The following is a 57,671-nucleotide window of genomic DNA, read 5'->3' as shown; positions in this document are numbered from 1 at the left end:
ACATTCGTGCTTTTAGTCAGGCCGGAACACTAAAAGGAGTTCAGGATAGACTTTATCAAATTCAGGAATTGGGCGCAAATGTTATTTATTTAATGCCTGTTTTCCCTGTTGGAAAAGAAAGAGCTTCTGGCGAATTAGGTTCACCTTACGCTGTAAAAGATTATAAGGCCGTAAATCCGGATTTTGGAACTTTACAAGATCTTCAAACATTAGTTGAAGAAGCACACAAAAAAAACATGGCTGTTGTTTTGGACTGGGTTGCCAATCATACCGCTTGGGACAATGCATGGATTACACAACATAAAAACTGGTACCAGCAAGATGCAGCCGGAAACATTATAATTCCACCGGGAACAAATTATAATGATGTAGCGCAGTTAAATTTTGAAAATACCGAAATGAAAGATGCCATGATCGATGCCATGTCTTACTGGGTTTACAATGCAAACATAGACGGTTTTAGATGCGATTATGCTGATTTTGTACCGAATAATTTCTGGGCAGATGCTATTACAAAATTGAGAAAAATCAAAAAAAATCAATCTATTTTAATGCTTGCCGAAGGATCAAAATACAATCACTTTGCTTCTGGTTTTGATTATACATTTGGTTTTAATTTCTTCAGTACTTTAGAAAAACTTTTCAAGGAAAACAAACCAGCAACTACAATTCAGGATTCGAATGCAACAGAATATGCAAACAATTATAATCCTGAAAACAGAGTTGTTAGATACACAAGCAATCACGACGTAAACCTTACCGACGGAACTCCATTGGAACTTTTCGGAGGTAAAAAAGGATCGATTGCTACTTTTGTTGTCGCTGCTTATTTAAAATCTGTTCCAATGATTTATAACGGACAAGAAATTGGATACGCTCAAAGATTGAATTATTTCGCAAAAACGCCAATCGACTGGTCAACTGCAGATAATGATATGCTTGCCGAATACAAAAAAATCATAGCTTTTAGAAACACAAGTAACGCTATTAAAACAGGAACTTTTACAGGATACAGCAACAACGCTGTAAGTGCATTTACAATGGTAAAAGATTCCGAAAAAGTTTTTGTACTTTCTAATTTAACAGATGCAACAGTAAAACACCTTGTTCCATCGACTTTAAAAGGAAACTGGAAAGACGCTTTTACCGGAGCAGCAGTTACTGTTGGTACAGAAATAACATTACAGCCTTTTCAATATATAGTATTGAAAAATTAATTCGAAAAAGCATCTTTAAATAAAATTAGATTTGCCAAAAACTAAATAACATGAATTTTCAATCCCAAAAATCATTGCTTCAAATTCGTTTGAGCAAAAAAACAGCGCTTTTATTTTTTGCAATTGTAAGCACAATTTGGCTTCAGGCACAAGAAATAACTTCGCCAGACAAAAATCTTTCTTTAAAATTTGAATTAAAAGAAGGCGGAATTCCGTCTTACCAATTATCATACAAACAAAAAGCAGTTATAAAACCAAGTTCTTTGGGTTTAGAACTTCAAAATATGCCTTCGTTTTTGGATGGTTTTACCATTACAAACACAGCACAATCTTCTGTTGATGAAAATTGGAATCCGGTTTTAGGCGAAGAAAAAACAATTCGTAATCATTACAACGAATTGGTTGTCACATTAGCTCAAGCAAAAAATAACAATAGATTTATTCGTATTCGTTTCCGTTTATTCAACGACGGATTGGGGTTTAGATATGAATTTCCAAAACAAAATGATCTAAGCTATTTTGTAATAAAAGAAGAACGTTCACAGTTTAATTTGGCTGGAAATCATAAAATTTTCTGGATTCCGGGAGATTATGATACTAACGAATATGCTTATACAACATCAAAAATTTCAGAAATTCCTTCGCTGATGAAAAAAGCTACTATCGAAATCAATTCGCAGTGGCCAATAAAAGAATTAGCAGTACAAACACCGTCAATGATGAAATCAGATGATGGTTTATACATCAACATTCACGAAGCAGGATTAATCAATTATCCGGCAATGTACCTTGAAGTTGATGCCGTAAACAACAAAATGATGAGTCATTTGGCCCCAGATGCAGTTGGTGCAAAAGGTTATATGCAGACCGATGCACAATCGCCTTGGAGAACCATTGTAGTAAGCGATAAAGCAACAGATATTTTAGCTTCAAAATTAATTTTAAACCTTAACGAACCAACAAGTTATAAAGATGTTTCGTGGATTAAACCCGTAAAATTCATCGGAATTTGGTGGGAATATTTTGTAGCCGGAAGAAGTACCTGGGCTTTTGGAAAAGAGAACAATGTGAAATTAACAGATGATTTTACAAAACTTACTCCAAACGGAAAACACGGAGCCACAACAGAACGTGCAAAAGAATATATTGATTTTGCGTCTAAAAATGGTTTCGATGCGATCCTTATCGAAGGCTGGAACATTGGCTGGGAAGACTGGATCAACAACTGGAAAGAAGAAGTTTTTGATTACGTAACAGCATATCCGGATTTTGATGTAAAAGCAGTTCATGAATATGCTGCCTCAAAAGGGGTAAAAATTATCATGCACCACGAAACATCAGGATCTGCAACCAATTACGAACGTCGTTTAGATCGTGCTTTTCAATTTATGAACGACAATGGTTACGATGCTGTAAAAACAGGCTATGTGGGAAAAATTATTCCGCGCGGCGAACATCATGACGGACAATGGATGGTGAATCATTACATTAACGTAGCCAAACGTGCTGCCGATTATAAAATTATGATTGACAGCCACGAAGCGGTTCGCCCTACAGGTTTAAACAGAACTTTTCCAAACTGGATCGCTCAGGAGTCAGCGCGCGGCACCGAGTTTGAATCTATGGGAGGATTAGCTCCTGATCACACTACGATTTTACCATTTACACGTTTAATGGGAGGCCCAATGGATTATACTCCGGGAATTTTCCAAACCGATCTTTCGTATTACGGAACAGGAAGTTCGCAACGAGTAAATACCACTTTGGTAAAACAATTGGCATATTATGTAACCATGTACAGTCCGCTGCAAATGGCTGCTGATATTCCGGGAAATTATGAACGTTTTCCTGATGCATTTCAGTTCATTAAAGATGTTGCTGTAGATTGGGACAACAGTTATATTTTAGAAGCTGAACCTGGAGATTACATTACAATTGCACGTAAAGCAAAAGGTAAAAATGAGTGGTTTATTGGCGGAATTACAGATGAAAATGCAAGAACAGCAAACATTTCATTTGATTATTTACCTGCAGGAAAAAATTTCATCGCCACTATTTATGCTGATGCCAAAGAAGCTAATTGGAATCAAAATCCACAAAAGTATACCGTTACCAAAGTTGTTGTAAACTCAAAAAGCAAATTAAAGCAGTATTTAGCTCCGGGCGGAGGTACTGCAATCAGCATCAAAGAAGCAAATGCTGAAGAATTAAAGGGATTGAAAAAGTTATAGATTACTGAGTTTTTTTTGCCACTAATTGCACGAATTAAGAACGCAGATTAAAATTTGTGTTAATTCGCGCAATTCGTGGCGAAAAAACTTATGCTCATTTCTGAGCAAAAAACAACTTTACTACTTAAAAACTATTAACCACAAAATGTTTGTCAAATTTAAAAACAATGCGAGTGAGAATGAATTTTAGTTAAGAAATGCTGACAAGCATGCAAAAAAACTACTATTATGAAAATCAAAATTACCACTAGATTATTTCATATTACGAAAACACTAGTCTGTTTTCTATTATTATTTGCAAGTTCAGTTTATGCACAAGATCCGCCTCAATACGGAACGCCATTTGCAGGCGTACCCGATACACGAGATGTAAACATGTATCAGGTTCACATACGTCCGTTTAGTGCCAACGGAAATTTAGCCGGAGTAACCGCCCGATTAGATAATATAAAAGCACTCGGTACCAATGTTATTTATTTAATGCCCATTTATCCGCACGGTACAGATTCCCGAAGTTCGGCTTCGCCTTATTGTATTAAAGATTTTAAAGCCGTAGGATCAGAATATGGTTCACTTGCTGATTTAAGAACTTTAGTTGATGGAGCTCACAGCCGCGGAATGGCCGTTATCTTGGATATCGCCATCAACGGAACTTCCTGGGATAATGTCTGGACAGTTTCACATCCGGAATATTATAAAAGAACCGGAACAACAATTCAGCAATTAGGAAACTTCTCTGATATTGCTGCACTTGATCTTAATAATTCAGCTACGCGAGCAGCTATTAAAGATGCAATGCGCTATTGGATTTTCGCTGCCAACATTGATGGATACCGCTGCGATTATGCGAATAATCCACCTTTAGATTTTTGGTCTGAAGTTAATTCAAACCTTAGAGGAATTTCTTCTCATAATTTATTAATGTTAGCCGAAGGAGACAGACAAGAGAACTTTCAAGTTGGTTTCGACATGAATTATGGCGACAGATGGTTTCACAGCGGTTTATATGACATTGCTAATGGAGGCCCTGTTTCTCAAAGGCTTCAGGACCAGTCTACATATGAGTATGCTAAAGCGACTGGAAATCAGCAAATCGTTAGATACACTGGAAATCATGATACTTATACAAATGATGATGGCGTAAGAAGACCAATTATTGTATTCAAAAGCCACAACGGAGTTGTTGCTAACTTCTTAGTTTCAGCTTATATGAAAGGTGTTCCTTTTTTAATGAGCGGACAAGAAATCGACTACGAACCAAAAACAGACTGGCCTTGGACGAACTTTAAATTCAACTGGTCTCAAAATCCAACTGCGGCAGCAGATTTCGCAAAAATCTTAAATTTCAGAACAACAAGCGCAGCTATCAGACGCGGTGATTTAACCACGTATGCGAATGATGACATCAGTATTTTCACTAAAACATTAGGTACAGAAAAAGTTATTGTAATGTCGAATTTGAGAAATGCCTCAAAATCGTATGTAATTCCTGCAGCGTTAGCAGGAACTTACGTAAATCCGTATAATAACAATGCTTCGGTAACTTTAACAACAGGCGCAACAAGAACATTTGCTGCTTATGAATATTTGGTTTTAACCAATACAAATGCTCCGGTTGTAGCTGTTACAGGAGTTTCTGTAAGTCCAACAACGGTAACAGTTGGTTTAGGATCTACACAACAATTAAATGCTGCAATTGCTCCGGCAAATGCAACAAACCAAAACTTAACATGGACATCAAGCAATACAGCGGTTGCAACTGTAAATGCATCTGGTTTAGTTACAGCCGTTGCTGCAGGAACAACAACTATTACGGTAAAAACAGTTGACGGAAATAAAACAGCAACTTCGGCTGTAACTGTCGCTGCGATTCCTGTTTCTTCAGTAGCAGTTTCACCAACTACAGCGAGTTTGTATGCAGGAAATACACAACAGCTTTCAGCGACAATTTCACCTGCAAATGCAACTAATAAAAATGTAACCTGGAGTTCAAGCAATACTGCAATTGCAACCGTAAATTCAAGCGGACTTGTAACAGCGGTTTCTGCTGGAACTGCAACGATTACAACAACTACACAAGACGGAAATAAAACAGCTTCGGCAACGATTACCGTAAATCCAAATACTAATTTTACGGTTTATTTTTATAAACCATCAAACTGGGGAACAGGAATTAAAATTTATTACTGGAATGCTCTTCCAACAGGAGTTTTAGCAGCTGTAAACTGGCCGGGCGTAAACATGACCGATGCCGGAAATGGATGGTACAGCTACACATTTACAAATGTAACGTCAACTAATTTAATTTTTAACGACGGAACAAACCAAACTGCCGATTTAAGCCGAAACAAAACAGGCTGGTACATGAATACGACTTGGTACGATTCAAATCCGGGAACTGTTGTTGCCGTTACAAGTGTAACTTTGTCTCCAACAACTTCAACATTATTGGTTGGCGCAACACAGCAATTAACTCCAACTGTTAATCCTTCAAATGCGACGAATAAAGCGGTAACTTATAGTTCAAGTAATACAGCTGTTGCAACAGTAAACAGTTCAGGATTAATAACTGCTGTCGCTGCGGGTTCTGCAACAATTACTGTTACAACACAGGATGGAGCAAAAACTGCAACTTGTGCAGTTACAGTAAATGCATCAAATGTTGCGGTTACGAGTGTGAGTTTAAGTCCAAGTTCAGCATCATTATCTATTGGAGGAACACAGCAATTAACGCCAACTGTCCTTCCTGCAAATGCAACAAACAAATCTGTAAATTATAGTTCAAGCAATACAGCTGTGGCAACTGTAAATGGTTCAGGTTTGATTACTGCTGTTGCAAACGGAACAGCAACAATTACAGTTACAACAGTTGACGGAAGTAAAACAAGTACATGCGCCGTAACGGTTTCAACTTCAACGGGAGGAAATTATTACACTATTAAAAACAGATGGACTGGTGCCTATTTATCTGATTCCGGAGCAAATGTTGGTTACGGAACTACAGTTTCTGGCAACAGCTATAAATGGCAGAAAATTGCTATTGACGCCACTTATTTCGTTCTTAAAAATGTGGCAACTGGTGAACTAATGAATATTGAAAGTCAAACCGGAACAGTTCAATCTAATATAACAGATACTACTTTCTGGAGCGCGCAATGGTCTAGTGATTATATCGACGGAACTTGGGTTCGTCTAAGAAACAGATGGCAGACTGGAAACATTATTCATGTTGAAAATCAAACGGGTTCTGCACAATATGGAAATTCGCAAGACGGCTGGTACAGCGCACAATGGCAATTAGAACCAACAACAGTTGGAACAGGAAAAACTGCAATAACAATTAATGACGTCTCAGAAACTGAAAAAGTAATTGGTATTTATCCAAATCCGGCAACGAATAATGAATTTTATGTTTTACTGCCAGAATTAGAAAACGGAGATTCTGCTGCGATTTCAGTTTCAGACATGAACGGAAGAACGGTTTTAACTGAAAGACTTTCAACTTCAGGAAAAATCGATCATCGTTTAGCTTCAGGAATTTATATTGTAAATATTGTTTCTAAAGATTTTAAAGTGACTAAAAAACTGATCGTTAAATAATTCTGTTTTAGATTAAAACTAAATGGCGTATGATAATCTCATACGCCATTTTTTATTTTATTTTGCCACTAATTCCACTAATTAGCACGAATTTATTTTTAAAATTTTTGCCACAGATTAAAAGGATTATGAGAATTAAAAAAAATCATTTAAATCCTTTTAATCTGTGGCAAAAAAGAATTAGTGGAAATTCGTGAAATTCGTGGCAAACTTTATATTTACTCCTCAAACAACTCCATCAACTCCAAAGCCCGTTTAATCGACTTCACATTCTCAAAAGTCAATAACAAACGTAATCCGTTCACAGTTTGTTTTTCTTTCATTTTGCAAAGATTACTATGCTTCTGAACAAAATTTAAAACATTTCTAAACTTCACCGATTGATAATAATCTGATTGCTGATCTGAAACGAAATAACCAATCATTTTTCCTTGTTTCAAAACTAATTTCTCGATTCCCACTTTCGTTGCAATCCATTTTATTCTAATGCTGTTTAGCAATGCCGTCGCTTGTTTTGGCAAAGGTCCGAAACGGTCAATTAGTTTTCTTTCGAATTCCTGTAAACCAGCTTCATCTTTTATCGCACCTAATTCATTATATAAAACCAAACGTTCCGAAACGTTATTGATATATTCATCTGGGAATAAAAGCTCAAAATCGGCATCGATTTGAATGTCTTTTACGTATTCTTTTGTGTCGATATTATTTTCTTCCGGATATAAATCCTTGAATTCGTTTTCCTTCAATTCTTCAATCGCTTCGTTCATGATTTTTTGGTACGTATCAAAACCAATTTCGTTAATGAAACCGCTTTGTTCTCCTCCTAATAAATCTCCAGCTCCACGAATTTCAAGATCTTTCATCGCAATATTAAAACCGCTTCCCAATTCGCTGAATTGTTCCAAAGCCTGAATACGTTTTCTCGCATCTTCGGTCATTGATGAATATGGCGGACAGATGAAATAACAGAATGCTTTTTTATTGCTTCGTCCAACGCGGCCACGCATTTGATGCAAATCTGACAATCCAAAATTATTGGCATTATTGATGAAAATCGTGTTGGCATTTGGAACGTCCAAACCACTTTCAATAATTGTCGTTGCTACCAAAACATCAAAATCTCCGTTCATAAAACCTAACATCAAATCTTCAAGTTTCGCACCGTCCATTTGTCCGTGACCAATTCCAACTCTTGCATTTGGAACCAAACGCTGAATCATTCCGGCCACTTCTTTTATGTTTTCAATTCTATTATTGATAAAGAAAACTTGTCCGTTTCTTTGAATTTCATACGAAATCGCATCACGAATAATCTCTTCATTAAAACCAACCACATTCGTTTCAATTGGATATCTGTTTGGCGGAGGCGTTGTAATTACAGATAAATCGCGAGCCGCCATTAATGAAAACTGAAGCGTTCTTGGAATTGGCGTTGCCGTTAATGTCAACGTATCAACATTCGCAGCAATGGTTTTTAATTTATCTTTTACGTTAACTCCAAACTTTTGTTCCTCATCAACAATCAATAAACCTAAGTCCTTAAAAACTACATTTTTATTTACTAATTGATGCGTTCCAATTACGATATCGAGTTTACCTTCGGCTAAATCTTTTAAAGTCTGCGTTTTTTGTTTTGCAGTTCTAAATCGGTTTAAGTAACCAATTGTTACCGGCATATCTTTTAAACGTTCCGAAAAAGTTCTGTAATGCTGATATGCCAAAATAGTTGTGGGAACTAAAACTGCAACTTGCTTACTATTGTCAACCGCTTTAAAAGCGGCACGAATCGCAACTTCTGTTTTTCCGAAACCAACGTCACCACAAACCAAACGATCCATTGGGCGATCGCTTTCCATGTCAGCTTTTACTTCTTGCGTCGATTTAGTTTGATCTGGTGTATCTTCATAAATAAACGAACTTTCTAATTCGTTTTGAAGATAACTATCAGGTGCAAACTGAAAACCTTTTTCCAAACGACGTTTTGCATACAACTGAATCAGGTTGAAGGCAATATGTTTGACACGCGCTTTGGTTTTTTGTTTTAAAACCTTCCAGGCGTTCGATCCTAATTTATAAATTTTCGGCGGTGTTCCGTCTTTTCCGTTGTATTTAGAGATTTTATGAAGCGAGTGAATGCTTACATAAACAATATCATTATCAGCATAAACCAATTTTATGGCTTCCTGCGTTTTGCCTTCCACCTGAATTTTCTGCAATCCGCCAAACTTTCCAATTCCGTGATCGATATGCGTTACATAATCGCCAACCGAAAGTGCCGTTAATTCTTTAAGCGTAATATTCTGCTTTTTCGAATATCCGTTTTTGATATTAAATTTATGATAACGCTCAAAAATCTGATGATCAGTATAAGCTGTTATTTGATTTTCTTCGTCAATAAAACCTTGGTATAAAGGCAGTACAATAGTGTTATACTGTTTCCTGATGTTCTCCGAATTGGCTTCATCTAAAGATTCAAAAATATCATGAAAACGTTTTGCCTGCGTTTCATTCGAACAGAACAAATAATTTTTATATCCGTTAAAATGATTGTCGCTCAAATTATTCAATAACAAATCAAATTGTTTGTTGAAAGATGGCTGAGGCTGAATATGAAATTCGAATTTTTTAGTGGTTTTAAAAATTGGTTTTGAAGCCAATTCAACAATCGAAAAATCTAAAGCTCGTTTTATAAACGAACTCTGATTTAAAAATAATTGCTCCGGTTCGGCATGTTTTATTTCTTTCGAAAGTTTTCCAAAAGCTTCTTCTGCCCTTGCAAATTGCTTGTCTAACTGACTAAAAAGACCGTCAGTATTTTGAATAAATAGTACTGTTTTCTCGGCAATATAATCTAAAAAGCTTTCGCGGTTTTCCTGAAATATCTTGTTTTCAACATTCGGGATAATCGTGATTTTTTTATGCGTTTCTACAGATAATTGCGTCTCTACATCAAAACTTCTGATGCTGTCCACTTCATTTCCAAAAAATTCAATTCTATACGGATGATCGTTTGAAAAAGAAAAGACATCGACAATTCCCCCACGAACCGAAAATTCTCCGGGTTCTGTAATAAAATCAACTCTTTTAAACTCGTATTCAAACAAAACTTCATTGATAAAATCAATCGAAATTTTATCGTTAAGCGCTACTTTTAAAGTGTTTTTATCTAATTGCTGACGTGTAACGACTTTTTCAAAAAGTGCTTCGGGATACGTAACAATTATCGCCGGTTTTTTTCGGGAATTAATTCGGTTTAAAACCTCAGCACGAAGCAAAACATTCGCATTGTCTGTTTCATCAACTTGATACGGACGACGAAATGAAGCGGGATAAAACAAAACATCCTGTTCGCCAATCATCTGTTCCAGATCGTTTAGGTAATACGCCGCTTCTTCTTTGTTGTCTAAAACAATCAAAAAAGGCAGTTCTGTTTTCTTAAAAACAGAGCGTATTAAAAAGGAAACTGCAGATCCCAACAAACCTTGAAGGTGCATTTTTATCTGATTTCCTTCTAATAAATTGGCTGCAATTTGCTGTGCTTTTGGCAAATTGTCGTATATCGTATATAAGGCGTTTTTACTCAACTCTTGGTAAATTTTGATCTATGGGAGGCGCAGAATTCGGGATTGCGCGGGTTGTGTCTAACATTTTAAGGAAATCAGCTTCTCCTTCTTCTTTTGGAATTTTTGCTTTTTCGACAATTTTATCCATTTGTCTTTCTAACGAAACTAACTCCTTATTTATTTCGCCAATTAAAAAAGCAACTTTATCATCTGGAATTTGATTTAAATGAATAAACAAATCCATCATTTTGACTTTGGTAATCAAAATAGCAATTCTCGCTTTTATTTGCGGCTGATTAAATTGTGACGGAATATTATTGTTTAAAGCTATCGCCTTTTTAGAAATCGCTGTTGATTTTTTTTGAAAAGCGCCTATAGTTTTTCTCGGCTTGTCTCCTATTTCTTTTAGGAAATCACGCCACTCTGTCCAGCCTTTTACATTTTGTTCTGAAACATCATTTATTGGTTCGTCTATAAAAATCCAGGCTTTATTGATATTGTTAAAGATTTTTTCATTCTTTTTAGCTTCTTTCGCATTTTCGGCAAGACGCTTTTCATTCTCATTTTGACATGATTGAAGTACAAAAATCAAGAGTAAAAACAGCGCTATTTTATATTTCATTTGATAAAATGTTAGGGTGCAAAGTTACGAAGTAAATTTACAATTACGAATTGTGTTTTTTACTAAAGATTCTATAAATCAAGGTTATTTTTTTGCCACAGATTTGCTTCGCCAGTTCGCTATCGCTCGTGTCACAGATTAAAATAATTTTTTAAATTAAGTTTTGAGAAAATAATCCATTAAATCTGTGAAATCTGTGGCAAAAAATCCTTTTGCACAAAGTTTTGAATAGAGAATAATCTAAAAAACGATCTTTATCATTGTTAATTTTATAATTTAATGTTTGAAAAAACGTTGATATTTGCGAAAACGTTATATTTGCAACACTAAATCTAAACAAATGAATCCAAAAATATTAATCATTGGCGCCTGCGGTCAGATTGGAACTGAACTGACGCAAAAACTGCGTAAATTATACGGAACCGAAAATGTGATCGCTTCTGATATTCGAAAATTAAATACTGATGTTGTTAATTCAGGACCTTTTGAAGTGGTTAATGCTTTAGATTTTAATCAAATAGAACATTTGGTAGAAGTTCATAAAATTACTGATGTTTATTTAATGGCTGCGCTTTTGTCTGCAACGGCAGAAAAGAATCCGGCTTTTGCGTGGGATTTGAATATGAATTCGCTTTTTCATGTTTTGAATCTGGCTAAAGCTAAAAAAATCCAAAAGATTTTCTGGCCTTCAAGTATTGCTGTTTTTGGACCGACAACTCCAAAAGAAAATACACCGCAATATACTATTATGGAACCTTCAACGGTTTACGGAATTAGCAAACAAGCGGGAGAAAGATGGTGCGAATACTATCATAATATTTACGGTGTTGATGTTCGCAGTATTCGTTATCCGGGTTTAATAAGCTGGTCTACTCCTCCGGGCGGCGGAACTACAGATTATGCGGTTGATATTTTTTATAAGGCTATTGCCGATAAAAAATACGAGTGCTTTTTATCATCTGAAACAAAAATGCCGATGATGTATATGGATGATGCGATTGAAGCAACCATCAATATCATGAAAGCTCCGGCAGAAGAAATTAAAATCCATTCTTCATACAATTTAGCTGCAATGAGTTTTACTCCAACTGAAATTGCTGCTGAAATCAAGAAACATATTCCGGAATTTGAAATTACTTATAATCCAGATTTCCGTCAAAAAATAGCAGACAGCTGGCCGGCAAGTATTGATGATTCTTCTGCAAGAGAAGACTGGAAATGGAATCATAAATTTGATTTGGAATCAATGACAAAAGATATGATTGAACATTTGAGTTAAGTCCAAAAATAAAAATAAAATAAGTCTCGTTTAATTTTCAGAAATGAATTTTAAACGAGATTTTTTTTATGTCTTATTTTGATTTCACATAATGTTATAAAAATTGATTTCTAGATTATTTTCTTACATTTGAATACATTAACCAAAAACATTTATACCCCAAAAAACCATTTTAATTTATGACAAATTCATTTCAGCCCATTCAAGAAGATAAAAGAACCGCTATTGTAGATATTTTACGGGGATGGGCTTTATTAGGAGTTGCAATAGGAAATTATGTCGACTTCCGCTACATCGGATTAGAGCGTTTTATCATGAAAAAAGGAATTTTTTCTGAGATTATCAGCTATTTCAATCTCTACTTTTTTTCTGCTAAATCCTGGACTTTGTTAAGCATTTTATTTGGTTACGGATTTGCTATTCTTATTAATAATGTTGCTGAAAAAGGCAAAAATCCTGTTTCCTTTTTTTGCTGGAGAATGTTTATCCTGTTCATTTTTGCTTTTATAAATTCTGCTTTTTGGCTGGGCGATATTTTAAAAGATTATGCTTTTTTAGGCTTATTGCTTTTGTTATTTTACAGAAGTTCGCCGAGAACAATTTTAATAACGTCTGGAATTCTTCTTTTATCTGTTCCGTTTCTTACTGCTTATATTAATTCGATAAAACAAACATTGCCAGATGTACAATCTACTGCTAAATATTTAAAATTATTTTATTCTGATAATTGGCTTGATGTATTTCAATTTAATTTACTGGGAACTTATTATCAGGAAATGATTAATCTCGTGTATGCCGTTACGGTTCATGTTGTAATGTTTGCGCTTATGCTTTTGGGTTTTTACGCTCAAAAAATTAACTTTTTTAATCGTTTGCCTGAATTTAAAAAACTATTAAAAAGAACTTTTTTGATAACATTGATTTTAGCAATAATTGCAGGTGTTCTTTTTGAAATTGCAATTAAGCAGAAAGTAACTTTCCCTGTTTTTCATCCCGTTTTTTGGATCATAATAAATACAATGATATGTATCGCGTCTGGAATTTGTTTGCTGTATACTAACGGAAAACTGAAAACAATTTTCAGTTATTTTAGAGTGAGCGGTAAAATGACGCTGACCAATTATTTAGTGCAAAATATTATTGCATGTTTTCTTTTCTCTGGAATTGGTTTCAAAATTTATAATACGCTGCCATATTGGTTTTACTTTTTCTTAGCGATTTTTGTTTTTACAATTCAATTGTTTATAAGCAAATGGTGGCTTTCAAAATTTAATTATGGCCCAGTTGAATGGTTGTGGAGAGTTTTAAGTTACAGAAAGATGTTTCCGTTTAAGAAAAAGCAATCTGATATTATTTCGGAAGTAAAAACAGTATAAATTTGAAAAAAAAGAGGATATGCAAAAACATATCCTCTTCTGATTTTAATTTCGTGAATTATTTTCCCTTCAATAATTTCTCTAAATATTCAACTTTTTCTTTTTCAGACTGAACCAAACGCTCATAAAGTTCCACAACTTTATCAAGAGGATTAAAATTGCAGTGATATGCATTTCCATTAATAACACTTCCGTCATTTAATGTATTTCCAATAATATTTAAAACCGCTTCTTCAGAGAAATTTTTAATTCCTTCAACAGTTACGCCTAATATTTCGGCAATTGCCTGAAGTTTTTCATCATCAATTGTTTCGCTGTTTTCAATAGCTGAAACAGTCTGCTGGCTCGTGCCTAAAGCTTGTGCCAAAGCTTCCTGCTTCATATCGCGAAGTTCACGAATACGGCTTATTTTTCGCCCTATATGATTTGGTTTTGTTAGTGTGCTCATAATTCAAAGATATTTAAAATTCTTTTTGCAAAATAGTTTTTGGTAAAAAACACATTGTTTCGGTAAGAAACAATTTTAAAGAGTTTCTTTATGATCTGTATTTTATTCGCAATAACAAAAATACAATTTTTCATACAAGTATTGAGTAAAAAATATTCTGAAGCTTTTATGTTTCAAATATTATTGATTCTGTTTTGTTTCCGTTTAACACATGGTTTGAATTAAATAAAGAAGCCCTTAAAAAATTAATTTTAAGGGCTTTTATTATTTTATAAAGTAAATTATTTCACTTCAAAAACATTATTTGCAGGTTTTACATCAGCCATTAATCCGCTTGGATCAATTGTGATTTTTTTGATTGCTGTTTTGTTCTTGTCAATTGTAAAACTGTAGTTTGACATTGCCCAAGCCCAATCTTCTAAAACTGTTCTTTTTTCGTTTGGATTTGGATTCGGTTTAATGAAATTCATCATTCTTAACGGAATGTAGAAGTTTTCAGAAGTTCCGTCTGTATAATCTACTTTTAAATCGATTGGCATTGGCATTCTTCCAATTCTTTCTAAAGAAATTGTTGTTTTTCCTGAATTATCAGCAACGTCTTTAATTCCGTAATCAATTGTATTAGCAGTTTGTGCCCAATCGATTAAATACCAATCTAATTCTGCTCCAGAAACTCTTTCTGCAGTTCTTTTGATATCGTTTGGAGTTGGATGTTTGAATTTAAAATCATTGAAATATCTTTTTAAAGTAGCGTCCAGGCTTTCTTTCCCAATTACATATTCTAATTGTGCTAAAAAGATACATCCTTTTACATAAGATGAAATACTGTATGGACGATTTTCATCGTAACGATCTCCATGTGTTGTCTGTGGCTGTTCTTTTCCAGAATTAACTAAACTGTAATAAGCAGCATAAGTTCCTTTAAACGGATTTGCTTCTTTTTTATCTCCTTTTAATTCATTCAAAGCACTGTCTTCGATGTAAGTTGTAAATCCTTCGTCCATCCAAGGGTGTTTTGATTCGTTTGAAGCTAAAATATGCTGGAACCAAGAGTGCCCTAATTCGTGTGTTGCAGTTCCAAGAATTCCTTCAAGAGTTCCGTTTCCTAACATCAAAGTACACATTGCATATTCCATTCCGCCGTCACCGCCCTGAATAAAAGAGTATTGTTTGTATGGATATGCTCCAACTCTATGGTTGTAATAATCCATTACTTTTACCATTAATGGTTCTAACTGTTTCCAGTTTGCAGTTGTTTTTTCATTGTTTTTGTAGAAGAAATGCAAATCAACACCGTTTGGCCCTTTTACAATATCATGTGTATATTCTTTATCAGCTGCCCAGGTAAAATCGTGAACGTTTGGCGCAATAAAATGCCATGTTAATGTTTTTGCTTTTTTCGGATAAACAACTGTTACACCAGCATCTTCATAACCGTGACCAATTGTGTTTTTGTCTTGTAAATATCCAGAACCTCCAATTGTATAGTCTTTGTCGATTGTAATTTTTACATCAAAATTACCCCAAACACCGTGAAATTCTCTTGCGATGTATGGATCTGCGTGCCATCCTTCAAAATCAAATTCGGCTAATTTTGGATACCATTGTGACATTGAAAGTTCAACGCCTTCAGAATTGTTTCTTCCAGAACGACGAATCTGCACAGGAACTTGTCCATCAAAACCTAAAGTAAAAGTAGTTTTTGAATTTGGCAAAATTGGTTTAGGCAAAATCACCTCTAAAATAGTTCCTGAAACTCTTGTCTGCGCTGAAATTCCGTCTTGTTTGAAATCAGAAATTTTTAAATACCCAATTTCATTTGGTTTCAAAGATTCAATACGGCTTTGTTTTACCTCTTTTCCGTCGGCAGTTTTTACTTTATTTACCATTCTTCCATCAGGATCTTTGATAAAATGAAGACGAGCGTCCATTTCACTTCCCGGCTGAAAAGCATTTGGGAATAAATGATAAAACACTTTTCTTAATGTATCAGGAGAATTATTGGTATAAACCAATTCTTGTTTCCCTTTATACTGATAGTTTTTTACATCCATTGAAACCTCCATTTTATAGTCGGCATGTTGCTGCCAATATGGGGTACTTTGGGCAAAAGAAGCGTTTAAACCTAAGCTCAAAAAAGAAAGTAAAATAATTTTTCGCATGTTAATTTAATAATGAAAATGGAAGAGCTGCGGCTCTTCCATTGGATTAGTATTCTATATATTGTTTATTTCTTCGACATTTTTTCAGCCATTAATAAAGCGTTGTAAGCATTTACCATTTTTGCTGTTTTTGATGATTCTGCAGAAGAAACTGCAACTGGTTTTTCATTTGGATTTTCGCTTGCGCCAAGAACCACTTTTGCCGGAAGAGCAACTCCAGAATCCATTAAAATTTTCTTAACCTGAGAAGCTTTTAATTTTGGATAATAAGAACGAATCAAGGCTGCAACACCTGCCGCATTTGGAGACGCCATTGAAGTTCCCTGCAAGTATTTGTATTTGTTGTTTGGAACTGTTGCATAAATTTCTTCACCCGGAGCAAAAACGTCTACATTTATTTTTCCGAAGTTTGAAAACCCTGCCACAACAGTTTCTCCATATTCTTTGTTAATTGCCCCAATTGTGATTACGTTATCAGCAAATTCTTTGATATTGTCCTGAGAATCGTTTGGATAATTGATATTTTTTGTTTCGTCGATATTGTAACCATCGTTACCTGCTGCGTGAACAATTAAAACATCTTTTTTTGCTGCATATTTAATAGCATCGTAAACCCATTGCTTGTGCGGAGAAAAACTTTTTCCGAAACTTCCGTTGATTACTTTTGCACCATTATCAACGGCATAACGAATTGCAAGAGCGATATCTTTATCATATTCATCTCCATCTGGAACGGCTCTTACTGTTAAGATTTCTACATTGTTTGCTACTCCGTCTCCACCTAAATTATTGCCGCGAACTTGTGCAATGATTCCGGCAACGTGAGTTCCGTGAAGTGCTTCTTCTTTATCCGGACCAAAAACAATATTGTTACCATAATGGTTGTTTTTAATATCTTCTGGATTATCCCCTACAATTTTTCTTCCGTCATATTCTTTATTTAAATTGTAGTTTAATTGATCGTAAATATATTTTCTATATTCCTCAAATTCAGTTTCTGGATCAAAATCGGGTCCTGTGTTTGTCAAAACTTGAGTCATCACTTTTTTACTGTATAAAACACTTCCTTCTGTTGAAGTAATAGAATTTAAATCTTCAAGTGTATATTTATCTTTATTAAGAGCCGTTTTTATTGTTTTATGTGCATTTAATAAAACATCTACTCTTTCTTTACCCTGCATTATTTCTTCATACTTCTTTGTGTACTCAGTCAAAGCTTGTTTATATTCTGCAGAGCCATCATCTTTCTTTTTAACGATACGAGTCATTTCAAGATTTTCGTGAACAGCATTTCCTAGGAAATTCCATCCGTGAACATCATCAATGAATCCGTTTTTATCATCGTCGATTCCGTTTCCTGGAATTTCTTTTGGATTAGTCCAAATCATTCCTTTAAGATCTTCGTGTTCAATATCAACACCAGAATCTACAATTCCTACAATAACTTTTTTACCTGTTTTTCCCTGAAGTAATTCGGCGTAAGCCTTATCAACACTCATTCCCGGAATAGAATCTTTTATTAAATCAAGATGACTCCATCTTTTTAATTCATTTTCACTAACCGGAGCTTTTTTTACAACTGCTAAAGGCGCTGTAATTAATTCTTTAGAAGTTGAAACTTGCGCTTGCAAAGTCGCGCTGCAACCTGCTAAAACAAGTAATGTAAAAGCAGATAATTTAAGAGGTTTTATATTACTCATGTATCTATTATATAATTGTAAAGTTAAAAGATGCGCCTAAATTAGTTTTTTTTGTTACAAAATACTAACGATTAACACTGTGTTATGATTATTCAAATATAAAAACTTCATATTTAAAAAAATCCGCTTTAAAAAAGCGGATTTTTAAATTTAAATTCGATGAGTTAGCATGTGTAACACTCTTCTGTCATATAATAAAGGAAAGCAGCTTCTCTTTTCCATGCTGCACCGCTATTCGCAGGGCCTCCAATTCCTCCACTAATTTCTTTTAATTGATCAGATTCAAGTGCAACTACACCTAATTCATTTGCATTTTCAATAAAATCTTCTAAATTCATAATAATTAATTTTATTTTTTACCTACTCATTAGCTTTTCGGTTTCCGCTATTTTGCTAATATATAACTGTATTCTTCTTTTGCTTAGTCGATATCTGGCTATTTTTATGCGTTTTTTGCATAATTTTTTTACAAGTAACCTCTCTTCTTTTAAATCAAAGAACTATTGGCTTTTACCTTTTCCCGTAATAAAATCTGAAATCATTATTGTATCATTGTGCCACCAAAAACATTTAGATCAGCCTATGAAAACAAAATTACTTTTACTGCTATTTTTAGCACATTTTTCTATTTATGCTCAAACCAATTTAGTTCTGAACGGAGACTTTGAAAACTGGACTGAAGGAACACTTGATAACTGGGCCGTTGCGAATACTGTTACTTCAAGCTCAGATGCAGCAGCTGGACAGTATAGTGCAAAATTATCTTTTACTACTGCTTCTGCAAAAATCATTACTCAGGTGCCAATGAAAACCGGTATCACCTATATTGTAAAATTTAAATACAAATACCTTAGCAGTAATTACGGTGGTGATCATCCTATTTCACTAAAAATTTCTAAGGATGGAAGTGCGACAAGTATATCAAGCAGCGCTTTTGCATCTAATAATTCATGGACAGAAAAAGAAACAACTTTTACACCAGATATGAATCTTTCTTATGATCTATCAATTTCTATGTTTAGTTTTGATAGTGCTGTTTTTGATATTTTAATTGACGATGTTCAGGTTTACACTGATAATGTTTCTGAAGAATATACTCAAATTCCAGACACCGCTTTTGAAAACAAATTAATTGCTTTAGGAATAGATACGGATGGAACTAATGGAAAAGTTTTAACCACAAGTATTGCTTCTGTAACAGATTTATCAATGCAGTTTAGCTCAATTTCTGATTTGACAGGAATTCAGGATTTTGTTAACCTCGCTAATTTAGATTGCAGCAATAATAACTTAACAAGTCTTGACTTGTCTAAAAACACAAAGCTGACAGAGTTAAATTTCAATAATAATAAAGTAAGTACTATTGATTTGTCTAACAATAGCTTTCTTAAAAAATTAAATTGCGACGACAATTTATTAACCTCATTAGATGTTTCTAAAAATACTGAAATAACATGGTTGTATTGCTACAAGAATCAATTGACAACTTTAGATGTTACTAAAAATATATTGTTGGATGATCTTTATTTTGCAAACAATAGTATAACATCAATGGATTTATCTAAAAATCCTTTATTGATTTCTTTATATTGCCAAAACAATGCATTAACGCAGCTTGATATTTCACAAAATCCAAAACTAGTTATTTTATATGCTCCAAACAATCAACTTACAAATTTAGATATTTCTCAAAATACAGCTTTAACCAATTTGAATGTAAAGAGTAATCAATTAACGGAACTGAATTTAAAAAACGGAAAGAATACTATTCTAAATTCTTCTTTAAATCTGACTTTAAATCCAAACTTAAACTGTATTCAGGTTGATAATATAGAATATTCAAACACAAATTGGGCGGATAAAAAAGATGCTACGGCAACATTTAGCAAATTATGTAATCCTCCTATTGTTTTAGTTCCAGATTCTAATTTTGAGCAAAAATTAATTGATTTAGGTATTGATACAGATGGACTAAATGGGAAAATATTAGGTGCAGACATAGACGGAATTACCTATTTAGATCTTTCTAACAGTAATATTACAGATTTAACCGGAATCGAAATTTTTACGGGCTTAACTTATTTAGATTGCGACAACAATAATCTAAGTACTGTAGATGTAAGCAAAAATGTCCATTTAACTAAATTGGCCTTGTCTGGAAATAAGTTAACGACTTTAGATCTTTCTTCAAACAAGGATTTATTTAATTTATCTTTTAGTTATAATCAAATTTCGACAATTGATTTATCCCAAAATAAAAACCTTCATTATTTAATTGCTGACAATAATAAGCTAAACAGTGTTGATTTATCTTCTAATCCTGAATTAGAAATCATCTTTGCTGATTTTAACAATTTGTCTGAACTAAATGTGTCCAACTTAAAAAATCTATATCTTTTAAGCTGTGGCTTCAATAATCTTTCTGGACTTAATGTTGTATCAAATACAAAACTTGAACAACTGTATTGTTACAACAATCAAATAACGACTTTAGATTTGAGCAATAATGCTTTACTAAAAACTTTGAATGCTGCATTTAACCAAATAACAACTTTAGATTTGTCTCACAATCCAAACTTGACTATTATTTATTTAGTCGTAAATCCATTGACGTATTTAAATATTCAAAATGGTAATAATGAGAATTTTGTTGTGCCTTCAGAAAATGGTAAAAAGGCCGCTGGTGTTTATACAAGCTTCTTGCAAAATAGCAAACTTGGTTGTATAAAAGTTGATAATGCTGCGTATGCAAATGCAAACTGGTCTAAGATTAAAGAAAGTACCACCGTTTATTCCGAAACTTGTACATTAGGACTTGAAGATTCTGTATTTAATAAAGCAGCAATTTATCCAAACCCAACAAAAGGCGAATTGAATATTAAAAATGTAAGCTTAGAAAAAGCGAATGTTTACAATTCATTAGGGCAATTAGTTAAGTCATTTACTCTAAATTCTGCCGATGTAAATCATTCAATCAATTTAAGCGGTTTGCCAAAAGGAGTGTACTACGTGTATTTAATCAATCAAGATGCAGCTTCGGCTAAAAAAGTAATCGTCGAATAAAATAATACTTCCATTATACTAAAAAATCCCATTTTCATTAAGTTGAAAATGGGATTTTATTTCATTAAGAAATATAGTGCTTTTACGGAAAGACGTAAAGAAATCTCGTTAATATTTTATACCCTTGTATTCCAATAATTAATCAGCCTATGAAAACAAAACTACTCTTATTGCTTTTTTTAGCAAATTTTTCTATTTATGCACAGACAAATTTAGTCCCAAACGGTGGATTTGAAAAGTGGACAAGCAAAACAGCATTGTCCGATTGGACAACTCAAAACAATGTTGCTCAAAATACGGCAGATTATTGGGAAGGATTTAACAGCGCAACGCTATCTTTTACAAATAGTGCCTTAATTCCGAAAATTACAACACAAGTTCCTTTAACTGCAGGAGTTACCTATGTAGTAAAATTTAAATACAAATATTTAAGCAGCAATTATAACGGCTCTCACCCAATTGTATTAAACATTAACAAAAACGGAAGTGCGACAACCCTTTCTAGCAGTTATTTTGCCACAAACAACAACTGGACTACTGTTGAAACTACTTTTACACCAGATCAAAATTTATCTTACGATTTGAGTATTTCTTTAAATACTCTTGATAATATCGGGTTTAATGCCACTATAGATCATGTACAGATCTATGCTAAAGGAACCGAGCAATATACTCTTATTCCAGATTTGAGTTTTGAAAAAAACTTGATTGCTCTTGGTCACGACTCTGGCCCAACAGACGGAAAAGTGCTAACCGCTAATATTTCTACATTAACTTCTTTAAACATTACTGCTAATAGTAATGGGGTTGGTTTAGTTAAAGATTTGACGGGAATCCAAGATTTCACAGCATTAACATTACTAAATTGTCAAGGCCAACAATTGACAACTTTAGATCTGACTAAAAATACTGCTTTACTTACTTTAAATTGCCAAAACAACTTGCTGACAAACTTGGATATTTCTAAAAACTCAGCTTTAACTACTATTATTTGCAATAATAATAAACTAACAAATCTCGATGTTTCTGAAAAATTAGCCTTGACCAATTTACAATGTACATCTAATAAATTAACAAGTCTGGATGTGTCAAAAAATACTGCCTTAATCACGCTGCTTTGCGACAAGAACTCACTAACAAGTCTTGATATTTCAAAAAACATTGCTTTAGTCACTTTAGATTGTTCAGCGAATTTACTAACAAGTCTGGATGCTTCAAAAAACATAGCTTTGACATCTTTATATTGCACAGACAACTCCCTAACAAGTGTAAATGTAAAAAATGGAAATAATAATGCTTTTTACTGGAATTCTATTTATCATTTAAGTTTTTCTGGAAATAAAGATTTGAAATGTATCACTGTAGATGACATAGTCTATTCAAATAAAAATTGGACGGAAAACAAAGAATCTGGGGCTACTTATGCCTTAGCTTGTGACGGAAGGTACACCGCTATTCCTGATGTAAGATTTCGCCTAGAACTAATAAATCTCGGACTAGATTCAGGTTATCTTTCTGGAAAAGTACTAACATCAAACATTTCTTCCGTTAAAACTCTTGATTTATCTTCCAAAAACATCACAGATCTTACAGGAATTGAGGATTTTACTGAATTAACTTCCTTAAATTGTGGTAATAATAAGTTGTCTTCAATAGATATTTCAAAAAATATTGCTTTAACGACATTAAATTGTTCATATAATTATACAATAGATTTTCTTGATGTTTCTAAAAATATTAATTTAAAAATCCTAAGTTGCCATAGCCTAAAAATAAGAGATTTAAACCTAAAAAATAATTTAAAGCTGACTCAACTAACCTGTAGTTATAATGCTTTGACTAGTTTAGAAATTCCTCATAATCCTGATTTTAATTATCTTGATTGTTCTAATAATCGATTGGTACAGATAGATGTTTCGAAGAATATTAAGTTAACTTACTTTGATTGCTCCAATAATAAGTTATTGAATCTTGATGTTTCAAATAATGGTTCTCTAACTACTTTTTATTGCAACTCTAACAATCTGTTTAACCTGAATGTAAAAAATGGTAATAACCTTAGATTGAGTAAACGTAACTTTATCGACAATCCAAATTTGACATGCATTAATGTTGACGCTTTCAGCACTTCGAGTTGGGGACCTAATAAAGATCCAAAAGCTTTTTACAACTCAAACTGCAGTGGTGAAAATACTCCTTATACTCTTATCCCTGATCCCGCTTTTGAGCAAAAATTGATAGATATAGGACTTGATACTGATGGTAAAAATGGAAAAGTAATTACAACCAATATAGCTTCACTAAAATCATTAGATGTGTCTTCCAGCAATATTACAAATTTAACAGGAATTGAAGACTTTACATCTTTAACTTACTTAGATTGCGGTTCAAATAAAATCTCCAATATTGATTTAACGGAAAATACTGTTTTAACTACTTTGTTTTGTCCCAAAAATGATCTGGAAGGTTTGAATCTTTACAAAAATACATTCTTGACTTATTTAGATTGTAACACAAATCGATTAAAAGCACTCAATGTATATTACCTTTTAGACCTAACTTATCTAAATGTAAGTAATAATTCTATTTCTAACGATTCTCAAGATCTAAATGTGTTTTTTAATACTGCTTTAACAAATTTAAATTGTTCCTATAATAAATTGACGACTTTAAACATAACTAATAATCCAGCTTTAACCACTTTAAACTGTGATAACAATTTACTGAGAACTTTAAATGTGAGTAAAAACTCGTTAGTGACTTTTACTTGCAGTAATAATAATCTAGAAAATTTAGACGTGAATAGATACGTGGCCTTAGAGACTTTTAATTGTAATAATAATAAACTATCTTTTTTAGATTTAACTAAAAATGTTATGTTAAACAAATTTGATTGTCAATATAATAATTTGCGATATTTGAATTTGAAAAATGGGAATAACAAAAATTTTGATATGACTTATTCTAATTTCACAAACAATACTCTAACTTGTATTAACGTAGATGATGAAAATTATTCAAATACAAATTGGTTAGATAAAAAAGATGCGACAGCTGTTTATTCTTCAAATTGTTCCTCATTAGGAATCGAAGAATCTGTTTTCGATAAAGCTTTAGTTTATCCAAATCCGACTAAAGGTGAGGTTCACATTAACAACATTATTTTAGAAAAAGCAAACGTTTACAATTCATTAGGCCAATTAGTAAAATCGTTCACTTTCAGCAATGGCGAAAACAATAATACCATAAACTTATCTGGTTTGCCTAGAGGTGTGTATTATGTATACTTAATAAATGGCGATGCCGCTTCTGCAAAAAAAATAATCCTGGAATAAACAATACAATTTAGTTCAACTAAAAAATCCCATTTTCATTAAGTTGAAAATGGGATTTTTTTATGTTTTTTAGAAGATATCTTCGCAAGTAAAAACCTCTTTTAGTCTCACGCCTTTTTCTGTATGTTCGACTGTTATAATTTGATTGTGAGCATCGTGTTCCAAAAAAAGATAATAATTATTATCTGCCGCAGCATTCAAAAATTTAGCCTTTTCTGGCATTGTCAATAAAGGTCTTATGTCATAACCCATAACATACGGAAGCGGAAGATGTCCCGCCGTTGCCAATAAATCGGCACAAAAAACTATTGTTTTATCCTGATATTGAATATGCGGAATCATTTGTTTTTCAGTATGGCCATCTGCATAGAAAATTCCGAAACCTAATTCTTTAGAGAAACCAAAATCACTTTCTGGTCTTTCAATAAAATTCAATTGTCCGCTTTCCTGCATTGGGATAATATTTTCTGTAAGGAAAGAAGCTTTTTCTCTTGCATTTGGTTTTGTTGCCCAATTCCAGTGATTTTCATTTGTCCAGAATTTTGCATTCTTAAAAGCCGGCTCGTAAAAAGTTTTATCAGAATTCCACTGAACACTTCCGCCGCAATGATCAAAATGTAAATGTGTCATAAAAACATCGGTAATATCATCTCTGTGAAAACCATATTTTGCCAATGATTTATCAATAGAATATGATCCCCAAAGTGAATAATAACCAAAGAATTTCTCCGATTGTTTGTCGCCCATTCCTGTATCGATCAAAATCAGTCGTTTTCCATCTTCAATAAGTAAACAGCGCGCTGCAATATCAATTAGATTGTTTTCATCGGCCGGATTGGTTTTATTCCAAATAGTTTTTGGAACAACGCCAAACATAGCGCCGCCATCTAACTTAAAATTTCCGGATTCTATAGGATAAAGTTTCATGAGCTTAAATTTCTAATAAGAAAACAAAGCTAGGAAATCCAAATTCCTTTTGCTAGGCATTCTCAAAATAATGTTTCTCTCACAAATATACATTGCCCACAGATTTTACGGATTTAAAGGGTTTCCGCTGTATTTTATTTTTTAGCAGCGCAGCCATTAAATTAGTCTGTATAAACCTGTTAGATCAGTTAAATCAGTGGGCTAAAAAAAATACTTTTATTCCAAAGTAATGGAAGTGCTTCCCATTATTTCTTGTTTGTCGAAGAAGTTGACAAAGTAAGTTCCTTTTTTAAATGGATTTTCATCAGAATTCAAAATTCCATATAGATTTAAAGCCTTTCCCTGAAAATCTGCTGCTACAATAAAACTGTAAACTAAAGCTTTATCGTTGCCAAATTCTATTAATTTATTTTCGCCCAAAACAGTATTTTTTTGGTCCAGAACCTGAATATAAAATACTCTTTTTCCGGTTTTAGCAACCGCATTTCCGTTAACCGAAAAACTTACTTTTAGTTTATTCGTGTTTTTTGCTCTATCTGTTTCCTGCTCTTTTCCTGATTTTTTTTCCCGAAGCGCAATCACTTTAAAATTATTTAGAACTATTTTTGAAGCATCTTTTATGGTTGATTCTAACTTTTTCTGCTTTAAAATTAAAGTGTCATTTTCTGCCTTTTGCTTATACATTACAACATTCTGAGATTCAATTTCAGTAAGCAGGCTTTTGTTTTGAGATTTAAGACTTTTTATTTCTGCAATTTTAAAGGCTAATGCTGTCTGCATATCTGAAAGCTGCTTTCTAAAAATTTGAATTTGAGTATTCGAAGGATTTTCAGATGCTTTTATAATTTCCATTAAATTTTCGACATTCTTCTTTTCAAATGCCAATTGCTGCGAAAGAGCAGTTTTTTCTAAAATTGCAACATCATATTCTAATTTCAAAACATTTAAAGAATCAAGAATACTTTTTTGAGCAATGTACTCCTTATTGTTATTGACAAGTTTAATTTTTTTATTGCTTGCTTCCTCCTTGTCTGCCTCGTCTTTTAGTTCTTTACTAAATATATAAAAAGTAGCACCTATTCCAAAAATAAAGAATATTGCTAAAAGTGCCCTGATCCATTCGTTTGTGTGGTTTTTCTTCATCATTCATCACAATTTATTGCAAAAATACCATTATTTTATTCGACTAAACAAGTAGAAATACGGTTTTTTAGCTTATTTACAATAACTTAAAACACAGTAAACCAGTATTTTACAGAATCATATGACTTTTCGTTCAAAAACAAAATTCCTTGTAAACTAAAAGTCACTCAATAAAGGGCTTTTAGGCAAAAATAACTTCTCTCTATTTTAACATTTGTTATAATAATGTGAACCGTTATGGAAAAAGGTTTTTAAGTCGTATCTTTGCAGACAATTTCATTTGAACGTTGAAATTGGCATTTAAATTTTATGTAATAAATTGATTACTATTTAAATGCAGATTAAAATGATCTTTTAAAAACAAATACCATAAACAATGATAAAGGTTTCTGATACAGCCAAAAAGAAAATCATCGATTTGATGACAGATGATGGTTTTGACGCCGCAAGCGACTACGTAAGAGTAGGCGTAAAAAGTGGTGGATGCTCTGGTTTGTCTTATGACTTAAAGTTTGACAAAACAAAGGGCGAAGATGACAAAATATTCGTAGACAATGATATACAAATTGCAGTTGAAAAAAAATCATTTCTATATTTAGCCGGAACAATTTTAGAATTCTCTGGCGGATTAAACGGAAAAGGATTTGTTTTCAATAATCCAAATGCAAGCAGAACTTGTGGCTGCGGCGAATCATTCTCTCTTTAGTCAAAAGCCGAAAGTCGTAAAGTCATAAAGACTAAATTGACTTCAAACTTTGGACTTTAAAACTATTAGACAATAAAAAATAATGAGCAAATACACAGAAGACGATTTAAAAATCGAACTCGAAACCAAAGAATATGAATACGGATTTTATACTAATATAGAATCTGAAACTTTCCCTATTGGCTTAAACGAAGAAATTGTAAGAGCTATTTCGCTTAAAAAAGAAGAACCGGAATGGATGACCGAATGGCGCATCGAGGCTTTTCGCGCGTGGAAAGAAATGATTGAGCCAGAATGGGCAAACGTACGTTACGAAAAACCAGATTTTCAGGCAATTTCTTATTATTCAGCTCCAAAACAAGTAGATCCTAACAAAACTTTGGACGATGTTGATCCGGAACTTTTAGAGATGTACAAAAAGCTTGGAATTTCTGTTGATGAGCAAAAAATGATGAACAATGTCGCTATGGATATTGTTGTCGATTCTGTTTCTGTAGCAACAACTTTCAAGAAAACATTGGCCGAAAAAGGAATTATTTTCTGTCCAATTTCTGAAGCCATCAAAGAACATCCAGAATTAGTAAAAAAATATTTAGGAACTGTTGTACCTCAAAAAGACAACTTCTACGCAGCATTAAACTCAGCAGTTTTCTCTGACGGAAGTTTCTGTTATATTCCAAAAGGCGTTCGCTGCCCAATGGAACTTTCAACTTATTTCAGAATCAATCAGGCAGGAACAGGACAATTCGAAAGAACTCTTGTTATTGCTGATGCTGGAAGTTATGTTTCTTACCTTGAAGGATGTACAGCTCCTAGTCGTGACGAAAACCAATTACACGCTGCTGTAGTTGAATTAATCGCTCTTGACGATGCTGAAATTAAATATTCTACCGTTCAAAACTGGTTTCCAGGAAACAAAGAAGGAAAAGGTGGAGTTTACAACTTTGTAACTAAAAGAGGTTTATGCGAAACAAACGCTAAAATTTCCTGGACACAGGTTGAAACTGGTTCTGCTGTAACCTGGAAATATCCTTCTTGTGTACTTAAAGGAGATAATTCGGTAGGAGAATTTTATTCAATCGCCGTTACCAATAATTACCAACAAGCTGATACAGGAACTAAAATGATCCATTTAGGTAAAAACACTAAATCGACTATTATTTCTAAAGGTATTTCGGCTGGTAAATCACAAAACAGTTACCGCGGATTAGTGCAAATTAGCCCAAGAGCTGAGAATGCAAGAAACTTTTCGCAATGTGATTCTCTTTTAATGGGGAACAATTGCGGAGCACATACTTTCCCTTATATCGAAAGTAAAAATCCATCTGCAAAAATAGAGCACGAAGCAACTACAAGTAAAATTGGAGAAGATCAGGTTTTTTATTGCAACCAAAGAGGTATTCCAACTGAAAAAGCGATTGCCTTAATTGTAAACGGTTTCAGTAAAGATGTATTGAACAAACTTCCAATGGAATTTGCTGTTGAAGCTCAAAAATTATTAGAGATTTCTTTAGAAGGTTCTGTAGGATAAAATTTGTTTCAAGTTTAAAGTTTCAAGTTGTTGGTTCAAACAAAGAAAATCTTGAACTAAAAATATATAACATGAATCTAACTCTTAAAAATGTAAAGAAGAAAGATTTGCTAGTTTTAAAAGCACTTGCAAAACGTTTGAATTTCGAAATTGAAGAGATAGAAAAGCCATACAATCCAGAATTTGTAAAAGAGATTCTTGATGCCGAAAAAAGTATTGAAGAAGGCAGGGGCATAAAAATGATTAAAGAAGATTTAGACAATTTGTGGAAATAATTATTTTCATTAAAAAGATATATTCGAATAAGCATTAATGGAAAATAAAAAAGTAATCATTTTAGGTTCATCAAGAAAAAACGGAAACACAACAAAAATTGTTGACGAGATTTCTAAAGAACATGGAATAGAAGTTATAAATCTAAGTGATTTTAATATTTCTTATTACGATTACGAAAGCAAAAATAGAGAAGACGATTTTTTTCCTTTAATAAAAGGTATAATCGAAAATTACGACACTTTAATTTTTGCAACGCCTGTATATTGGTATAATATGAGCGGAATCATGAAGGTCTTTTTTGATCGGTTTTCAGATTTAATCCGAATTGAAAAAGAAACCGGAAGAAAACTTAGAGGAAAGAAAATTGGCGTGATATCAAATTCACACGATAACGAAATCGAAGAAAGTTTCTACATTCCGTTTAAAAAAACAGCCGATTATTTAGGCATGGAATATTTAGGACACGCGCATTTTAATGCTAACATCCTAAACCAACAAACAAAAATAGAATTGACATTTATATAAAATAAAAAAACAATGTTATCAATAAAAAACCTTCACGCCTCAATTGGTGATAAAGAAATCCTGAAAGGAATTAATATAGAAGTTAAAGCTGGCGAAGTACACGCTATCATGGGACCAAACGGTTCTGGTAAAAGTACACTTTCTGCAGTTATTGCAGGAAACGAAAACTATGAAGTTACAGAAGGAGAAGTTGTTCTTGACGGAGAAGATCTTGCTGATTTAGCTCCTGAAGAAAGAGCACATAAAGGTGTTTTTCTTTCGTTTCAATATCCTGTAGAAATTCCTGGAGTAAGTGTAACAAACTTCATGAAAACAGCGATCAACGAAACTCGTAAAGCAAACGGACAAGAAGAAATGCCGGCAAACGAAATGTTGAAAGTTATTCGTGAGAAATCTGAATTATTAGAAATCGACCGTAAATTTTTATCTCGTTCTTTAAACGAAGGTTTTTCCGGAGGAGAGAAAAAAAGAAACGAAATTTTTCAAATGGCAATGCTAGAGCCAAAATTAGCTATTCTTGACGAAACAGATTCTGGACTTGATATTGACGCTTTAAGAATCGTTGCAAATGGTGTAAACAAATTAAAAAGCGACAAAAACGCTATTATCGTTATCACACACTACCAACGTTTGCTAGATTATATCGTTCCTGATTTCGTTCACGTTCTTTACAACGGAAAAATCGTAAAATCTGGAGGAAAAGAATTGGCTTACGAATTAGAAGAAAAAGGATACGACTGGATCAAGGCAGAGAACTAAAAAATAGTCTTAAAGTCAAAAGTCATAAAGTCAAAAGAAAATTATGGGTAAATTTAATTCTTTCGAAGAAATAAATTCCTGGCAGAAATCTAGAATCTTCAACAAGAAAATATATCTGGCAACTGAAAATTCTAATTTTAAAAAAGACTTTGATTTCGTTAGACAAATAAGACGCGCATCACTTTCTATATCATCAAATATAGCAGAAGGCTTTGAAAGAAATACAGATAAAGAGTTTGTTTATTTTTTATATGTAGCCAAAGCATCTGCAGGAGAAGTTAGATCTCAATTATATTTAGCTTTTGATTTAGAATATATTATAAAAGAAGAATTTGAAATGCTTTTAAATTCGGTAACTGAAATATCGAAATTATTAAGTGGTTTCATAAAATATTTGGAATCTAGTCGTAAAGTTTAAAGATCAAAAGTAAGAACCACACAAGTTTCAGACTTTAAGACTTTAAGACATTCGACTTTAAGACTAAAAAAGAACAATGGATTTAAAAGAAAAATTAGTATCGTCTTTTATGGCTTTTGAAGAGCGTGTCGATGTACATTCAGATTTACATGACATACGCACAAATGCTTTAAAAAACTTCGAAAATAAAGGTTTCCCAACCAAAAAAGAAGAAGCTTGGAAATATACATCGTTAAACGCCATCTTAAAAAATGACTTTACGGTTTTTCCAAAGGAAGAAAATGCAATCGAATTTAATCAGGTAAAAAAATACTTTTTACACGAAATAGATACTTATAAATTAGTATTTGTTGATGGTGTTTTTAGTTCACATTTATCTTCTACAACGCACGACGGAATTGATGTTTGCTTAATGTCATCAGCATTAACCAAACCAAAATATAAAATGGTTATTGATACCTACTTTAATCAAATTGCAAGTAAAGATGACAGTTTAACTTCATTGAATACTGCATTTGCAATGGAAGGAGCTTTTATCAATATTCCGAAGAAAAAAGTAGCCGATAAACCAATTGAAATCATGTATTTCTCAACCGGAAATGAAGCTGCATTAATGGTTCAGCCAAGAAATTTAGTAATTGTGGGCGAAAATTCACATGTTCAAATTATCGAGCGTCACCAAAGTTTGAATGAAAATCCTGTTTTAACAAATTCAGTTACAGAGATTTTTGCTCAAAAACGTGCGATTGTTGATTATTACAAAATTCAAAACGATAATAGCGAAGCAAACTTAGTTGACAATACTTATGTTTCTCAACAACAAGAAAGTCATGCTTATGTACACACTTTTTCATTTGGAGGAAATTTAACTCGTAACAACTTAAACTTTTACCACTTTGGAGAAAGATTGACAAGTACGTTAAACGGAATTTCAATTCTAAATGATAAACAACATGTTGATCATTATACTTTGGTAAACCACGCACAGCCAAACTGCGAGAGTTTCCAGGATTATAAAGGAATTTTCTCTGATCGTTCGACAGGAGTTTTCAACGGAAAAATTCTAGTAAATAAAGAAGCTCAAAAAACAAATGCTTTCCAAAAAAGTAACAATATTTTATTGAGCGATAAAGCAACTATCAATGCAAAACCACAATTAGAGATTTTTGCAGATGATGTAAAATGTTCTCACGGTTGTACAGTTGGACAGCTTGATGAAACAGCAATGTTCTATATGCAGTCACGTGGTATTCCACAAAAAGAAGCAAAAGCTTTATTGATGTACGCATTCTCAAATGCCGTTATCGAAAGCATCAAAATACCAGAATTAAAACAAAGAATTACTAAAATCATTGCCATGAAATTAGGCGTGAATTTAGGATTTGATTTATAAAAAATTCTATTTAATAAAAATGAAAACCGATAAGCTTTAAAAAGTTTATCGGTTTTTTTATTTGCTACTCCTGCAAGGTTTCCAAAACCTTGTAGGTATTATGTTTATGTTTCTATACCTACAAGGTTTTGGAAACCTTCCAGGAAAGACAACCTATTTCTTCACACTATCAATTATCCCTTTCAAAAAACCATTAAAATCAAAACTTTTATCACCTTCTCTCACTCCCATTCTCACAATAACCATATCCAGAGATGGAATAATCGCCACCATTTGTCCTTGATATCCACTGCAATAAAACATATCGCGAGGAACATCCGAGAATTTTCCTCCCGCGTTTAACCAAAATTGTGCTCCATATTTTCCTTCAGAAGTATTAGTTGGTGTTGCCGTATATTTTACCCAGCTTTCATCTAAAATTTGTTCTCCGTTCCAGTTTCCTTTATGCAGATATAACAATCCAAATTTTGACCAATCTCTTGGTGTTGCCCATCCGTAAGATGAACCTACGAAAGTTCCCGACATATCTTGTTCGACAATCATAGAATTCATTCCAATTTTGTCGATTACAGCGCTGTACCAAAAATCTAGATATTCTTGCTGCGTTTTAAATTGGCTTCTTAAAATTCGGGATAATAAATTGGTTGTTCCAGACGAATAATTCCAATGCGTGTTTGGCTTAAATTTCGCTGGTTTGTCCATTTGCACTTTTCCCATATCTTCAGATTGGAAAAGCATTTGAGTTGCGTCGCAGATTGTGCTGTAGTTTTCTTCCCATTCTAAACCAGAATTCATATGAAGCAAATCGTTAACCGTAATATTTTTACGTTCATCATTTTGCCATTCTTTAATTTGCGCTGGTTTATAAATATCTATTTTTCCTTGTTTGTCCAAAACTCCAAAAGCAGAACTTGTGATACTTTTTGTCATCGACCAGCCTAAAATTTTACTGTCTTTGTTAAAACCTGTATCGTATTTTTCAGCAATTAATTTGTCTTTGTATAAAACGACAACGGCGCGGGTTCTTTTTGTTCTTCCTCCATTTTTATCAAAAGCATTTTCAACAGCACTTTTTAATTTTGAGTAATCGACATTTGCGAAAGCAGAATCTTTTGGTTCATTATTTCCATAAGGAAAAGGAAGATTGTTTACCAATTTTGTTCTCTTTGGAAGCAAATATGGTTTTGAAACATCAAAATCATCATTTATCAAAACTGCTCCTAAACCTTCACGATAAATTGCTTTTCTTTCCTTTAAACCATAAACATTTGAAATGGCAAATTTTCCAGCATCATCAATTGAATTTTTAGCCAAATCAACCAAATCGATATCATTGTCTGTTTTTTGAATTAAATCCAGCGAACGGTTATCAATAAAATGCCCCGATGCTACACTTTTGGCTGAAAACCCGGAAATTAAATCCAGTTTTGGATAAGTTGTAAACCCGAAATACAAAAAAGCGAGAACCACTACAAGCAAAAGTACTTTAAGAAATTTTTTCATGATGATATCAGTATTTTTATTGCAATATAAATAATTTATGTTCATGATTTTAGAACTCAAATTATAAATCTGATTAGGATAATTCAGAAAACTGAATTGATTTTTACGGAATCAGCATTTACGCCTTGTAACAATGACACCATAAAAGGAAATTATAGAATTGCTGTATAAACAAATTTAGTTTTAGTACTTTTGTAAATAGATTTTTTCTAAATAAGACATGCTAGATATTCAAAAAATAAGAGCTGATTTTCCGATACTTTCACAAACTGTAAACGGAAAACCCTTAGTTTATTTCGACAACGGAGCTACTTCGCAAAAACCACAAATTGTGATCGATGCAGAAGTAAAATATTATCAGGAAATTAATGCCAATATTCACCGCGGCGTTCACACTTTAAGCCAGTTAGCTACTGACGCTTACGAGATTTCTCGTGGCAAGGTAAAAGATCATATCAATGCAAAACATGCTCACGAAGTTCTTTTTACTTCGGGAACTACACACGGAATCAACTTAGTTACAAATGGTTTTGCTTCTATTTTAAAACCAGGTGACGAAGTACTTGTTTCTTCATTAGAGCATCACAGTAATATTGTGCCGTGGCAGATGTTATGCGAAAGAACGGGAGCAACTTTAAAAGTTATTCCGATTAATCAAAATGGAGAATTAATTCTTGAAGATTTTGATGCACTTCTTTCAGAAAAAACAAAAGTGGTTACGGTTAATCATATTTCAAACGCACTCGGAATTATTAATCCGATAAAATATATCATTGATAAAGCACACGCTGTTGGCGCTGCAGTTTTAATTGACGGCGCGCAGGCAGTTCCGCATTTAAAACCAGATGTTCAGGAATTAGATTGTGATTTTTATGCTTTTTCGGGACATAAAATGTGTGGTCCAACCGGAACCGGAATTTTGTACGGAAAAGAAGAATGGCTGAACAAACTTCCTCCTTATCAAGGTGGTGGTGAAATGATTAAAGAAGTTACTTTCGAAAAAACAACTTACGCAGATCTTCCACATAAATTTGAAGCCGGAACACCAAATATTGCCGGCGGAATTGTTTTAGGAACTGCAATTGATTATTTAAACAGTGTTGGTTTTGAAAATATCCACGAATATGAAACTGAACTTTTAGATTATGCTACAAAACGTTTATCTGAAATTGAAGGTTTAAGAATCTACGGAACAGGAAAAAATAAAGCTTCTGTAATCTCGTTTAATATTGATGGAATTCATCCATACGATATTGGTTCTATTATCGATAAATTAGGAATTGCAGTTAGAACCGGACATCATTGTGCACAGCCAATTATGAATTTCTTTTGCATTCCGGGAACGATTCGTGCTTCTTTTTCATTCTATAATACAAAAGAAGAAATTGACCAAATGGTCGACGCCGTTAAAAAGGCACAAACAATGCTAAGCTAACATCTATTTTTATGAGAATACTATCTTTATTGCTTTTAACGGTTTTTATTGCTACCGGCTGCTGCAGTCAAAAAAAGACAAACATGGCTACAACTCAAATTGAATATTCTGCAATGTCAAGAGGGTATTTCAAAAAGATTGTGGTTCAAAACCAGACTGTTTATGTTATAAACGGCAGAGATCAACAGCCGATTGAAACTAAAATTGACGATGCGAAATGGAATAAAATTGTTGCTGAATTTTCAAAAGTAGATTTAAACAAACTTTCGGCATTAAAAGCACCAACTGAAAAACGTTTTTATGACGGTGCTGCGATTGGAAATTTAAAAATAACTCAAGATCAAAAAACATACGAAACTGCAGGTTTCGACAATGGTTTTCCTCCAAAGGAAATTGAAAAACTGGTAAATTTACTGGTTGATTTTGCTAAAGAATAATTATGACTATTAAAGAGATACAAAACGAAATAATAGACGAATTTTCAATGTTCGACGACTGGATGCAGCGTTATGAATACATTATCGAACTGGGAAAAAGTCTTCCGTTAATTAAAGAAGAATACAAAACCGACGAGAATTTAATCAAAGGCTGTCAGTCAAAAGTCTGGCTTCAAGGCGAACAAAATGATGATAAAATTGTTTTCACCGCAGATAGTGACGCTATTTTGACTAAAGGAATAATTGCAATTTTAATTCGCGCTTTCTCTAATCAAAAAGCAGAAGACATTATAAATGCTGACACTGAATTTATAGACGAAATTGGATTAAAAGAACATTTATCAGCAACTCGTGCAAACGGTTTGGTTTCGATGATAAAAAACATCAAAATGTACGCTTTGGCTTTTGATGCAAAAAATAAAAATTAAATTTCTTTCTGCCACGAATTTCACGAATTAACACTAATTTTTAAATTCGGGAAATTTGTGAAATTCGTGGCGAAAAAACAAATAACAAAATGGAACAAGAAATAGACACAAACGAATTAGGAGAATCAATCGTAAAAGTTTTAAAAGGAATTTACGACCCTGAGATTCCTGTTGATATTTATGAGTTAGGATTAATTTACGACGTAATGGTAAACACAGATTACGAAGTAAAAATCCTGATGACATTGACATCTCCAAACTGCCCGGTTGCAGAAAGTTTACCAAGAGAAGTAGAAGAAAAAGTAAAAACAATCGAACACATTAAAGATGTTGAAGTAGAGATTACTTTTGATCCGCCTTGGAGTAAAGATTTAATGAGCGAAGAAGCAAAATTAGAATTAGGAATGCTTTAAAGAGTTTTCAGTTTTCAGTCGCAGTTTTCAGTATTCAACTGTGGCTAAAACAATTGAAAACATATACAGTTTACAGTCTCAGTCCCAGTTTTTAACTGTGACTGAAAACTGCGACTGAAAACTATAAAGAAATGGAAGAAATTATCAATAAAGTTGCCAATAGCGCTTTAGAAGTTTTTGATTTAGAGGATTATTATCCAAAAGGAATGCGTGTACAAATTGACATTTCGCAATGGCTTTTGGAAGGATTTTTATTGAAAGAAAAAGACTTTAGAGAGCATCTTAAAAATCATGATTGGTCACAATACCAAGATCAATATGTCGCTGTACATTGCGCTACAGACGCTATAATTCCTGCTTGGGCATTAATTTTGGTTAGTGTGCATTTGGCACCTTTTGCTAAAAAAGTAGTAAACGGAACCATCGAGGATTTGGATTCAAGCTTATATGAAGAAATCTTAAGCAAAATAGATTATTCGGCATACAAAAATAAGCCGGTTATTGTAAAAGGGTGTTCAAAGAAACCAGTTCCTATGCGTGCTTATATTTTAGCTACAACTTATTTACAGCCTTTTGCCCGCAGTATTATGTATGGCGAAGCTTGTTCTGCTGTGCCTTTATACAAAGAATCTAAGAAATAACCTTCATTTTAAAGTAATATTCCCTTAACCTTCGGTTGTATTTTAGTATATTTGTTAATATACACTTAAACTAAACAACTATGAGAAAGCTGACGTTATTACTATTTATCTTAGCGAACTTTACTTTTGTTCAGGCCCAAAATTCAGAAAAAGAATTAATTCAGAATACCGAAAAAGCAGTTAAAAAAATAAACGATACAATTGAAGACGAAGGATGGAAAGCAAAAGGAACAGTGTCTCTTTTATTAAACCAATCTAGTTTTAACAATTGGATCGCAGGTGGTGAAGATAGTTTCTCTGGGACTTTAGGAATAAACTATGACTTCAATTATAAAAAAGACGATGTAACCTGGGACAACAAAATACTAGCTTCTTACGGTCTTTTGCAAACTAAAAATACTGATTTCGGAAAAAAGACTGATGACCGTTTAGAGTTTAATTCAATTGTTGGTAAAAAGGCTTTTGGTGAATGGTATTACTCTTTCTTTTTAAACTTTAGAACTCAATTTACAACCGGTTATATTTACGGTCAGGATGCCAACGGAAAAGAAATTAGAACCGAGCAGACTAAATTTATGTCGCCTGGGTATCTTACTACTGGACCTGGTATTTACTGGTCTAAAGATGAAAATTTGAAAATAAACTTTGCTCCTCTAACTTCAAAATTCACTTTTGTCGACAACGCTTATACTAGTGGAATTGATAGATTTACTGGTCTGCCTTATGTAGATGGCGATTATTTTGGAGTTGACGAAGGCAAAACCATGCGTTACGAGTTAGGTTTTTATGCTTCTGTTTATTACAAATTAGCTATTATGACTAACGTTACTGCAGAAAACACGCTGAATTTGTATTCTAATTATCTGGAAGATCCTCAAAACGTAGATATCAATTATTCTTTAAATATCATAATGAAGGTTAATAAATTCTTATCGGCAAATTTAGCCTTCCAGGCTATTTATGACGATAATGCTTTTCAAGGTCTTCAAACCAGAGAAGTATTTGGTTTAGGGGTTAATTTTGGATTTTAATCTATAAAAAATTTTACCGCAAAGAGCGCAAAGTTTTTTGTATAAGTTTAGTTTTATAATTACAAAGTTCGCAAAGCTAAATCAACATATAGCTTTGCGAACTTTTGTTTTCTGAAGATACTTTTTATATAATCTTAGCGCTCTTTGCGATAAATTTATTTAGTCCTGTTCCTCTTCCTTTTCAACTGCGTCCTTATAATCAGGATATAAAAACTTATTATATGGAAATCTTGTTATATGAATCTGACGAACAGCTTCATAAACAGTTTCTCTAAATTCTTCAAAATTTTCTTTTTGAGTTGCCGAAATAAACAAAGCGTTATCTTCTCCTACATTACTCATCCAGGTTTGTTTCCATTCCTCAAGAGTCCAATGTTTTCTGGTTCTTTCGGTGATCAAATCATCTTCGTCAATCGTTAGATGTTTGTAAGCGTCGATTTTATTGAAAACCATAATGGTTGGTTTATCATTGCTCTTAATTTCCTGCAAGGTCTGATTTACAGATTCTATATGATCTTCAAAATCAGGATGCGAAATATCGACAACATGCAAAAGTAAATCGGCTTCGCGAACCTCATCAAGTGTACTCTTGAAAGAATCTACTAATTGTGTTGGCAGTTTTCGAATAAAACCAACCGTGTCTGAAAGTAAAAACGGAAGGTTTTTAATCACCACTTTTCGAACTGTTGTATCTAAAGTTGCGAATAATTTATTCTCAACAAAAACATCACTTTTTCCAATAGCATTCATCAAAGTCGACTTTCCAACGTTTGTATACCCAACAAGCGCCACACGAACCATTGCACCGCGATTGCTTCTTTGAATACTCATTTGTTTGTCGATTGTCTTGATTTTATCTTTCAATAACGAAATTCGGTCACGTACAATACGTCTGTCTGTTTCGATCTCTGTTTCACCGGGACCACGCATACCAATTCCCCCTTTTTGACGTTCAAGGTGTGTCCATAAACCAGAAAGTCTTGGCAGTAAATAAATACACTGCGCTAATTCTACCTGTGTTCTTGCATACGAAGTTTCAGCTCTTTGCGCAAAAATATCCAGAATCAAATTGGTTCTGTCAAGGATTTTACAATCTATAATTCGGGAAATATTTTTTTGTTGTGATGGTGATAATTCATCATCAAAAATTAAAGTCGATATTCCGTTTTCTTTTACAAAAAGATTGATTTCATCTATTTTTCCCGTACCCACAAAAGTCTTGGGATTCGGACGTTCCATTTTTTGCGAAAAGCGTTTAATAACTTCACCACCTGCGGTAAAAGTTAAAAACTCTAATTCGTCTAAATATTCATTAAGTTTTTCCTCACTTTGATTTTGAGTTATGATACCAACAATGGCTGTTTTTTCAAAATTTATAACTTCTTTCTCTAACATATCTTAAAATAAGCTACAAATTTAATCATTTGTATACTACTACAATTATAGAATTACGTTTTTAAATATTATTTAAAATGATAAACCATCTAAAAATCATGTTTTACAAAAGTATTTCTTTAATAAAACTTGATTTTTAAATGGCTTAAAAGGATTCAAAAACTTTTTATTCGTAGATAAAAGTTTTCTCTGTTTTTACAATTCCATTCTCTTCAATTTGAGAGCATGAAATTGGAAAATTTAATTTGTTGTATTTGTATTTTCGGCTTACCGCAACTAAAGCTGTAGACGAAGGGCTAAAGTTCATTTCGTTATTGTATGAAATTGACTCAAACGTAAATTCATCTTCATGATATGAAATCATTGGTACAATTACTTTATAATTATCTCCAAAAAGGTTTTGAACGATTAACTGATCTACCGATTTCTTATCATCATAAGTATACGTTTTAGAGATTTTATCTCCCACTAATCCTTTATGTTTTGATACGTTATCGTTTACATACACATATTCAATTTTTCCGATAATTGCCTTGTTTCTATCACGTGATGTACGTCTAACGATAGTACCGTTTTCAATGATATATTCGATATCTTCAACTAAATTTTGGTGATTTGTACTTTTTTTAGTCGTTACTTTTACTCTTGCACCTTCATAAACAAACGATACAACTTTCGTAATATAATCAGGTCCTTCCTGATATTTTTTTACAAATTTTGTAATGTTGTTATCAGCATCATAAGTGTAATTGATAACTTCTTTCCAGTCGCTTCCCACTTTATCTTTAACAGACATATCCAATAAGCCCTTTTTGTTGTAAAAAAAGTTCTGAATAACGTCTGAAGTTGTAATAGTTTGAAGTTTACCTTCTTTAAAGACCATTGTTTTATTTACAATTTCACCGTCTTTAGAATTTTGGTAATTTGTTTTTACAATATTGATCTGCTTCAATCTAACGTTTTCCTGACTCTGCATCAAGAATGGAAACACCATCATCAGGATGGCAATAAAGTAGGTTTTCATTTTGTTTTTGTATTGATTTGGGATGACCAAAATACAAAATTCTGCCAAAATTTGGCAATTTAAAATTTAAAAAAACAGAAAATCAATTTTAGAAAATTACAAATCAACAACTTACACAAATACAATTCTTATCTCTCACCAAAAATCTTCACATCATCGACCATAAATGCGCCATTTAATGTTTTATCTTTTCCTGAACCTACATATCTAAAGGCAATATTTATATTTCCGGTATAGGCAGATAAATCTATTCCGCCAGAACTCATGAATTCACGGGAAGGATTTGACAATGTGGGAACTTTCGCTTCTAATTTTGTCCATTTTGCCTTAGTTACACTTGAGCCGTCAAAGTTTGTGGAGACATAAACTTCTAATGTATTTAATGGCGAATCGACTTTTAAATCATGCTGTGCGCTTCTAAAAGAAAGAACCGCATTTTTATAACCTGTCAAATTAATTTTGGGAGAAACCAGCCAGGCAATATTTTCGGCCGCTGTTGTACTTGTGGTATTAAATTCTGCATAACCATTTCCTGCATACACCATGCTTTTCCATAATTTTGTTGCTTTTTCTACAATGTTACTCCAGCCTGGAAGTGCAAAATTGACATTGTTTTTAACCGATTGAAAATCCTCTGCAAAAAATGGAACGCTTCTTTTTCCGTTCATAACCACATCTTCTTCTGAACGAACCATTAATTGATAATCTGTACCAAACTTGGTTAAAATTCCTCTAACTTTCCCGCTTTCTTCCGGCACAAAATGATCTGCAAATTTTGCATAACTACTTGTTCTAAAAATAATTTGATTTCCGGTTTTATCACGCAGGTTCCAGTTTGTTGATCCTCCAATATTATTCGATTCTTCAAAATAATGACGTCCCAATGCAGCTTCTGTAAATTCAACATCATTAAGTTCAATCAATGTATTTAATTTACTATCTGATAATGCCTGCTCTATAGAAAGTGATTCAACCAGCTCATTTTCATCAATAATAGTACACGAAGCATTTAAAACATTTTTATATTCATTTTGAGAAATCCTGCCAATTGTTGGATCCCCGGCGTTGTTGACATATAAACTGCCAATCCGTAATCCTCCATAATACAAATCTGTAAATTGATTTTTAAGTTTTACATATACTTTATTCCCAAGTCGATAATCAATGTAAGTGTTTGACGCATCAATTGGGATACTAAAACCTATTGCAGGAATTTTTTCAGTCGCTTTTGTCTGGAGTGAAATTGTTTTAAAAAAATTTCCGCCTTCGTCACTCGAAACAACATAAGCTTCTATAATATCATCATATAGATATTGCTTAGCCGTATTACTTGAAAGTTCATAAACTTTTTCGACCGTTTTGTTTACCTTAAAATCAGGTTGAGTACACTGTAATTTTGGGTTTGCTATTTCTGTACTGCAGCTGCAAATAAATAATAATGATGAAGCTAAAAATGTATTTAAAATTATATTTTTCATGATAAATAGATTTCGATTTATAAACCGATTGTGAGATTTAAAAAATAAGTTCTTCCGTAACCGTAATAATATTTTGGACCAAATGATGGTGTTCCGCTGGATACATCTTGATTCAGTGCTCTAAAATTTGCATTTCTGGCCTGTTCAAAACCACCCGTTTTATATACTAAACCTAATGCATTATTAACGCTGGCAAAAAGTCCGATATACTTTTTATGAACTCGCCAGGATTTTCCTCCATTGATATTTAATAAGGTTATGGGATCAAATTTTTCTTGTTGTAATAATTGATTTCCTCTTTCAGATGTTGCTTCGGGAAAAGGAAATCCATTTGCCGGATTAATATAAAATTGTGAGGTTCTTGAAATGGGTGAAACATCAATGTAGTTATCGATTAAATAATTTATATTAGCTCCAATCCACCAATATTTAGGATCTCGATATTCCAGACCTAATGAAAGTGCGTTTTGAGGAGTTCCAGCCTGTTTGTAATTTTTAAGATACGCTTTCCCAAAATCAAAAGTAGTCTGCGCTCCGTCTTTTGCTGCGTTTGCATCGTTTGTAATCGATACATTTGGATTGCTGTTGTAAATATAATTTCCGTAAGCAGCTGATAAAGTTGTTTTAAAAGTCGAGGAAATCTGATATTCAAAACTGAGCTCTGCTCCTGTATTTTTCTTATCCAGCTGAGTTAAAGTCTGACTCACAAAAGCATCTGTTGGGTCATAACCGGCTCCGTTATCAAAGATTCCTTCGGCATAGAAAAAAGAAGTTTTTGATGTGTTTTTTATTAGCGTATAAAAAGCTGTTAAACGTAATTTGAGTTTTGGGGAACGATAAACATAATTAGCTTCGGCACTTGTAATGTTTTCACTTTCAATCCCGTCAACTATAGAATTATTTAATCTTGAATTTGAAAATGTATTTCGAAGTGAAGGCGCTCTGGTCAAGTGCGCGCCATTAAAAAACAACCATTGTTTTCCTGAAATTTTATAAGTAAAGCCTCCTTTAAAACCAAAATTTTCGAAATTTACTTTATCGCTTTTTCCTAAAGAAGTGGTTGGGTAAAGTCCGTTTTGGTACAATCCTTCTCTTTGATAATCAGAAACGGAATAGGATTGTGCCAAATAAAATTCGGTTTTATTGTATGAGAATTTAAACTGTGCAAAAGCATTAATCGTATTGGCTAAAAAATTATAGTTGTATCCATAAATATCTCCTTTTACAACTTGTCTGTTTGGATTTTGCAAGTCCGATTGCGAAAGATCGCCTTTGTAAAAAGGGTCAATATCTTCAAAATATTTCCCACCTAGAAGATCTAGTAAATATTGAAAATTATGCGATTTTAAATTCTGATAAGTAATTCCTCCATCAAAAGAAATATTTGGAGTTAACTGCGTATTTAAGTTTGAATTGACTGCAAAAGTTTTGTCGTCAGTTCTGTCTTCATATAAAACATAATGGCTTTTTGCAGGTTCATAACCATTTTCGCCTGGCTTTTGATTTGCAGAATACAGGGCATTCCAATCAATTTGTGAATTTGCCAGAAAGGTGAGTCTGCTTTTTTCGGCATTTTCATAATCCGGCGTAAATGCTCCCGAAAATTCACCTTTGTCTTTTGCATAAAGCGAACTGAAATAACTTGGCATTTTTCTATAATAAACCGGATCTGGACTGTCGCCATTTTGATAATCAATATTGCTGTTTCCAACTTTCCCAAATTGATACATTACACTCGAATTCAGGTTTGTTTTTTCATCAATTTTAAAATAATGATTCAGCATGAATAGCGGTTCTTCAACATTTTTTACTCTTGCATTTCGCTTTTTGTTATTCTGAAATCCCCAATACGAATTGTATTTTTCACCCATTAAACTGGTTACTTCATTAGTATTTGGAGAATTTTTTCCGCGGGAATTGGGTGTGTAAAATCCGGTGAAATTGAGTGAATGTTTATTATTGAATTTCTTCTCAACGCTAATAAAAAAAGAATCGGCATTGAAATTTGTTCCTTCAAAATAACCTTCATCTGCCCATCTTTTTCCTGCAGAAACTACATAAGCCCAGCCGTCAATATCCATTCCTGAAGCATAAGTTCCAATCCCACGCAAACTGTAGGTTGTGTTACTCCCGGAAAAGGTTAACTGTGCTCCTTTTCGATATAAAGAAGCCCGTGTAAAAATTTGCTGTGTTCCTAAAACACCGCCAAAAGTATAATTTGAAGCAGCCGTTCCAACCGAAAATTCCTGATTACGAAGCACATTATTTAGTCCACCCCAATTGTTCCATTGCGGTCTGCCGTCGTATATTTTATTCATGGTCATTCCGTTGAGCATCATGGTTCCGTTTTCGCTGTCTAAACCACGAACCCTGAATCGGGCTTGACCCCAATTAAATGCGGATGCCTGCATAAAAGCATCTTTAGAAGATTGTAAAAGTCCCGAAGTCATTTCGGATGAACTATTATCATCAGACAAATCACTTTCTAATAATGTGATTAGTGCAGCCGGAACTTCATCAGAATAAATATCTTCTAATTGCAATACTCCGAGATATATAATCTGACCAAAATTAGAATGAATTTTGAGTAGTAAATCTTTGCAGTCCTGACTGTGAATTAAAAGAAGCTGTTCTCCTTCTATAGGAGAACTCAATTCAAATTTGCCTCTTTTAGAAGTAAGTTTTGTTATAGAAGAATTTTGAATACTTACTACAACATTCTCCAGAGGATTTTGCGTTTTGGCATCGACAACAATTCCTCTAAAAACTGTTTCCTGTGCAAAGGCAAAACTAAAAGACAATAAAACAAAAAAGAGCGCGTATTTTTTTACCATTAAAATTCCAATTTACTTTGAAAATTGTTTTCGGATATTAATCCTATTCAAAAGATAAATTGGTTTTTGGAAAGAGTCTTGCTTGTAAGACAAACAAACTCTGGGATCAAATGTAGATATAAAAACAATTAAAAAGAAATAAATTCTTACAAAAATAATTTATTTCATAAAGAAGTTAAAAAAACACGGCGCAATCACCCTAATCCATTAAATCTGTGGGCAATAAAAATTAAGTGGTTGTTCTAATTTTAGAAACCATAAAGGCAATTAAAACACCAAAAACTCCAATAAAGGCAAAAGAAAACTCTAATCCGAAGTTTTGAGCGATATGACCAATTACCGGAGGTCCCATTAAAAAGCCTAAAAAGCTTACGCTCGAAACTATTGTTAAAGCTTCTCCCGGCGGAACTGTTGGATTTTTTCCAGCCATACTATAAACGGTTGGAACAATAGTAGCAACTCCTAAACCAACTGCCATAAAAGCAATGGTACACGGAACAATATAGGGAAGGAAAACTGCTGTAAAAAGTCCGGCAGAAATCATAACGCCGCTTATCTGCATGACACGCTCGCGGCCAAATTTATTGATTAATCCGTCACCTAAAAATCTTCCGCCGGCCATCATAATCATAAAAGAAGTATATCCTAAAATTACTAATGGCCCCGGTGCTTTTACTACATCTTTAAAATAAACTCCGCTCCAGTCAAACATTACACCTTCGCTCGCCATGCTGCAAAAACCAATTACACCAAGCCAAATTAAGGCGCTGTCTGGTTTTACAAAGATTTTTCTTTTCTCTGTATTATGTTTGATTTTTTCTTTGGCACGAATTAAAAATTTAAAATTAAAAGCTACCATTAATAACACAATCCCGCCAACAATCAGGAAATGATTTAATGGCGTTAAGTTTAAAGCCAGCATTCCTAAACCAACCAATGCACCTGTAAATCCGGCGAAACTCCACATTCCGTGAAAAGAAGACATGATTGTTTTTTTGAAAAGTACTTCGGTATAAACGCCTTGTGTATTTACGGCTATGTTAGCTAAATTTCCGAATAAGCCAAATAAAAATAATCCAATTGATAACTGTAAACCAGTTGTAGCTAAACCTAAATTGGCCAGACACAAAACATACATTATTAGGGAGAAAACTAAAATGCGATGACTCCCGAATTTGGTGACCATTTTTCCTGAAAAAGGCATAATAATTAATTGTCCCATTGGCAGGGAGAAAAGTATAGAACCTAAATCGCCTTCGGTTAAATGAAGGGCTGTTTTGATATCCGGAATTCGACTCGCCCAGGTTGCAAAACTTAATCCCATTCCGAAATAAAACATTCCAACGGCAAAACGAATTCTGTTTAAATAAGACGCTTTTGCTTCTCTAAAAACTTTCTTGATTTTCCCTTTAGTCTGAAAAAGTTGTAATGGATTAAAATTTATCAAAATGTATGCGTTTTGGGATTATATTATAAATGTACAAAAAACCTTTGTATTTACTTAAAGGTACAAATTGTTGAATTATTTACAACGTTATTGTTTATAAATAGCAGGGTTTTGCCCACAGATTTCTACGAATTTGCCCACGGATTTTACGGATTAAACGGGTTTACACAGATGTTATTTTATTTTCACGCATAAAAAAGACGCACTGCTGTGCGTCTCTACGATATACATTATGTTTTATTTATTACACTCTTAAAAAATTATACCAGCGTAAACCCGTTTAATCCGTAAAAATCCGTGAGCCATTTTCACTACAAATTAATTACAGTACGTTGCGCACTGCTGGCAATTGCGGCTTCGATAATCTGCATTACTTTTACGCCGTCTTGGGCTGTAACTGGTTCTGCAACATTGTTTGTTATAGAATTGAAAACTCCGTCAAAAAAGGAGAAATAATTTCCCTGAAGTGTCGGCACTTTTTCGCGGATTACTTTTCCGTCAATTTCTGTATGCAGAATTCCTTGTAAATCATCCGGTTCTTTTCCCCAAGATTCCAGGTTTGGTTTTTTACCAATTTTTAATTCGTCTTCCTGAATGTCTCCGCGATGTTTTAAGAAAGAGCCTTTTTTTCCATGAATCGTATACGCGGGATTTGCTTCTCTAACAAAGAAACCTGCTTTTAATCGTACTCTAAAATCATCATAAATCAATAATAAATCGAACCAGTCATCGACTAATGAGTTTTCTCTTGTGATTCTCACATCACCAAAAACCGATTTTGGCGAGCCGAATAAACAAATAGCCTGATCTATAATATGCGGACCTAAATCTTTTAAAACTCCGGCTCCGTCATTGGCAGTTTCTTTATGGGCTTTCGAACTTAATAACGGGTTGTATCTGTCGAAATGAAATTCGGCTTCTACTATATCACCCAGAACTCCTTCATTGATTATTTTTTGAATGGTTTTGAAATCGCTGTCCCATCTTCTGTTTTGAAAAACGGCTAATTTTAATCCTTTTTCGTGCGCGATTTTAGCTAATTCTTCTGCCTCGGCTACAGTTGTTGTGAAAGCTTTTTCTACCACAGCATGTTTTCCTGCTAAAAGTACTTTTTTAGCGTATTCATAATGCGTTCCTACTGGAGTGTTTACAATTACCAAGTCAACATCATCGGCTAATAAATCGTCGATTGAAGGATAACTTTTTACGTATGGATAATCTTCCTGAATTAGTTTTTTGCTTCTTTCCCCAGATCCTAATAATTCAAAACCCGGATGAATATCTAAAAAAGGCGCGTGAAAAACCTTTCCCGACATTCCGTATGATAATAGTGCTGTTTTTATTTTTTTCATTTTGTATTTAGTTTTTTGCCACAGATTAATGTGATTAAAAAGGATTTTTTGTTTGCCACGAATTTCTCTAATTTACACAAATCAGTGCGTATAGAAAAGCTTTAAAATTCGTGATAATTAGTGAAATTCGTGGCAACCAAAACTAAAAAAATCACTTTAATCTGTGTAATCTCTGGCCAATAAAAATTTAAATCTTAGCTCGTTCGTATTGTTTTGGCCATTGAATATCGCTGTCTAATTCTTTGGCGAAATCTAATGGTAAATTTGGATTTCTTAATGATTCTCTGGCAAACAAAATTAAATCGGCTTGATTGTTTTTCAAAATTTCTTCGGCTTGTTTGGCTTCAGTGATTAAACCTACTGCGCCTGTCAAAATATTAGCTTCCTTTTTTACTTTTTCTGCGAAAGAAACCTGATAACCAGGACCAATCGCAATTTTTTGATGCGACACTAATCCGCCTGACGAAACATCGATTAAATCTACTCCTTTTTCCTTTAATATTTTTGAAAGTTGTACCGATTCTTCAGGATTCCATCCGTTTTCTGCCCAGTCTGTTGCTGAAATTCTAACAATTAAAGGTAAATCTGCAGGCCATTCGCTTTGGACAGCTTCAACAATTTCAAGCGTAAAACGGATTCGGTTTTCAAAACTTCCTCCATATTCATCAGTTCTTACGTTGGTTAAAGGCGATAAAAACTGATGCAGTAAATAACCATGTGCGGCGTGAATTTCTACAACTTTATATCCAGCTTTGACAACTCTTTTTGTTGCGGTTTTAAAATCGGAAATTACTTTTTGGATTCCGTTTTTATCTAAAGCTTCGGGAAGAAAAGGTTCTCCGTCGTGATACGGAATCGCGCTTGCCGAAACGGTCTGCCATCCGCCTTGAGCGAAATCTAATTTTTTATTTCCTTCCCACGGAGAAGAAACACTTGCTTTTCTTCCGGCATGCGCCAGCTGAATTCCGGGAACAGAGTTTTGAGAAACAATAAATTCGTTGATTTGTTTTAGTTTTTCGATATGTTCATCTTTCCAGATTCCTAAATCGGCAGGAGAAATTCTTGCTTCGGGAGAAACTGCTGTAGCTTCCTGAATAATTAATCCGGCGCCTCCGCTTGCACGGCTTCCTAAATGAACCAGATGCCAGTTGTTTGCAAATCCGTCAACTGCCGAATATTGGCACATTGGCGAAATAACAATTCTATTTTTTAAGGTGATGTTTTTTAAAGTTAGGGGAGAAAATAATTGTGAAGCCATGTTTGTAACTTTTAATGGTTTTGGACTACCAATAGATATTGACAGCCGTTTAAAAAGTAAAGTTACTGTATCTTGTTAAAACGAGAAATTGAAATGTTTATTAATTAACAAACATTTAAAACCTTATGTATTATATTGCGCTTTCAAATTAAAATAGAAACGCTACTTTTGTGCGTTAAATACGAACTAAAAATACAAAATGGATATAGTTATCAAACTCTCTCAATTTCTATTGAGTTTATCTTTACTTATTATTCTTCACGAATTAGGGCACTTTATTCCTGCCAAATTGTTTAAAACGAGAGTTGAAAAATTTTACTTATTTTTTGATGTTAAATATTCGCTGTTAAAAAAGAAAATTGGCGAAACAGAATACGGAATTGGATGGTTACCGCTTGGAGGTTATGTGAAAATTTCCGGAATGATCGACGAGAGTATGGACAAGGAACAAATGGCACTTCCACCTCAGCCGTGGGAATTTCGTTCTAAACCGGCTTGGCAGCGTTTAATTATTATGCTTGGCGGTGTTACGGTAAACTTTATCCTGGCGTTTATTATATATATAGGAATGGCTTTTGCTTATGGCGATACGTACGTGGCAAATGCTGATTTGAAAGACGGTGTTTTTATCGAAAATCCTGCAATGCTTAAAGCTGGTTTTAAAACCGGAGACAAAATCATTTCTATTGATGGTAAAACGGTTGAAAATTTTGACAGCGACATGAATATGAACGTTATCATGTCGAAACATGTTTTGATTGAAAGAGACGGAAAACAACAAACGATTAATATTCCGAATGATTTTGTTGACCAATTATCTAAATATGAAAAAGGTTTATTGATTGGTATCAGAATGCCTTTTGTTGTGGGTAAAATTTCTGAAGATTCAGAAAATACTTCTTTAAAACCAAAAGATATCATTGTAAGCCTGAATAATCAAAAAATAAAATATTTTGACGAAGCTAAAGCTGTTTTAGAGGCTAACAAAGGAAAAACAATTCCTGCTGTTGTTTTACGTGATTTAAAAGAAACTCCTGTTACGGTTAAGGTTTCTAAACTAGGAAAATTAGGAATTGGTGTTGGCGGTTTAGGAATCGAATCTTTAGAGAAATTAGGTTACTATAAAGTAAGTACCAGAGAATATAGTTTCTTTGAATCTATTCCTGTTGGAATTCAAAAAGGAAAAGATCAGTTAGTAGGATATGGAAAACAACTGAAAATGATTTTTAATCCTGAAACAAAAGCTTACAAACAAGTGGGTGGTTTTGCAGCGATTTACAACATTTTCCCAAGTTTTTGGAGCTGGGAAACGTTTTGGTCAATCACAGCTTTATTGTCAATTATGCTTGGAGTTATGAATTTATTGCCAATTCCGGCACTTGATGGCGGACATGTGATGTTTTTATTGTATGAAATTATTAGTGGTAAAAAACCGAGCGATAAATTCTTAGAAAACGCCCAAATGGTTGGCTTTGTACTACTTATAGCACTGCTTTTGTTCGCAAACGGAAACGACATTTATAAAGCAATTATCAAGTAAAAAAATATTTTGAGAAAAAGAGTTAAAATATTTTTGAGAAACTAAAAATTCAATTATATTTGCACTCGCTAAAAAGAGCAACAACTTCCTCCTTAGCTCAGTTGGTTAGAGCATCTGACTGTTAATCAGAGGGTCCTTGGTTCGAGCCCAAGAGGGGGAGCAACTTTTTTTTAGCAAACATATTTACCTTTAAGGTGATTCCTCCTTAGCTCAGTTGGTTAGAGCATCTGACTGTTAATCAGAGGGTCCTTGGTTCGAGCCCAAGAGGGGGAGCTTAAAAAAAGACGATCAAATGATCGTCTTTTTTTGTTTATACCTGTTTGTCATTTCGACTGAAAGGAGAAATCGCACTCGAAGCTCTACAAAGATTGGCGATTTTGCATGTCGAATTACTAGTGCGATTTCTCCTTTCAGTCGAAATGACAAAACTGAGCCTACATTCAATCGTATTTCAAATATAGCCCGTGGTTTCAACCACGGGAAACGTTATACAAATTATAATAAATACATTGCCAAGCATTGCGTTCCTGCGGTTGAAACCGCAGGCTATGTTAATTATATTCCGCAAAACCTTTATTGTGATTTAGTTTCTTGCTTATTTTTAAGTTCCATTGTATTTAAATTTTTACCCTGAAACAATTTCATCATTTCCCTCTCAATTCAATTGTATTTCAAACATAGCCCCTGGTTCCAACCACGGGAAACGCGATACAAATTATAAAAAATGTATTACCCAAAAATTGCATTTCCGCGGTTGAAATCGTGGGCTATGTTTATAAAACCTATTAAGTACTTTATGGTTTAATTCCTTGCCTATTTTATGATTGAGGTTTTTACTTTCAAACAATTTCTACTCAAAGTTTGTCATTTCGACGAAGGAGAAATCTCAACAAGTAACTCTACAAAGATTGGCGACATACTGTATGGAGCTTCTCGCGGAGATTTCTCCTTTCAGTCGAAATGACAAAACTGAGTTTTATTACTTCCTCTCTATTGATTCAAATTCTTGCTTTCAAACAATTTCATCATTTCTTCGCCTTTTTCTTTTTCATTTGTAGCTTTTAAACATTGCGCGTATCTAAAATAATAAATGGTGTCTAAATTTGCATCGAGCGTAAATAACTCGGTGTAATATTTAACGGCATCATCAAAATTACTTTCAAAATAGTACTTGTCAGCGACTTTTTTAAGCATGTCAATAGATTTGTAACCTTTGTCTAAAACATTGGCGTAAGTGTCCAGAATATCTACTTTTACAAACTTCTCACTATAAGCCGGAGCAGTAACCTCAACTTCGACTGGTTTAATGGTTTTAGTTGTTGCATCTGCCATTGATTTTGAGGGTAAAATTGTACTTGCTGTTCTTACTTTTGGTTTTTTATAAATTGGAGTTACCGTTCTGGTATTATTTGGACCGAGATCATTTGTATACACCATATCCAGTTTTGAAACTTCGTATTGAGTAGTTCTTTTTCCGAAAGGCATATTGATTACTTCTACAACCAAATACGATTCTATAACACGATCATCTGTTGGTTTGCTGTCAAATTTAAAAGGCGCTCTTCGAGAATCTGCATTTGCTACCATATAATTGGTTTGCTGGGCAAAACCACTTATGGAAAACAAACCGACAAGAGCCGCAAAATGTAGTAAATATGTTTTCATAAGTAATTAAATTTAAGTTGATACTCCGTAAAACACTATTTAAAGTTACTGATTTCGTGACCTTTACACATTACTTTGACCGTGAAGTGCTTATAAAAACGATAAAGTGTGTGTTTTGCTTTTTGCCCAACGCTGATTATTTTTATAATTTTAGTTTTTAATTATTCGTTGTGCGAAAAATTGTATTTTTGTTTTCTCCCGAAATCGCAGCAAATTGTATCACACAAAAACATCTTGTATTTTACAGCAGAAATACTTTTTTCAGGAATTTTAAATATCTTTGAATTATGAGCACACTAACAAAACCAAATCATATAGGCCGAAAAATAAGCCGTATTCGTGAACTTCGCGATATGAAGCAGGAAGCTTTGGCGCAGGCTTTAGGCACGAGCCAGCAGACTGTTTCTGCTATTGAAAACAGCGAAACAATTGATGATGAGAAACTTCAGGCAATTGCCGAAATATTAGGCGTGACTGTTGAAGGAATTAAAAATTTCTCTGAAGAAGCGGTTTTAAATATTATTGGAAATACATATCAAGATAATGGTATTGTGAATGCTGGACTTAATTATAATTGCAATTTCAATCCTCTTGATAAAGTTGTTGAACTTTATGAGCGCTTGGTTCAGGCTGAAAAAGATAAGGTTGAGTATTTGGAGAAATTGTTGAAAGAGAAGTAGATTATTTTTGAGAAAATATTATTTATAGTATGAAAGTTTGAACCGAAGAACGTTAAATAATTGAAAAAGACCATTATTTTAATAATGGTCTTTTTTTTATATATTGAACTTGAAAATTACTCTTCACTTTACCTAATTATTGATGTATTTATTTTATGAAAAGAAATGATGAAATACAAATTGAAGCTGACAGTAAGTTAGAGCTCAAATTAATGAAACTTTTTAGAGAGAGCGGATTAGAATATAAACAGCATGAATCTGATCAAAAAAAAGAAAAAGGCATAGATTTTTATTGTCATGTCTATCATCGAGAAAATCAAACCCAATTATTTTTCTTTGAAACACAAAATAAAGGAACTAATACCCCTATAAAAGTAATTAAATCAGAAAGTCATCCAGAAAAAGGCAAAATTTCTTTTCAACTAGAACTTAGACATGCTAAACAATATTATTATGAGTTAACTGAGCCTTTGCTGTTTATGTATTCTGACATAACATCAGATACAACATATTGGTACGCTATTCAACTTGATGCATCAATAGAAGATAAAATTTCTCTGAAAGAATCAGAATTGAAAGAATCAGAATTAAAAAAATCAAATACTAAAAAACCAACTATACAAATTTATATTCCTTCTGAAAATCTACTTAACTCTGAAAATTTTTCAAGATTTACAAAAGAAATCCATTTTTCAAGACTGCAACAAAATCATAAGGGGATTTTACCACTACAGACAAAAGCAGATTATAAATTTATAAAGGACAAAATAAAAGACAAAGACATAATTGATAAAGCAATTTTTTCAATTGATTTATTTGAAGGAATGAATGTAATTCCTACTAATATAATTTCACAATTATACCCTTTCAAAGAAACGAGTACTAAAACATATATTTTTGAAACTGATTTAAAAACAGATAATGAAGATTTTTTTGATCTAATGGATAGCATAACTTTAGATGGTGCAAAACTTATTTCAAATAGATACAATAATGATGAATTAGTTTCTGAAAAACTTGAAAAGATTATACGCTTCTTTACAGTTAATTGTATTGATCATGTACATTGGGCGGGTAGTTCAGAAAAACCAAATAGAAGAGTATGTATACATAAACTTTTTAAAGGTAAACCTTGTGACTGTGAAAGATGTAATTACGATAAATTAAATTTTATAAAAGCACAAACCTTATTACAAAATGATTCAGATCAATATACTTTACACGAAAAATTAAGAAGAGCTTATACCAGCTATTCAATGGGTAACTTTAATGAGTCTATCAAACTTTTAAAACTGGTAGATAAAGAAGCTACTAAAAACAAAAAGATAATTTTTTCAACTATTGCTAGATATAATTTAATTCAGTTAAGAAAAATAATATCTACTACTTATTTCCATAAGGATAGAACATCTCTTTTAGAAATCTTAAAAAATATAAACCTTGAAATAAAAGAGGCAGACATACAGTTGAACGCTCCTCATTTTTATGATTTATACAAATGGATTAAAGATGATAGTTTTTTTGATAGAGCATTTGCTAACATTGACAATAAATTAGAAGAAATAAAAAGAATATCTTTTAATGATAAATATGGTGTACAACATTCCAACAATCATTCTTACAATCTATTAGTCAGCTTTTTAAGATTATACTATTTTTTAGAATTTAACTTAATTATTTATAACACATTTGATGAGTACAAACAATTAACCACAAAAGTTTTAGAGGCAAGTTTAGCTCTATATTCATTAAAAAATCCGAATACCTCTAAATATAAAAAATTTACGTCGACTATTTTAGATATGTGGATGTTTAATATTAATTATGACAAAGGAATTCATTTGTTAACTAAATATAATATCAAGAAAATAAATGTCGAAAATAAAGAAAAGACTTTCTCGTCTTTGAATTCATATTTAGAAAATCTTAATAACTCTATTACAATTGTAAATAATGAAGAGAATGAAACACTCCAAGACACATCAGAAATAGTTATTGCCAATCTCGGATTGATTATTTCTAGAATTAAATTTTCCGAACCACAAATAAATGAACTAGTAAGTAAACTCCTTTTGATTCTTGCTAATTTTAATTTGAGAACTATAATTCCTTTTGGAGCTCTTTATCAACTTCTTTTAGGTCACAAAAAAATTAATAACAATAATATTAAAAAATTAATTTTTTTACTACGGGAACATAACGGAGAGTATTCTTCAGTTTTTAGTTATGCAATAAAATATTATTCAGAAAATTCCAGCCCTAATGAAATTGAAAAATTAGTTTATGAAATTGTTGAAACAGAAGTTATCAATGAGGAGATTATATTTTCCAAAGATAATAAATTAGATAGCATAGGTTATGCCATATCATTCTTAAATTCAGACTTAAAAAAATCCATTAAAAATATAATAATCAATAGATTAAAAGAAAATTTTGATCCTGAATTTTATTCAGTTTGTGCAATACATAATTTAATCGATTTTGAAAAAGATCTATTAGATAAATTTGCGAAAACTGTACCTGACGTAACTAAAAGAGATCCTGAACGATATTTTATTAATTCTAATCAAAATTTTAGATTAGGGAAGTTAATAAATTTGATGTATAAGTACAATCAACCATTCTCTGATGAAATTAAGTTATTATCTAACTTTACCTTTCAAAAAGATTATTATGACTGGCTAATGGATTTGGATGGTTTTGACTATTCTAAATTTAATCAATATTGGATTTTGGAATATCAAACCAAATTCTATTTTAAAGCTTTCAAAAAATCTAAAATCTTAAAAAAACAAATTAAGAAAGCTTTAAAAAAAGATTATATTGAGGGAGTTGCTAAAATTTACTTTAATAGCTTAGTCTGAAATATGAAAAAAAACAAAAAGCGTCGTAATCCAAAGATCACGGCGCTTTTCTATCTTTATAAAAACCTTAAAACTCCTTAAACCCCTAACTTTTTAGCAATTTCAGCAGGAATTCCTCCTTTGTTTACCATTAAGGCAGTCGTTTTATATTTTACGAAATTTTTGGTTACGAACAAGAAACCTTTATAGTCATTAGTTTCTCCCCAAGAATTTTTTACGATATAATATTCTTTTCCGGTTTGATCTTTTGCAAGACCAATAATGTGCATTCCGTGATCGTCTGTTGTAGCGTAATTGTCAAACGCAGCCTGACGCATTTCTGGAGTAATTTCCGGTTCAGCTTTTGGTCCGTTAAACATATCTGCTTTTTCTTCGGCAGTCATGTCGTCAAATTTCTTTGTTGGTACATATGCAACACCGTTTTTCCAGCTAAAGCTTTTCTCGCTTACGTCTGTCGCCCAAGCTACAGTATATCCTTTTTTCAATGCATTGTCGATAACATCTGTCATGTCGTTTACTTTTACGTTGTAAACCTGATCTAATGACCAGTTGTCTGGCACGGCAAGAACTGTTTTTTGGTAATAAGGAGAAGTTGTAAACGAAGACATTTCTACATATTCGTCAGGATTAATACCTACCACTTCTTTTGCAAAAGACTGCGGCGTATAGTTTTTTCCTTTGTAATTGAAGTTATCCGGCACTTTTCCTAAATAAGAATCGATAACAGCAGCATATGCTTTTTGCCAGTTTGGAGTTAACTCTCCGTTTGGATTTTTAACCACCGCAGCCAAAACACCTTCGATAAGTGCAGACATTTCGGCAAATTTATTTTTATCTGTTCCGTAGTTCAATCCTGTGTAAACTTCTCTTGGTACGGTTCCGTATTTTTTGTACATATTAATTACGTCGTGCAGCGAACCTCCGTCACCTAAAGTGATCGCGCCGTGCATACGAACATAATTTACTCCTTTGTCAACATACACATTTCTTGCAGAAAAAACCTGAGAAAGCTCAACAGGCTGTTTTCCTAAACGAATCATTTCTGACTCTAAAAATGAGTTTGATGCATAACTCCAGCAAGTTCCAGATGAACCCTGGTTTTTAATCGACGTTGTTCCTAAGTTAACTACTTCAGTGAATTTAAAAGCTTCTTTACTTTTATCACTCGCATTTAGCTTTAAGGAATTTACCAAAATGTCCTGCGCAAAACAGCCGCTTACACCAACTAAAAAAGCAGATGCCGCGAAAACTGATTTCATCGTATTTTTATACATAATCAAAAGATTTAAATAGTTACTTATTAGTAGCCTGTATTATATTTTTGTTACAAAAAAATTAAATATTCGGTAAATAAACTATTATTTAACAGTTAATGTTTATACAATGTTTTTATTAATCCTCAAAACCTTACAAACTATATAAAAACATAATCTATTTACAATCAAATGTTTTTTGATTTTATATGCAAATAAATAGTAATTTGGCTGTTGAAATGCCACGCTATAAACCCCAAAATGTACGAACTCGAAAAAGAGAAATACTTAGGCAATACTAAAAAGAGCTTCAATACCCAACAGGGAATTGCGGTTGTCGAAACCGAGTATCAAAACAAGGTTTACGAAGGCTGGCACTCGCACAATAATGCGCATATAACGCTTTTCCTAAAAGGCGGAACTACTGAAAAAAGAAAAAATTTCAGCGAAACCGTAGGTCCCGGTTCGTTATTATTTTACCACAGCGACGAACTGCATTTAAACCAAAATACACTTTTTCCGTCCCGAAATATTAATATTGAAATTGAAGAAAATCTGCTGAAAGATCTTCAACTATCTGAAGCTGTGATCGAAAAATCGGTTCAAAATTCGGCGTTTACTAAATTTCTGATTTTGAAGATTTTTAAAGAAACACTTACTTCTGATACTTTTTCTGCCGATACGATTACGATGCTTTTTTCGCAGATTTCGAATGCTCA

General features: G+C 33.1%; 42 protein-coding genes and 2 tRNA genes (2 of these 44 cut by a window edge). 26 read left to right on the top strand and 18 right to left on the bottom strand.

Features of this window, described 5'->3' with window-relative positions; all coding sequences use genetic code 11:
* The 3 genes from NLJ00_RS06445 to NLJ00_RS06435 form a co-directional block, all read left to right on the top strand.
* On the top strand, window positions 1-1,217 hold the 3' portion of the coding sequence (locus NLJ00_RS06445) for an alpha-amylase family glycosyl hydrolase (protein ID WP_256636630.1). 169 nt of this gene lie to the left of the window's left edge; the window shows 1,217 of its 1,386 coding nt (coding positions 170-1,386); the start codon falls outside the window, past its left edge; the stop codon is at window positions 1,215-1,217.
* A gap of 50 nt (window positions 1,218-1,267) precedes the next feature.
* The gene (locus NLJ00_RS06440) at window positions 1,268-3,448 is read left to right on the top strand and encodes a glycoside hydrolase family 97 protein (protein WP_256636629.1); all 2,181 of its coding nucleotides are present in this window, start codon (window positions 1,268-1,270) and stop codon (window positions 3,446-3,448) included.
* 228 nt (window positions 3,449-3,676) lie between these two features.
* On the top strand, window positions 3,677-7,048 hold the full coding sequence (locus NLJ00_RS06435; RefSeq protein WP_256636628.1) for an Ig-like domain-containing protein: 3,372 nt from the start codon (window positions 3,677-3,679) through the stop codon (window positions 7,046-7,048).
* 218 nt (window positions 7,049-7,266) lie between these two features.
* Here the strand turns inward: NLJ00_RS06435 and mfd are convergent, their stop codons facing one another.
* Window positions 7,267-10,632, bottom strand: coding sequence for a transcription-repair coupling factor (gene mfd, locus NLJ00_RS06430; protein WP_256636627.1), 3,366 nt, complete (start codon window positions 10,630-10,632; stop codon window positions 7,267-7,269).
* Window positions 10,625-11,233 (bottom strand): hypothetical protein, encoded by a 609-nt coding sequence (locus NLJ00_RS06425; RefSeq protein WP_180857136.1) that lies wholly within the window; start codon window positions 11,231-11,233, stop codon window positions 10,625-10,627. The genes mfd and NLJ00_RS06425 overlap by 8 nt, the downstream gene beginning before the upstream one ends.
* Window positions 11,234-11,573: 340 nt before the next feature.
* Between NLJ00_RS06425 and NLJ00_RS06420 the strand changes: the two genes are divergently transcribed.
* Together NLJ00_RS06420 and NLJ00_RS06415 are read left to right on the top strand one after the other, a co-directional pair.
* Entirely contained in the window at window positions 11,574-12,512 is a 939-nt protein-coding gene (locus NLJ00_RS06420; protein ID WP_053472846.1) for an L-threonine 3-dehydrogenase, read from the top strand.
* 179 nt (window positions 12,513-12,691) lie between these two features.
* Complete coding sequence (locus NLJ00_RS06415; protein ID WP_256636626.1) at window positions 12,692-13,888, top strand: DUF418 domain-containing protein; 1,197 nt, start codon at window positions 12,692-12,694, stop codon at window positions 13,886-13,888.
* A 58-nt stretch (window positions 13,889-13,946) separates the two neighbouring features.
* On the opposite strand, the gene NLJ00_RS06410 is transcribed toward NLJ00_RS06415, so the two are convergent.
* The 4 genes from NLJ00_RS06410 to NLJ00_RS06395 form a co-directional block, all read right to left on the bottom strand.
* Window positions 13,947-14,336 (bottom strand): helix-turn-helix domain-containing protein, encoded by a 390-nt coding sequence (locus NLJ00_RS06410; RefSeq protein WP_180857134.1) that lies wholly within the window; start codon window positions 14,334-14,336, stop codon window positions 13,947-13,949.
* Window positions 14,337-14,617: 281 nt separating this feature from the next.
* Entirely contained in the window at window positions 14,618-16,498 is a 1,881-nt protein-coding gene (locus tag NLJ00_RS06405; protein WP_053472849.1) for a M1 family metallopeptidase, read from the bottom strand.
* A 65-nt stretch (window positions 16,499-16,563) separates the two neighbouring features.
* Window positions 16,564-18,198 carry a S8 family peptidase gene (locus tag NLJ00_RS06400; protein WP_256636625.1) on the bottom strand — a complete coding sequence of 545 codons (1,635 nt, stop codon included), beginning with the start codon at window positions 18,196-18,198 and terminating at the stop codon, window positions 16,564-16,566.
* Window positions 18,199-18,362: 164 nt separating this feature from the next.
* Window positions 18,363-18,536 (bottom strand): hypothetical protein, encoded by a 174-nt coding sequence (locus NLJ00_RS06395; protein ID WP_256636624.1) that lies wholly within the window; start codon window positions 18,534-18,536, stop codon window positions 18,363-18,365.
* Between the two features lie 244 nt (window positions 18,537-18,780).
* Here NLJ00_RS06395 and NLJ00_RS06390 point away from each other — a divergent pair, with 244 nt between their 5' ends.
* Window positions 18,781-21,261 (top strand): T9SS type A sorting domain-containing protein, encoded by a 2,481-nt coding sequence (locus NLJ00_RS06390; RefSeq protein ID WP_256636623.1) that lies wholly within the window; start codon window positions 18,781-18,783, stop codon window positions 21,259-21,261.
* A 149-nt stretch (window positions 21,262-21,410) separates the two neighbouring features.
* Window positions 21,411-24,596 carry a leucine-rich repeat domain-containing protein gene (locus NLJ00_RS06385; protein WP_256636622.1) on the top strand — a complete coding sequence of 1,062 codons (3,186 nt, stop codon included), beginning with the start codon at window positions 21,411-21,413 and terminating at the stop codon, window positions 24,594-24,596.
* Between the two features lie 69 nt (window positions 24,597-24,665).
* On the opposite strand, the gene NLJ00_RS06380 is transcribed toward NLJ00_RS06385, so the two are convergent.
* A complete protein-coding gene (locus tag NLJ00_RS06380) occupies window positions 24,666-25,523 on the bottom strand; it encodes an MBL fold metallo-hydrolase (protein ID WP_256636621.1) in 858 nt (285 codons plus the stop codon).
* Window positions 25,524-25,739: 216 nt separating this feature from the next.
* Window positions 25,740-26,669, bottom strand: coding sequence for a synaptonemal complex protein 1 (locus NLJ00_RS06375; protein ID WP_256636620.1), 930 nt, complete (start codon window positions 26,667-26,669; stop codon window positions 25,740-25,742).
* 373 nt (window positions 26,670-27,042) lie between these two features.
* On the opposite strand from NLJ00_RS06375, the gene NLJ00_RS06370 reads away from it, so the two are divergent.
* From NLJ00_RS06370 to sufD, 7 genes are all read left to right on the top strand, one after another.
* Window positions 27,043-27,372: a HesB/IscA family protein gene (locus NLJ00_RS06370; RefSeq protein WP_012023267.1), complete on the top strand. Its 330-nt coding sequence runs from the start codon at window positions 27,043-27,045 to the stop codon at window positions 27,370-27,372.
* An 82-nt stretch (window positions 27,373-27,454) separates the two neighbouring features.
* Window positions 27,455-28,903, top strand: a complete 1,449-nt coding sequence (gene sufB / locus NLJ00_RS06365) for a Fe-S cluster assembly protein SufB (protein WP_129052787.1) — start codon at window positions 27,455-27,457, stop codon at window positions 28,901-28,903.
* A 71-nt stretch (window positions 28,904-28,974) separates the two neighbouring features.
* Complete coding sequence (locus tag NLJ00_RS06360) at window positions 28,975-29,178, top strand: DUF2683 family protein (protein WP_256636619.1); 204 nt, start codon at window positions 28,975-28,977, stop codon at window positions 29,176-29,178.
* Between the two features lie 37 nt (window positions 29,179-29,215).
* Window positions 29,216-29,704, top strand: coding sequence for a flavodoxin family protein (locus NLJ00_RS06355; RefSeq protein ID WP_256636618.1), 489 nt, complete (start codon window positions 29,216-29,218; stop codon window positions 29,702-29,704).
* 12 nt (window positions 29,705-29,716) lie between these two features.
* The gene (sufC, locus tag NLJ00_RS06350; protein WP_256636617.1) at window positions 29,717-30,463 is read left to right on the top strand and encodes a Fe-S cluster assembly ATPase SufC; all 747 of its coding nucleotides are present in this window, start codon (window positions 29,717-29,719) and stop codon (window positions 30,461-30,463) included.
* A gap of 43 nt (window positions 30,464-30,506) precedes the next feature.
* Window positions 30,507-30,881 carry a four helix bundle protein gene (locus NLJ00_RS06345; RefSeq protein ID WP_180857129.1) on the top strand — a complete coding sequence of 125 codons (375 nt, stop codon included), beginning with the start codon at window positions 30,507-30,509 and terminating at the stop codon, window positions 30,879-30,881.
* A 76-nt stretch (window positions 30,882-30,957) separates the two neighbouring features.
* Entirely contained in the window at window positions 30,958-32,274 is a 1,317-nt protein-coding gene (gene sufD, locus NLJ00_RS06340; protein ID WP_053472859.1) for a Fe-S cluster assembly protein SufD, read from the top strand.
* Window positions 32,275-32,427: 153 nt separating this feature from the next.
* Here sufD and NLJ00_RS06335 read toward each other — a convergent pair whose 3' ends face one another.
* On the bottom strand, window positions 32,428-33,777 hold the full coding sequence (locus NLJ00_RS06335; RefSeq protein ID WP_256636616.1) for a serine hydrolase domain-containing protein: 1,350 nt from the start codon (window positions 33,775-33,777) through the stop codon (window positions 32,428-32,430).
* 220 nt (window positions 33,778-33,997) lie between these two features.
* Between NLJ00_RS06335 and NLJ00_RS06330 the strand changes: the two genes are divergently transcribed.
* From NLJ00_RS06330 to NLJ00_RS06305, 6 genes are all read left to right on the top strand, one after another.
* On the top strand, window positions 33,998-35,212 hold the full coding sequence (locus NLJ00_RS06330; protein ID WP_256636615.1) for an aminotransferase class V-fold PLP-dependent enzyme: 1,215 nt from the start codon (window positions 33,998-34,000) through the stop codon (window positions 35,210-35,212).
* Between the two features lie 11 nt (window positions 35,213-35,223).
* Entirely contained in the window at window positions 35,224-35,649 is a 426-nt protein-coding gene (locus NLJ00_RS06325; RefSeq protein ID WP_256636614.1) for a protein kinase family protein, read from the top strand.
* Window positions 35,650-35,651: 2 nt separating this feature from the next.
* Window positions 35,652-36,077, top strand: a complete 426-nt coding sequence (locus NLJ00_RS06320) for a SufE family protein (RefSeq protein WP_053472864.1) — start codon at window positions 35,652-35,654, stop codon at window positions 36,075-36,077.
* Between the two features lie 89 nt (window positions 36,078-36,166).
* Window positions 36,167-36,490, top strand: a complete 324-nt coding sequence (locus NLJ00_RS06315; protein WP_180857125.1) for an SUF system Fe-S cluster assembly protein — start codon at window positions 36,167-36,169, stop codon at window positions 36,488-36,490.
* A gap of 131 nt (window positions 36,491-36,621) precedes the next feature.
* Window positions 36,622-37,131, top strand: coding sequence for a DUF2480 family protein (locus NLJ00_RS06310; RefSeq protein WP_256636613.1), 510 nt, complete (start codon window positions 36,622-36,624; stop codon window positions 37,129-37,131).
* Window positions 37,132-37,211: 80 nt separating this feature from the next.
* A complete protein-coding gene (locus NLJ00_RS06305) occupies window positions 37,212-38,162 on the top strand; it encodes a DUF3078 domain-containing protein (protein ID WP_256636612.1) in 951 nt (316 codons plus the stop codon).
* 159 nt (window positions 38,163-38,321) lie between these two features.
* Here NLJ00_RS06305 and hflX read toward each other — a convergent pair whose 3' ends face one another.
* The 7 genes from hflX to NLJ00_RS06270 all read right to left on the bottom strand — a co-directional run bounded on the left by hflX (window position 38,322) and on the right by NLJ00_RS06270 (window position 48,950).
* Window positions 38,322-39,557 (bottom strand): GTPase HflX, encoded by a 1,236-nt coding sequence (hflX, locus tag NLJ00_RS06300; protein WP_256636611.1) that lies wholly within the window; start codon window positions 39,555-39,557, stop codon window positions 38,322-38,324.
* A gap of 166 nt (window positions 39,558-39,723) precedes the next feature.
* A complete protein-coding gene (locus NLJ00_RS06295) occupies window positions 39,724-40,581 on the bottom strand; it encodes a hypothetical protein (RefSeq protein WP_256636610.1) in 858 nt (285 codons plus the stop codon).
* Between the two features lie 128 nt (window positions 40,582-40,709).
* The gene (locus NLJ00_RS06290; RefSeq protein WP_256636609.1) at window positions 40,710-42,059 is read right to left on the bottom strand and encodes a DUF5689 domain-containing protein; all 1,350 of its coding nucleotides are present in this window, start codon (window positions 42,057-42,059) and stop codon (window positions 40,710-40,712) included.
* A gap of 17 nt (window positions 42,060-42,076) precedes the next feature.
* Complete coding sequence (locus NLJ00_RS06285) at window positions 42,077-44,893, bottom strand: TonB-dependent receptor (RefSeq protein ID WP_256636608.1); 2,817 nt, start codon at window positions 44,891-44,893, stop codon at window positions 42,077-42,079.
* 229 nt (window positions 44,894-45,122) lie between these two features.
* Entirely contained in the window at window positions 45,123-46,340 is a 1,218-nt protein-coding gene (locus NLJ00_RS06280; RefSeq protein WP_256636607.1) for an MFS transporter, read from the bottom strand.
* A 311-nt stretch (window positions 46,341-46,651) separates the two neighbouring features.
* Window positions 46,652-47,692: a Gfo/Idh/MocA family oxidoreductase gene (locus NLJ00_RS06275; protein WP_256636606.1), complete on the bottom strand. Its 1,041-nt coding sequence runs from the start codon at window positions 47,690-47,692 to the stop codon at window positions 46,652-46,654.
* A 187-nt stretch (window positions 47,693-47,879) separates the two neighbouring features.
* The gene (locus NLJ00_RS06270; RefSeq protein WP_256636605.1) at window positions 47,880-48,950 is read right to left on the bottom strand and encodes an NADH:flavin oxidoreductase/NADH oxidase; all 1,071 of its coding nucleotides are present in this window, start codon (window positions 48,948-48,950) and stop codon (window positions 47,880-47,882) included.
* A 199-nt stretch (window positions 48,951-49,149) separates the two neighbouring features.
* On the opposite strand from NLJ00_RS06270, the gene rseP reads away from it, so the two are divergent.
* The 3 genes from rseP (at window position 49,150) to NLJ00_RS06255 (ending at window position 50,763) form a co-directional block, all read left to right on the top strand.
* Window positions 49,150-50,490, top strand: coding sequence for an RIP metalloprotease RseP (gene rseP / locus NLJ00_RS06265; RefSeq protein ID WP_256636604.1), 1,341 nt, complete (start codon window positions 49,150-49,152; stop codon window positions 50,488-50,490).
* An 86-nt stretch (window positions 50,491-50,576) separates the two neighbouring features.
* Window positions 50,577-50,650 (top strand) — tRNA-Asn (locus NLJ00_RS06260).
* A gap of 39 nt (window positions 50,651-50,689) precedes the next feature.
* Window positions 50,690-50,763: transfer RNA gene (locus NLJ00_RS06255), tRNA-Asn, on the top strand.
* 717 nt (window positions 50,764-51,480) lie between these two features.
* On the opposite strand, the gene NLJ00_RS06250 is transcribed toward NLJ00_RS06255, so the two are convergent.
* A complete protein-coding gene (locus tag NLJ00_RS06250) occupies window positions 51,481-52,155 on the bottom strand; it encodes a hypothetical protein (protein WP_256636603.1) in 675 nt (224 codons plus the stop codon).
* Between the two features lie 287 nt (window positions 52,156-52,442).
* On the opposite strand from NLJ00_RS06250, the gene NLJ00_RS06245 reads away from it, so the two are divergent.
* Both NLJ00_RS06245 and NLJ00_RS06240 read left to right on the top strand, forming a co-directional pair.
* Window positions 52,443-52,835: a helix-turn-helix domain-containing protein gene (locus tag NLJ00_RS06245; RefSeq protein ID WP_256636602.1), complete on the top strand. Its 393-nt coding sequence runs from the start codon at window positions 52,443-52,445 to the stop codon at window positions 52,833-52,835.
* 155 nt (window positions 52,836-52,990) lie between these two features.
* Window positions 52,991-55,699: a DUF4365 domain-containing protein gene (locus NLJ00_RS06240; protein ID WP_256636601.1), complete on the top strand. Its 2,709-nt coding sequence runs from the start codon at window positions 52,991-52,993 to the stop codon at window positions 55,697-55,699.
* Between the two features lie 77 nt (window positions 55,700-55,776).
* Here NLJ00_RS06240 and NLJ00_RS06235 read toward each other — a convergent pair whose 3' ends face one another.
* Window positions 55,777-56,973 (bottom strand): C1 family peptidase, encoded by a 1,197-nt coding sequence (locus NLJ00_RS06235; protein ID WP_408611624.1) that lies wholly within the window; start codon window positions 56,971-56,973, stop codon window positions 55,777-55,779.
* A gap of 240 nt (window positions 56,974-57,213) precedes the next feature.
* On the opposite strand from NLJ00_RS06235, the gene NLJ00_RS06230 reads away from it, so the two are divergent.
* A protein-coding gene (locus NLJ00_RS06230; protein WP_256636599.1) for a helix-turn-helix transcriptional regulator crosses the window boundary here: on the top strand, window positions 57,214-57,671 show its 5' portion. It continues 340 nt past the right edge of the window; only the first 458 of its 798 coding nucleotides appear in the window; it begins with the start codon at window positions 57,214-57,216; the stop codon falls past the right edge of the window.

This window comes from Flavobacterium panici, assembly GCF_024499525.1.
In the GTDB taxonomy this organism is placed as follows: Bacteria; Bacteroidota; Bacteroidia; order Flavobacteriales; family Flavobacteriaceae; genus Flavobacterium; species Flavobacterium panici.
This window is presented reverse-complemented; position numbering and strand designations above follow the sequence as displayed.

Coding starts and splice junctions, on each gene's coding strand:
- NLJ00_RS06440 (WP_256636629.1), top strand. CDS start 1,268: ATGAATTTTCAATCCCAAAAATCATTGCTTCAAATTCGTTTGAGCAAA.
- NLJ00_RS06435 (WP_256636628.1), top strand. CDS start 3,677: ATGAAAATCAAAATTACCACTAGATTATTTCATATTACGAAAACACTA.
- NLJ00_RS06425 (WP_180857136.1), bottom strand. CDS start 11,233: ATGAAATATAAAATAGCGCTGTTTTTACTCTTGATTTTTGTACTTCAA.
- NLJ00_RS06420 (WP_053472846.1), top strand. CDS start 11,574: ATGAATCCAAAAATATTAATCATTGGCGCCTGCGGTCAGATTGGAACT.
- NLJ00_RS06415 (WP_256636626.1), top strand. CDS start 12,692: ATGACAAATTCATTTCAGCCCATTCAAGAAGATAAAAGAACCGCTATT.
- NLJ00_RS06410 (WP_180857134.1), bottom strand. CDS start 14,336: ATGAGCACACTAACAAAACCAAATCATATAGGGCGAAAAATAAGCCGT.
- NLJ00_RS06405 (WP_053472849.1), bottom strand. CDS start 16,498: ATGCGAAAAATTATTTTACTTTCTTTTTTGAGCTTAGGTTTAAACGCT.
- NLJ00_RS06400 (WP_256636625.1), bottom strand. CDS start 18,198: ATGAGTAATATAAAACCTCTTAAATTATCTGCTTTTACATTACTTGTT.
- NLJ00_RS06395 (WP_256636624.1), bottom strand. CDS start 18,536: ATGAATTTAGAAGATTTTATTGAAAATGCAAATGAATTAGGTGTAGTT.
- NLJ00_RS06390 (WP_256636623.1), top strand. CDS start 18,781: ATGAAAACAAAATTACTTTTACTGCTATTTTTAGCACATTTTTCTATT.
- NLJ00_RS06385 (WP_256636622.1), top strand. CDS start 21,411: ATGAAAACAAAACTACTCTTATTGCTTTTTTTAGCAAATTTTTCTATT.
- NLJ00_RS06380 (WP_256636621.1), bottom strand. CDS start 25,523: ATGAAACTTTATCCTATAGAATCCGGAAATTTTAAGTTAGATGGCGGC.
- NLJ00_RS06375 (WP_256636620.1), bottom strand. CDS start 26,669: ATGATGAAGAAAAACCACACAAACGAATGGATCAGGGCACTTTTAGCA.
- NLJ00_RS06370 (WP_012023267.1), top strand. CDS start 27,043: ATGATAAAGGTTTCTGATACAGCCAAAAAGAAAATCATCGATTTGATG.
- sufB (WP_129052787.1), top strand. CDS start 27,455: ATGAGCAAATACACAGAAGACGATTTAAAAATCGAACTCGAAACCAAA.
- NLJ00_RS06360 (WP_256636619.1), top strand. CDS start 28,975: ATGAATCTAACTCTTAAAAATGTAAAGAAGAAAGATTTGCTAGTTTTA.
- NLJ00_RS06355 (WP_256636618.1), top strand. CDS start 29,216: ATGGAAAATAAAAAAGTAATCATTTTAGGTTCATCAAGAAAAAACGGA.
- sufC (WP_256636617.1), top strand. CDS start 29,717: ATGTTATCAATAAAAAACCTTCACGCCTCAATTGGTGATAAAGAAATC.
- NLJ00_RS06345 (WP_180857129.1), top strand. CDS start 30,507: ATGGGTAAATTTAATTCTTTCGAAGAAATAAATTCCTGGCAGAAATCT.
- sufD (WP_053472859.1), top strand. CDS start 30,958: ATGGATTTAAAAGAAAAATTAGTATCGTCTTTTATGGCTTTTGAAGAG.
- NLJ00_RS06335 (WP_256636616.1), bottom strand. CDS start 33,777: ATGAAAAAATTTCTTAAAGTACTTTTGCTTGTAGTGGTTCTCGCTTTT.
- NLJ00_RS06330 (WP_256636615.1), top strand. CDS start 33,998: ATGCTAGATATTCAAAAAATAAGAGCTGATTTTCCGATACTTTCACAA.
- NLJ00_RS06325 (WP_256636614.1), top strand. CDS start 35,224: ATGAGAATACTATCTTTATTGCTTTTAACGGTTTTTATTGCTACCGGC.
- NLJ00_RS06320 (WP_053472864.1), top strand. CDS start 35,652: ATGACTATTAAAGAGATACAAAACGAAATAATAGACGAATTTTCAATG.
- NLJ00_RS06315 (WP_180857125.1), top strand. CDS start 36,167: ATGGAACAAGAAATAGACACAAACGAATTAGGAGAATCAATCGTAAAA.
- NLJ00_RS06310 (WP_256636613.1), top strand. CDS start 36,622: ATGGAAGAAATTATCAATAAAGTTGCCAATAGCGCTTTAGAAGTTTTT.
- NLJ00_RS06305 (WP_256636612.1), top strand. CDS start 37,212: ATGAGAAAGCTGACGTTATTACTATTTATCTTAGCGAACTTTACTTTT.
- hflX (WP_256636611.1), bottom strand. CDS start 39,557: ATGTTAGAGAAAGAAGTTATAAATTTTGAAAAAACAGCCATTGTTGGT.
- NLJ00_RS06295 (WP_256636610.1), bottom strand. CDS start 40,581: ATGAAAACCTACTTTATTGCCATCCTGATGATGGTGTTTCCATTCTTG.
- NLJ00_RS06290 (WP_256636609.1), bottom strand. CDS start 42,059: ATGAAAAATATAATTTTAAATACATTTTTAGCTTCATCATTATTATTT.
- NLJ00_RS06285 (WP_256636608.1), bottom strand. CDS start 44,893: ATGGTAAAAAAATACGCGCTCTTTTTTGTTTTATTGTCTTTTAGTTTT.
- NLJ00_RS06275 (WP_256636606.1), bottom strand. CDS start 47,692: ATGAAAAAAATAAAAACAGCACTATTATCATACGGAATGTCGGGAAAG.
- NLJ00_RS06270 (WP_256636605.1), bottom strand. CDS start 48,950: ATGGCTTCACAATTATTTTCTCCCCTAACTTTAAAAAACATCACCTTA.
- rseP (WP_256636604.1), top strand. CDS start 49,150: ATGGATATAGTTATCAAACTCTCTCAATTTCTATTGAGTTTATCTTTA.
- NLJ00_RS06250 (WP_256636603.1), bottom strand. CDS start 52,155: ATGAAAACATATTTACTACATTTTGCGGCTCTTGTCGGTTTGTTTTCC.
- NLJ00_RS06245 (WP_256636602.1), top strand. CDS start 52,443: ATGAGCACACTAACAAAACCAAATCATATAGGCCGAAAAATAAGCCGT.
- NLJ00_RS06240 (WP_256636601.1), top strand. CDS start 52,991: ATGAAAAGAAATGATGAAATACAAATTGAAGCTGACAGTAAGTTAGAG.
- NLJ00_RS06235 (WP_408611624.1), bottom strand. CDS start 56,973: ATGTATAAAAATACGATGAAATCAGTTTTCGCGGCATCTGCTTTTTTA.